Genomic DNA, 57,671 nt, shown 5'->3' with positions numbered 1-57,671 from the left:
GAGCGTCCAATGCAGCTGCCAGGGTGGAAAAATAACTTTGCAGCAGCTGCTGATTGCGTTCCTGTCTCATCTCTAGCCGATTAATCATCATATTGAAACCGGAGATGAGCGCAGAAAACTCATCCGCGTACAGATCAGGCGTTCTTCTGCCGAGGTCTCCCTCTTGAATTCGATTCATCTCCTCCGTCAGCTCCGCAACCGGACCGCGAACATCCCGAATCAGCAGCCAGCTTCCCACAAGGGCAAATCCCCCGCCCAGTATAACGATAAGAACCGCCCACAACGTATACTCTTTCGCAAACTCTCTATCTATGTACTGAAGCCGGATCGATGTAGCCAGGAAGAACAGAAACAATGGAAATAACCCGATTAGTGCGGTACTCAGCTGGAATTTGCGCTGAATGGAAACCAGAACACGTCCACCCAGTGTTGGCTCCATGCCATACTGGACTTTGCCCCGGCGGCGAACTTCAAGCAGCAGCGGCCTCACGGCCCGTACCGTCAGAAAATATTCAATTAGGGCATGCATCACGGCAATCAATAAGGCACATGCAGCTGCAACTGCGACATATCCGTACGGAAATTCCAGCCAGCCTGTAGAAATCATCCATATCGTCAATCCGGCAGCAGGCAAGGAAAACCCAAGCATATGCGGGCCCAAAATGCGATAGATCGTTTGTCCCGGAAAACGGTGAATGCTCTCATACATCTTTGTCAATTCGGACTTTTCATGATGCTCGGCGGCAAAGAATTGCCGAATGGGACCGAGTTGTGCCCATAGTGTAATCAGTTCAGCAACAAGCATAAACAATAGCGAAATCAACACAATGGTAATAAGGCGTACAAATTGAATGTTCGGTATTTGCAAGGTAGACACCATCACCACTGTACCTACCACAAAAACAGCTGCTATTGAACCGATAAGGTAATTCCGCATCAGTCGAAAGATAAATGAACGGTATACTTCCACCTAAACCCCTCACTCTCTAGGTCCAACCAGTTCTCCCTATTGATAATAATAGAGGGAGATTAAGGGTACAGCCTCCTATTTGTTATCGGTTACTCGAACCGAAAAATTTAATTCATTTAACGGATGGACCTCCCATACTGAATTTAACTATGAATCGATCAACTAACTTATATGTACGCATACAACCATATAAAAAAGACTGTCCCCCGCAGGGAACAGCCTCATATGGCAATATATTTCTTATCCTTTAATTTTGGCAGCCAGAATCATTGTGCCACGCGGCTCATCACCCATTGCATCCGGTTCAAGTGTAATTGCAACCGTGTCGTAATCGTTGGCAGAGTCTAACGTATAGTATACCGCTCCCGTTCCATTATGACTCAGAAAGGTCCCTGCATTCTGAGGCGTATCGCCCTTGATCAGCCAAACCTGGAACGCCTCGTTCCCTTCCAAAGTGGGCAAGTTCTCCGCCTGTACAACCAAGTGTGTACCTTTGCTGTCAATGACGATGGTTGCCAGACCTTGGGCCACAATGTCTTGTGTCGCAGGGCTAAGCTTAACGGCTTCGCCTGTCTGCATTCCTTGCGCAGGCTGCAGGGATGAAGCAAGCTGCTCCTGCAGCTGCGCATTCTGTGCCTGGGCCTGAGCAAGCTGCTCTTGCACTGCCGATGAGCCCGAAGCTTGCTGCTTCAGCGAATCGATCTGGCCTTGCAGCTGCCCGGCGTAAACGCCAAGCACGAGCGCCGCTGCCGCAAGGGCTGCGCTCGCCACGCGCCAGGCGCGGCTGCTGCGCGCACGCGCGCGCCCCTGAGGCTGCCACGGCTGTGTCTGTGCAGCCTCTTCCGCCCGGGCTGCAGGCACCGCCGTCACCGGCGGCAAGCCTTGCCCGGGCTGCGCCGCATCATGCTGCGGCGCAAGATCCTCCTGAAGCACCACAGGTGCTTCAGGCTGCGCAGGAGGAGCCGCCGGCTTCGCTTCGGCGCTCTCCTGCGCGTGTCCAAGCACGTTGCCAAGCACACGTGCTCGCATGCCAGGCGGCGGTGCAACGGGTTCCGCCGCGAGTGGCAGGAAGCCTGTTACTTCCTGCAGTGCCCTCACCTCCTGGCGACAAGACTCACAATTGGCCAAATGAGCTTCAAATGCTGCCACTTCCTCCGCTTCGAGTCCTCCCAACACATACATCGGTGCCAGATCAGACCATTCCTCATGTCGTTCTATCATGGATGTATGCCCTCCCTTCCCGCATCCGGATGCAATTCAGCATCGGCGAGCAGCTTCTGAAGCTGTCGCATTGCAAGCCTGACACGGCTCTTTACCGTACCCAACGGAATCCCGAATCTGCTGGATACCTCCTGTTGCGTTAAGCCTGCAAAATAGATCGATTCAATAACCTGCTGCTGGTCACCGTTTAACTGGGACAAGGCCTTCTTGATTCGGATACCCTCCCACTTGCGTTCTATTTCGTCTTCTGTATTTGTATGTTCATCGGCAAATGCCGCCAGTGCTTCATTCTCCACTGATGTCGTAGCTGCGCCTTTGGATTTTCGCCTCAGCATGTCCACTGCAATGTTACGCGTAATGGCGAACATCCACGTGGTCAGCTTCCCCTGAGAGGCCTCATATCGTTCAGCATTGTTCCATACCCGCAGAAATAGTTCCTGGACAGTCTCTTCTGCTGTCATTGGATCACCAACGATCCGATAGGCAAAAGAGTACACCGCCCGCTCGTAGCGGTCGTATAAAAGCTCCAGCGCGAAAGCATCTCGTTCCGCAATCTGCCGCATTAACCTGCTGTCCTCTATTGATTCAGTCATTCGAGGGCCCCTTTCCGTATCTTCCCTCATATTATAAACTACGCAGAATCATTTGAAGAGGATTACCTAAATGAAGAAAAAAATGAGTTGTTTTCGCAATTGTTTTCAAAAAAAAACTTCAACCTTCCTTTTTATTGCAAAAAATTACATCCTGTGGTATACTCTAAAAGTTGGTTTTTAAACAACCTCATATGATTTTCTGTCTTCTTTAAACCCCGGAATATTTTCTTCATGCTGCGACCGCAGCAAATATGCAAATTAACCCTATGAAGATTGAAGAACCTGAATCACAATAACCCGGTATTACAGAGTTTCACAAGATGTTCCCATTCACACTGGCGCGGTCATCGGAGCCGCAAGGACAAAAGAGAGGTAGGGCTTTTGTTGTTTTGGATATCACTTATTCTTGAGAAGATTGAAAACATACACTAAGCACCCGGAATTGGGTTCCGGGTGTTTTTCCATGTTCACTTTTAAGTAAAACGTGCCCGGACAGCCAAAAGGCACCGATACAATCTCGGCGCCTTTCAACGGAGTTGTATGATTCAACTCCCTCAACCAGCTGCTGTTGCGAATTAGATAAACATTGTTTTGGAAATAATGACCAGAAGAATGAACAGTACGAGAATCGTACCCATGGATCCCCAGCTTCCCCCGCTGTATCCATAAGAAGTTCCACAACCCTTGTGATAACCATGCAGCATTGGAGCATGATTGGCATACCCGTAACCATATCCCATTGGCATTGTTCCACATCCATACCCGTACCCATACATTTCATGACCTGTGTATCCATGCATTTGCTCATAACCTCCCATGTATCCGTATACGTGTCCCTGTCCGTTCGGTGAATTCGGTTTTACTTCGCTCATTGTTCATTCCTCCTTAGCATTTGCCTACACCCCTAAGCTATGTATTATGCCTACCTCTGGACCGGGCTATGGCCCTTCTCTGACAAAATAGGCGTTTTCACTATTCCTATAGGCTTGTCCTCAACTTAAAAACCCCACCGGTTACCCGGCGGAGTTCCACAAATTATACCCAGAAAGATTTAGTGATGATAACGAGAAGAATGAACAGAACCAAGATGGCACCAGTGGATGTCCATGCTCCGCCAACACCGTAACCTACTCCTCCAACTACTCCACTCATTGAAAACCCTCCTTTTATTTGAGGTACAGTTCACTATATGCAAAAACCACACGCTGGACCGGGCTCTGGTGAAAATTGGGCAGGTATATCGTCGAAGACAACATATGGTCTTTCTCTTTGCATTAATGAGATGCAAAAAACTGCAAGCCCCGAACTACGGACTTGCAGTACATTGTATAAGATCATTCTCTCAATCAGCTGACTTCCGGTCAGCTCGGTCGCGCCTGGCGTGATGTCAGTTGATCCTGAACAGATTGCAGCTTCTGCACACTGGAGGCATCCGGTTTGTCACGACGATCGTCGATCTTGACCGAGGTCGAGACACGCTGGGCTCCCGATAGAAACGGAGCTTCATGCAGAGCTGCAATTGATGTAAATACTTCATTGAGCGGGCCTTCGATAATGGTACTCATGGAGGTCAACTGATATGTAATGCCCCGCTGGTTTTCCAACACCTTCTGCATGTCTGCCACATAACTGCTCAAGCTGGTTGTCCCGGTGCCAATTGGAATTACGGTCACTTCTGCTATTGCCATTTCACTCCGCCTCCCTTGGGCCCCGCAAGTTGCCGGTGCCGCTCATTTTTGGTCGATTATTGCCTGTTTTTATTCTACCAGTTGAAGGAGTTACAATTCAAACTGACGTGATGACGTCATCTGATTTGGCCAAAAATTTTTTTTGATAAATCTTCAAATCTTCCAGTCCTTTTCCTTTGCGGAATCTCAGCTTAAATGGTATACTCGGAATTACGTTTCACTGTGTTGACCCTGTTTACAAACACTATATGTTGGGTTAAAGTATGGGAACAGCAACAAAATGTAGTGAAATTGAATTACCCCACTTCTATTAGTCAGCTTCTGGAATCTCGCGAAAAACAGGATGAAATCACCTCCAAAGGCACGTCCCTGTAGGTGTAAATCGCTTTCTCGAAACAGACTTGGCTCGGAGGTTAACGGGGCTATTTGGACTGCACCGGTACCCTCTAAATACAGGCGTGTCTGCCACAGACAAAAGTTTACATAATAACCCTTTTATGTCTTATATCGACTCGCTATCACCGCCGTTCAGTCCGCAATATGCAGCTTATATCTTTATCTCACCGTAAGAAGACACTCAATTCTTTATATAAGAATTTCTCCAATTTATCTCTTAAACATGCGAAAGCGAGGAATATTCATGCCACAAGTTGTGACCAAGCCGAACAACCGCCAGCTTGCCTTTGATGATATGCGCATCTCGGTATATGCAGATCGTATTCTGGAAGGACTGGACATGCTGGACAAGGAACGTCTGGTACGCGGGGTAAACAGCAAGCTCCGTCGTGACGAAGTTACCGGAGACGAGATCAGCAACGCTTTTATGATGAGCGCACTGGAACTGGTAACGAAGGAAGAGCCTAACTGGAAATTTGCAGCGGCACGCTCCCTGCTTACTTCCCTTTACAAGAAAGCGGCAACCAACCGCAGATACAAATCTTATCCGGAAGAACCTTACGGCGCGTTCCACCCGCTTCTTGTAGATCTTGTGAAGAAAGGCATCTACCGCGAAGAGCTGCTGGAATGTTACACCAAAGAGCAGATCGACGAACTTGCTGAATGCATCGACTACCGCAACGATCTGTTGTTCGACTACATCGGCTTGCTCACACTGGCAGAACGTTACCTTGCTCATGATTTTGACGGAAAAGTCATGGAACTGCCTCAAGAGCGTTACATGGTTATCGCGATGTACCTGATGCACCAGGAGCCTGCTGAGAGACGTATGGATCTCGTTAAGGAAGCTTACTGGGCAATGAGCAACATGTACATGACAGCAGCTACACCTACGATGTCCAATGCGGGCAAAAAAGTGGCTGGACAACTCTCCAGCTGCTTCATTGATACCGTGGATGATTCCCTTGAGGGCATCTTCGATTCCAACACAGATGTAGCACGTCTCAGCAAAATGGGCGGCGGCATCGGCGTATACCTCGGTAAAGTCAGAGCTCGCGGTTCGGACATCCGGGGTCACAAAAATACAAGCTCTGGCGTAATCCCTTGGATTCGCCAACTCAATAATACTGCGGTCAGCGTAGACCAGCTTGGAACACGTAAAGGTGCGATCGCTGTTTATCTGGACGTTTTCCATAAAGACATTCTGGCCTTCCTCGATCTGAAGCTGAACAATGGTGACGAGCGGATGCGTGCGCATGACGTATTCCACGGCATTTGCCTGCCTGACCTGTTCATGGAGCGAGTAGCCAGCCGCGGCGAGTGGAGCCTGTTCTGCCCGCACGAAACGAAAAAAGTGATGGGCTGGAAAGACGAGAACGGTCGTGCACTCGGGCTGGAAGATTTCTATGATGAGTCCGTAGGCGAAGGCACGTTCCGTGAGAAATATGAGGAAGCGGTGAATCACCCGCTGCTGTCCCGAATCACAGTTCAGGCCATTGACATCATGAAACGTGTCATGAAGTCCCAACTGGAAACGGGTACGCCTTACATGTTCTACCGGGATACTGTCAACCGGGCGAACCCGAACAGTGCACACGGTATGGTGTATTCTTCCAACCTTTGTACCGAAATCATGCAGAACCAGTCTGCAACGGTAGTCGAAAAGGAAGAACTCGTTACCAAAGATGGACAAACCCGCATCGTGATTTCCAAAGTGCCGGGCGATTTCGTAGTCTGCAACCTGAACTCCATTCACTTGGCACGCGCTGTACCTCATAATGTATTGGAGCGTCTGGTACCGATTCAGGTTCGTATGCTGGACAACGTAATCGACATCAACAACATTGAAGTGCTTCAAGCCCAATACACCAACAGTCAGTACCGTGCAGTTGGTCTGGGAACATTCGGACTCCATCACCTGCTTGCTCTTGAAGGCATTCGTTGGGAATCCGAAGAAGCAGTCACATATAACGATAATCTGTATGAAAAAATCAACTATCTGCTCGTGAAAGCCAGCATGGAGCTGTCCAAGGAAAAAGGACATTATCCGAAATTCCAAGGCTCCGATTGGCAAACAGGCAAATACTTCGACCAACGGGATTACACAACAGGTGAGCGCGTAGGCGAATTCGTTACAACGGAACAATGGAAAGAACTGCAAGCCCAAGTACAACAAAACGGTGTACGTAACGCCTGGTTGTTCGCCATTGCACCAAATGGTTCAACATCCATCATTGCGGGTTCGACAGCCAGCATTGATCCGCTCTACGAACTGTTGTCTTATGAAGAGAAAACGACATACAAGATTGCCAACCCGGCACCTGACCTGTCCGAAAAAACAATCTGGTATTACAAAACAGCATTCATGGTGGATCAACATGCTTCCATTAATATGGCTGCTGCCCGTCAACGCCACGTCGATCAGGGTCAAAGCTTTAACTTGTATGTTCGTCCAGATATCAAAGCAACGGAATTCCTGGAACTGCATCTGCACGCCTGGAGAGCCGGCATCAAATCGACTTATTATGTCCGCAGCCGGGCATTAACTATTGAAGAATGCGATTCTTGCGCAAGCTAATGTGTAACGTGATGCTGAAAGCTCACTAGATTTACGATGACCACCAGGGCATTCTGTTTTGATTGCAAAATGGCATTGCCCTGGTACTTTTTTGCCCAAAACACGATCACAACATCAGGAGATGTTGATATAGATGCCATTTTACAGCCCCTAATATAGGTTGAAATAATATTACAGTGTAAATTCATTCAAGGAGTGAACGGATTATGCAATTGCAGAAAATTTTCAATACCGAAGCGCCTAACCAGTCTACCCGTATCATTGAAGGGGAATGCTCAGGCATTCTGAACTGGAACGATATTCGTATGCCTCATATGTACAAACTGTACAAAGTCCTGCTGCTCAACCACTGGATCGCTGATGAAATTCCAATGTCCAAAGATGCTTCCCAATTTGCCCAATTGGACCCGGAAGAACAGCGTACATTTAAAGTCAACATTTCACTGCTCGCTGTATTGGACTCCATGCAAACCATGTTTGTAGGTGACGTGAAACGTTATTTCACGGATTCCTCACTGGAAGCGATCTCGGCAATTATCGGACAACAGGAAGTTGTACACAACCAATCGTACTCGTACGTCCTGTCCTCCATCGTATCCGATCGGGAGCAAAAGGAAATTTTTGAATATTGGAAACATGATCCGGTTCTGCTTGACCGCAACCGCTTCATCGCTGATATTTACCAAACCTTCCGGGATAATCCGTCTCCACAGACGTTCTTCCAGGCGATGGTAGCTGATTTGGTACTTGAAGGCATTTTCTTCTATAGTACATTTGCCTTCTTCTATAACCTGGCCCGGGACCAGAAGATGATGGCAACCAGCCAAATGATCTCTTATATTCAGCGCGATGAGAACCAGCACTGTTACTTCTTCGCTGAAGTATTCAAACAACTGCTGGTAGACTTCCCTGAACTGAACACACCTGAGAACATGGACTATGTGTACACAACGATCAATCGTGCCGTTGAACTTGAAACGAACTGGGCACACTACACACTCAGCAACGTACGCGGGATTGACCTGAACGAGTTGGAAGACTATATCAAATATATCGCTAACAAACGTTTGCGTTTGATGGGTATGGAAAAAGCCTACGAAGGCGTAGATGTGAACTGCATGCCTTGGATCAAACCTTTCTCCGACGAAGCATTGAATGCTACCAAAACAGACTTCTTCGAAGCCAAGTCCCGTAACTACGGCAAAGTCGGCGATGATAACGGATTTGACGATTTGTAAAAATACACAAACACTCCCCTTGTTGAAATGTCTTGATGGCTTTCTGCTTGTGGGAGTGTTTTTTCTATACAAATGGATAGGATACTGTACCCATCCATCCTGCCAGCTTGTAAGATATAATGGAAATAGGTTCACATTCCCCTATTGAAATGAGGCGTAGTGATGGAAAGAGAACTTCTGGAACAACTAAACAAATGGCATGAACAGGACCAGTTCGGTCTCATTATTAAACGTATTCAACAAATCCCTGAATCAGAGCGAGATTATGAGCTAATTGGACAACTCGCCAGAGCGTATAACAATGATGCACGTTACCGCGAAGCCGTTCAACATTTGTTGTCTGTCGAGGAGCAAGGGGTAAACGACCCGCTCTGGCAATATCGCTTAGGGTACGCGTACTGTTATATCGCCAACTATGAACAAGCACTACTGGCTTTTGAGAGAGCTAACGAACTTCAGCCACATGATGAATCAACCCTTGAATTTCTAAGTCAGGTTCGACCTTTCGCCGAGAAGATGCGGCGGGATCGACAACGCCATGAAGAACAAATGACAGAATGGGAGCAGCGTGGCACGTTGAACCATCTTCGTGCTGCTTCAGGAACGTACGACCCAGCGACATTCTGGGAGCAGAGTGATTATGCACGAGATAACCATGTGTCGGCTCCCTTTGACGAAGCCACGATTGTATCGATTGAACACGAATTGGGTTACAAGCTCCCCACTTCCTATATTCAGCTTATGAATACCCAAAACGGCGGAATCCCTACACGAACTGTGTTCCCGACCGAAAAAGCAACTTCCTGGGCTGAGGATCATATTGAGATTTCTAGTATTATGGGGATCGGCCGGGAGAAGATGTATTCCATTGGAGGAGAGTTCGGAAGTCGGTTCATGATCGAAGATTGGGGATACCCTGATCTCGGTATCGTCATCTGCGATTGTCCGTCTGCTGGACATGATGTGGTGATGCTGGATTATCGATTCTGCGGCCCTGAGGGCGAACCTGCCGTGGTTCATGTGGATCAGGAAGACGATTATGAGATTACATATTTGGCACCCAATTTTGAGACTTTTATTCGTGGACTAGTTGATGCCGACACGTTTGATCTGTCTGAAGACGAGGATGAAGACTGAGACCGCAGGAGGAGCATATGACAACTCGTATTTATTTCGGCTCCAATAAACTTGGTGAGATTGAGCAAGCATCCTTGCAAAAGGTGCTTCATGATTTCAATCTGGGTACACTTATCGATTATAAGCGAACCGAAGAGGGTGTAATGGGTCAGACACTTTATATTCGCTCTTCAGAGGGAGAATATATTTTGAAAGGCAATCCATTATATGCAGGACAACTCCAGGAAGAGCAATTCTTCGTTGAGCAGTTGAAAACACACACCAGCATTCCTGTGCCTGATCCATATTTGCTGCATGAAGATACCGATCTACTGGGCTGGAGCTACGCCATCATGCCCCGATTACCTGGAATGCATCTGCATGATCTGTCATTACAGGCTTCTCTGTCACAGGAGGATCAGGAGAATATCGCTACGATGCTTGCCCACTCCTTGGCAGAACTGCACCGTTGGAAGGTCCCTGACGCGGGAGAGTATGATCCTGTAGCGAAGCAGATTGTTCCCTTTGCGGGCAAATATCTGGACTGGCTCTATGGGACAATCCATCACTGGCTGCAGGATGCAGCCAAGTACTCCGTGATAACAGACGACGATATACAGTGGGTAGATGAACAATTGAGACAAGCCGAACCTGCTTTTCACTCCATGCCTGTTCCCGGATTTGTGATGGGGGATTTTAAGGTCGAGAACTTTGTGATTCAGAAGAATGGAAGCCTTGCTTCCGACTGGGAGATTAGTGGTCTGTTTGATTTTACGACGGCCTATTTTGGAGACGGCACAGCTGACCTAACCAAAATGGTAGCCATGTATATACGCGAAGGCCAACCCGAGCTTGCCAAACGATTCCTTCACGGTTATCGGGATGTTGTCTGCGCAGCAGATACGGAGCGATGCCAGCACTTTGCCACACGTCTTAGGGTGCATCTGCTTTATCAACGCATTTTGTTATGGGGTGAATTCAAAGCAACAGGCCAAGTGACCTGGCCAGCAGATATGCCTTTTGCACATTGGGCGGAGCATTACATGGATTCGGTTATTGCTTTGTTGGACTAGCATACCAAAAACCGCCAGAAAGAAGAGACTACTCTCTCTCCTCCTGGCGGTTTCTTCACACATCGATACAATTAATTCGGTCATACACTCATATGAATTACGGTTGTGCAACCGGCACTTCCTGATGTTTCTGCAAAAATTCCAGCATCCGTCGGTAAACAAGAATCTCATTCGTTTTTCTGGAGAAGCCATGGCCTTCATCATCCAGAACGATATACTCGACGTCTACCCCTTTCCCCTGCAGCGCGGCCACGATCTGATCGGATTCCGCCTTGACAACCCTTGGATCATTGGCCCCTTGAATGACAAGCATCGGGTTGACCATCTGGTCGAGATACGTAATCGGTGAATCCTTCGTTAAGCGTTCACGGTCCCGGACCGGATCACCCAGCCAGTTGTCCATCATCGGTTTCCAGTCTTCCGGTACGGATTCCAGGAAGGTAAACAGGTTGCTCGGTCCAAAAATATCGACCGCAGCGCGGAACAACTCTGGGTGACGCCCTGCCAGCAGCAAGGTCATATATCCGCCGTAACTGCCCCCTACCACGAACAGGCGATCCGGTGAGGAGATCCCCTCGTCAAACAGCCAGTTAATACCAGCCACACAGTCCAGCCTTGGGCCCTCGCCCCAGTCCCTTTCGACCATTTTGCCAAACTCGGCGCCATAGCCAGTGCTTCCCCGAAAGTTCGGAGCAAAAATATGATAACCCTGTGCCAGCATCATTTGGAACATCGGACGGAAGAATTTCGCTTCCGATGCCTGCGGCCCGCCATGCGGCCAAAATACCGTGTAACCATTAGCCTGTTCCGGCTTCGCTTTGAAAAAAAGTGCTTCGATCTCCAATCCGTCATAAGAGTTATATCGAATGACATCCGGGTAGACGAGATCACTCGGATCAAGCCCTGTGACCCGATTGGCAGTCAACGGCTCCCAGGACTCACTTCCTGCCATCAGCCGATAGATATTATGCGGTTGGATAGCTCCACGCCCCAAAATGTACACGTTGCCAGCCTTGGTAACCGTCACATGATCTATCGTATCCAGAGGCATGTCTACACGTCGAGGCTGCTCGGAACCTTTGTCCAGCGCGTACATCCGATTCTCGGGACCTGTAAACGTCCAGAAGTATAACGTCTCTGAATCCTTATGCCAGCGGATGATATCCACGTCTTCTCCCTCCACTTTGCACAGAGGACGAAACTCATGAGTGTCCAGCCGGTATTCGGCCACATAGGTGTACGGTTCGTTATCATTGGTAATCATCAGCAGCCGATTATTGTCTGCAAACAGGACATCTGAAACCTGACTCTGCCGCTCGGAGACCGGAATAATGGATTCTGACTCACCGTTCCGATACACGTGTGCTGTCTGGTAGGTATTGGAGTATACATCCAGAACCACATAGGCTTGTTCATCTGGACTCACAGCAACCAGATTGCTTGTGACCTCTTCCCCCTGATGCAGAAGTTCATCCTCTCCCGTTTCCAGGTTAATTCGGCGTGAATTGAGATAGTTTGGGTTATCCTTACTTGTCATATAATAAAGACGCTGTCCATCCTCGGATAAGTGGGCGTAATAACATCGATCATTCAGCTTTGCCGGCACAACAGGAAACGGCACGCCTCCTTCCGGTTTAAGGGCATACAGATGATAATTCTCGTCTCCGTCCCGATCAAACGCCGTGAGAATATGACGTCCTTGTGGGTCTGGTTTGATAAACTGGCTGCTCTGATTCAGATACGTCAATGGATACGGGTAACCACCCGGCAGATCCATGGCCCAGATATTGGGCTGGCCGTTTAAATTGCTGTCAAAAAACAAACGTTTCTCGTCAGACGATACGGCAAAATGGGAGATGCGATACGTCTGGAAATACTGTTCTACATCCGGTTTGGGAAACTGAATCATGACAAACCTCCTTGAGTATGAACTAAGTATCTAACAGTGGTAAATTAAGGGTATATTTGTCTATATTATATGTACATCCATTGTTTGTACAAGAGGTATGTAAGTTATTTTCCATTTAAATTCAACTCAATGACATCCAACGGATGGACGGTTTCATTTTTCCTTCCAAACTTAACGCGGCGATATACCCTGTACCCACATCTAAATCGCAAAGCATATAGGGGTGTTTCTCTCGCTCAACCTGGTTCGCCTTAGCCAAACTCTCATCCACCGTATTGAGCGTTCTCCATTGTCCGCACAGTGCTTGACCTGAGGCTTTGATCCAAGCCTCCTTGCGTGTAAGCATCTCCCATAACAGACGGGAAGGCTCTTGCCCTTTTCGAACACCATTTAGAATATAACCCTGCTCCTCCACGGTCAAAAATCGATCAATGATAGCTTGCTGCCGCAATAGTGGACGCATCCATTCAACATCAACACCAAGCTCTGCGATACTGGACGTGACTGCCAGAACACACAGACCCCTCGTATGCGATAGACTGAACCGGGGCCCGCCCTGAACATATGGCTTTCCAGAGATGCCATAATTGAATTGAATATCCTGTGCATGCAGCTGCATGTATTGTGCCAGCACACTTCGCAGGAAAAGCCTTGACGACATCCAGCCATAGGCCTCAAGCAGGGAAACTTTCCCGATTCTGGCCATCCGCTGCTGTTCTTCTGGAGCAAGTGCAGCTTGAGTGATCGTCACCGCTGACTGTATCTGATCCTCACTTATAGGAAGAACTTGCTTCCAGAGATGGATCTCCGTTTTCCCGGCATTCGGCATGAACCTGTCCCTCCTATAACTTCACTACTCCCGCGCTGTATACAAAAACGACATGCTCTGTGATATCAACGAATCATCCAAATCCCTTCATAAGCCCGCTTTGCAGCTAGCGCAAAACAACCATTCGCAAATTGGCAGGCGCTGCCACTTTTCTCAAACCACTTATAATCTCCTCTTCTGTCATTTCCGATACATACGTACCGATCTGCATGTAGTCCCGTCCAATCACTTTATGCTCTGATACATGCATGCATCGCTGTTTGAGTGAATCCATATCTGCATAATACCGGCTTAGCCATGTCATTCGTGCATTCTCCAGATTGTTCAGGGGTAGGGTACCCTCCTGAATACGATCACACTGCTCCTCAATCCGGGCAAGTAATGAACCTGGGTCTGTTGAATAACCGCAAGCATTCGAAAATGCAAACTCCTGACGATAATAATGGTCCCATGCGGCTCCTTTGCCGAGAAGACCCGATGTGGTACACGCTGCATGGAAATCGGAAGTTTCACCCAAAAGCGCTTCAATCCCGATCATACAGGCAACCTGATCTTTTAACCGCACCCCACTCTCGGCCCGAAATCCGAATCTCACAAGCGGCAGGGACAATCCGCTCTCAAGTTCCAGATATCGTTCACCGGACTCTCCACCCCTTCGGTCTAATGGGACCACACCATGAAGAGCAGCTGTTCCATGCTCTCTCACCGGAAATTGCTCCAGCATTTCGGTAACAGCCTCCGGTTCAATAGGACCTGCCACAGCTACCGCCATGTTTTCCGTAGAATAATAATCGTTGTAGGCAGTATTCAGTTCGTCCGGTGTCATTTGATACAGACTGTCCGGTGTACCAGCAACATCCGCTGTTATGGGGTGGTTATGGCCATACATCATCTGAGTCAGCTGCTGCAAGGCTCGCCAGGATGGCTTATCTTCATACATGGACAGTTCCTGATGGATGGCTGCTCGTTCCTTTTCAATATGTATCGGAGTAAAATGTGGTGTTGCCAGCATCCGGATGAACAGCTCCATACTTTGCTCAAACTGGCTTGTACAGGCCATCTGATATGTTGTTACATCATAACGTGTCAATGCAGACGTTGAGGCCCCAAGAGCATGAAACATTGGTTTTACGGGCTGCTCATCCGGATTGTAGAACAACATGTGCTCCAGAAAATGAGCCCTTCCTGGCAGTGCAGCATCATGAATCGATCCATAAGACACGGACCAGGAAACGAAGGTATGATGGAAATGGGGCTCAGGGAAGATGCTGACATAGAGGCCATTGGACAAGCGCCGCTGAATGGGCGCGGCATTTACAGCAATATTCATGATACTCCTCCTACACCTATGCCGAATATTCGCTCTCAGGATATAAAATCCAAGTTACTGCTTTTTTTAATCCGGAAGCCACCTCTGCCACTTGCTCGGAAGTCACGCCCGCTATGGCATCCAGAAATTGCGGGGTGGTCATATGGACCTGATTGAGCAGTCGATCGATATGGAGGGTGACAACCTGCTCAGGCAGATCGTAGCCTACCTGCACATAATGCATCACATTCTGAATCGCTCGGTGCAGCTCCTGCTGACGGATGTCTCCGTCGCATAATTTCAACCACTCCTCATCGATCGCTTCTAGAACCTCTGTTGCATATCCGCTGCTTGTTCCCGTTGTCACATGAAGCGTTCCGCGGTAATCATCCAGTGTGCTGTAGATCTGGTATACCCATTGCTTTTGTTGACGAAGTCCATGCTGGAGCCTTGAAGCTGGTGTGGCGCCAAACAGCGAATGAAAAAGAAACAAGGCAGGATAGTTCGAGGCCCCATAATCTACTCCAGTCGCAAAGGCCACATTAATTTTGCATTGCTGTACATCCATTAGCTCCATCATCAATTCGCCTTCTTCCCGCGGCCCAGCAGACTGTTGGTCTCCTGTTACAATCGTGGCCCGCTTGTCATTCATGCCTCCCACAGCTTCATCCAATGTCCGAAATGTAGATAGGACAAGCGCTATCATGGGATCGGGCTCGAAATCGCCGATAACATGAACATGGATTGGACAACGCAGCACCTCTCTATACCATTGCAGCAGTTCACCCTCGCGAACACAATGCCGAAGCTTCTCAAGCTCTGTAATTCTGCCTCGTTCAGCAAATCCCAGCCATTCCATACAACGCCCCCGCACTACCATGTCCCATTCAGAGACATCGTAACCGGCGTGATGCTCTGCCCACCTGATCTCTTCCTGTACCTGCATCTCATCAAAATCAAAACCACCCTCGGAGGCTGGCCACAGCATTAGCTCCGCAAGCAGTTCCAGCGCATCCTTCGTTCGCGCCTCTGGCTGGGGTAGCACACCTCCGGGAGTACGCAAACGGACACACGCTAGCTGAGCATCCCCCTTGTACTCAAAATGGCATCTGGGCTCGTCCGCATAAAGGTTCCATAAATGCTGGCGCAGCTGTCTTTTGTCCAACAAGCCTGGCCATGGATGAAGCAGCAGACGAACAATGACCATAAACACTGCTGCAGGAATTCTCTCCTGTTCGTTAACAATACTGAGATGGATGTAGCGGCTTGCATATTGGCGTGTTGGCATCACATGAACCGACAGCTGATGGCGCTGCTCTGTAATGAATGACTGCATCCTGCTCCCCCTTATCTGGCGGCTAACCCAAATTGTAGATCATGCCACTCTCGGTATTCAGCCCAAGCTGACCGAATCCATCCAACGGTCTGGAGAACCAGTCCAACCGACTCTCTGCTTCATTGGAACGAATCGGAATCTCATCCTCTTTCCAGCGAATAACCTGCTGATGGTGCCGATCCCAAAATCTCCAGAGTGCAGGCTGCTTCCACAGCTGAGCACGAAACGGCTCATATACGCGTTCTGCTGATACCTGAATATCCTCTTCCAATGTGAAAGGAGGCAGAAAGACGATCTTGGAACGGAAATCTTCGGTTAACGTCATAAAATAGGGACAAACCGGCTTGCGGGTCTTCGCCAAAATGCGAAATATTCCGCTCCTCGTCCGAATCCGCGAGCTAAGAAAAGGAAGTTCCACTGCGCGGTTATCCGCATTGAATCCGGTCTGTCCATCGACAAAAAGATTGAACGAACCTCCCTTCCGCAAATGGGAGTACAACCGGATACCAATCATTTCATCCTCTGCATTAAGCAGCTCAGCTCCAGCATACTGCCGAATGGAGTTCCAGGCCTGCAGCTTATGCTCCTGCTCCACGGTACCTTGCTCCGCTACCAGGTAAAAGGGGAGTTTGGCTTTTACATGCCCTGCGCGGATTTCCTGTCCAATTGTAATCATATTATGTCTGACAAAACCATAATGCCATGTCAACAACGCCCCACCTTCCTCAAGCGTGCTCCTCAGATGCTCTCGTCCCTCTACCTCATCCCACTCCATAAAGGAAAACGGACTTTTTTTGTGTTCGTCAATCGTGCGCAAAAAAGCCAGATAATCCATCCAGATCGCCTCAGGAGATGTTGGCGGCTGAAGCGGTGCAAGCTCCTTAACAATATTCATCAACGCGTAGAAGTAGCCCAGTTGAATACCGTCTGTCTTTTCCTTGTCGAGCTGATCCCTTACCTGTTCCCGGTGAAACGTATATAATGATCGCAAATCCTTCATCATCGCGTCTCCTTTGTCCCATTATTCATGAATGCTCCCGTTCCCGACAGTATACCTTCCCTGACTGCATCCCCGTCGACAGGCGCAGCAAATCGGCGACGATTCCGGTCAAGCCCATCCAGCATATAAGCCAGCATGCGAAGCGCCAACTCGTATTGTCCTGGAATGTGCCTGTCCGATTGCACACCCTGTCCTTCAACCATATCCATACCGAGATAAGGAAGCGGAACCTCCAGCGCTGCAACAACGCAATTTCGAATGTTTTGCCAGGTTGGCCCTCCACCAATGGGAAAATCAACATAAGGAAAGCTTCCAGGATCAAGACAATCCAGATCAAAGGTCAGGTAAGCTGAATCGATATCGTATCTCTCCCGAACCTCATTCAGAACGCTGCGTACCTTCTCCGGTGTCATTTGCTCCGCTGATATCTGCATCAGACCCGGATGCCTGTACATTTGATCCGCCGAGCGAAGACCGCGCAGACCGATCTGTACAACGGCCTCAACATTCCCATCTTCCAACAGATGTCTAACGAAATTGGAGTGACTGGGCAGTTCCTGATGAATCGCATCAATGCCGCAATCATGATGCGCATCGAATTGAACCAGAATCCTGCGGCTGCCTGCAGCCTTCGGCATCCGTTGAAGCACACCATGTGTTATCGAATGATCACCCCCTATGCAGCACAGCAACGCCTGATGTTCTCTGGCATGCTCCAGAGCTGAGACAATCCCTCTTATATAGGGCAGTTCTGCAGGATTATCCGTTTCATCCATAAGGCAAGAACCCCAATCCTGCATGATTACGTCTTCAAGCAAGCGCATTCCATTTCCGATATCATATAATCCCGAATTCCCTGATTCTTTTAATGACGGATACAATATTTTCTTATACGATTCTGTACGTAATGCATGCGCAAATCCGGATACGGAGGAATGCTCCAAGCTTGTTCCACCGGAGTAGGGAATGCCCACGATACAGAGTTTGGGCACCTGCTGTCCGATACGTGGCTCATACAAAAAAAAAGGGACCTCCGGGGGTTCAATCCCCGGCAAATCCGGAGGGAATCGCGGCTCCAGCGTGTGCTCAGGCTCAAGTTCATAGAACTGGCTGAATGTCTCATCCGCAGCAATCCATGTATCTCCGATGCGACGTATGAGATATGCAGGTTCGGAATGTTTCATGCAAGATCCTCCTGTACGTGTTTAGAGTCAAGTCCATGTGGAATATCCCTAATTGGAAAGAGCTGCTTCTTGCTCTGTCATCCCTGTCTCGTATGCTGACGGCTCTACATAATCCCGCTTTAACCTCCGCATGAAAGGCAGGAAGAAAGACATGCCTATAACGTTCATGCCAGCAATAACGCCATAGAAATAAATAACATGATTGAACAGACGAGTCAGTCCCCAACCGAATAATATAATGAGCAGAAAATATATTGCATTAAGAAACATGGCCTGATACCCGCGCCCGCTCTGTTCCATCGTAAGCAACGTGGTCATCATCGGGCCCATGCCAATATAGGAAAGAGCAACCACAGAAAGATAACGTGCGGCTTCCGCACGAGATGCCGCGTCTTCAATCAGGAATGCAGTAAGCGGTTCTCTCCATACCCAGATTGCAGTAGCAAGAACTGCATAGAGAGCGAAGGATTGCAGCAGTCCTTGACGGTAACTTGCGTAAGCTCTTGGTCGATGGGGCGACTGCAGATTATGATTGATCATGATGCCAATAGCCGAACCAATTACAATGCCAGGCAGAATCGCCATCGTCTGGATTCGATAACCAACACCAAAACCGGCAACCGCACCTTCGCCAAAGTGGCTAACGATTTTATTGAAGAAAAAGGTACTTAGAAAAATCATGCAGTATGAGATGAAAACGGGAATCCCTACATGCCTGAGGGCAACAAAATGCTTTTTAGCAAAAACAATGCGTTCCATAACTACTTCTTTGCGAATGAACAGAATTAACAGGGAGATGACCAAGGATAATGTCGATGAGATCAAGTTGGCATACACGATCCCTTTCAGATTTAGTCCGAACATGGATACAAATATATACACAAGCGAAATATTCAGGATTGCCACGCCTACCGAATTCCACGAAGCAGCTTGCACCCGACCCAGCCCCCGGAGAGCCGCACCACTTACTGCTGCGAGAACAGCCGGGACGCTCGCGATCATCATGCCCCCCACGTACAGCGTAAACATGGGAGCAATATCGGCAGGCACGGCATAAAACCACGACAGCGCAGGTGCCAAAAGCATCACAATGCCGCCCGTAAGGATCGCAAGCAGCACTGCACTGCCCATCATATGGACAAATAACTGTGTAAAAGCCTGTGAACCTCCGGCACGACTGCGTGCCACCGCCACCTGAACCGAGAGCTGCATCGCTTCAATGATCGCAATCATAACGAAGGAGACCGGAATGTACAGCGACAGAACATAGAGAACACTCTGGCTCGTATGTCCCATGAAAAAGACGTTGGCCAGTTGCGTAACTACATTGACCAGCGAAGCAAGCAGCATCGGAACGGCAGTTCGTAACAGTAAACGATGGATCGAACCGGCCGTATAATCGATCCCCTGCATGGTGATTCACCTCCACAATTCACGATGTCCTGATTTCCTGATTTATTTCAATTCTGCTGAGCAGCGGCAGATGGATCACATTTACACAGCAGGCGGATATCAAGCGATCGCCGTCCCACGAGACGAGCACAGCCCTTTCTCCCGGTTTGATCACGCCTCGCTGCAGTTTATCCGCCAGCTGTATCCACACATCCCCGCTCTGATAATCTGCATGTGGCACGCAAACGGTCTTGGCAGGGCTAATATGCAAAATGGAACCGCCGCTCATGTGCAGCCCCAGCTTCGACTGAAGAATAATATGTTCAGCTGTCCAGCCATTCATCAGTTCACGGATAATACCCAAGACCTCGGAGGTGAAAGAATCGGGTTGGCTCGACTGAATGATCCTTTTCCCGGCATAGCTTACCTGTAATGCGCCTTGAGCAGCGCACGCCTGAAGGGCAACCGCCATATCGGCCGTATCGCCGAGCTCCTCGGTTTTCAGTCCGTACCCGGTCTGATCATCGTCATGAAGTACCCGCTGTTCCACCAGTACAATGGCAGCACGCTCCTTCCGACATATGCTCCACTGAGCCGCCTGAATGGCTTCAGTACCGGCCAGTGCACCCATATGTGACAACCCAAGGGGATAATCAACATGCCAGGCTGCCGTTTCGAGCATACGGGCAAGCGGGGCATTCAGAGCATGACGCTCGGGACAAGTCTGTGCAAAAATCATCCAGTCCCAGTGCGCCTTCGTAGATAACCGTTCCATCACCATGAGCGCAAAATCACCAGCAGTCAGGCGCTTCCCATCTGCCATGAGTGAACGGGTCAGCGTTGCCACGCGACCATAATAGTGATCTTCCATATATATGTGTGGCGAAACGTAAAAATAATCATCTGGCGTTGGCCAGTCCAGGGTATATAGATGATCCTCCGCGGTTAACCAGCAGATATGATCCACATAAATGGAGTCGATGCCAGCATTGTGAAAGGTATCAGGCATGCTGCATCTTCCCGTTGGCATAGGCTTGGAACACATTGATTTTCTGAATGGACGTTGTCCCTTCCATAAACTCAAAGGCTCTGGCATCGCGATACCATTTGTTCAGCAAGGGATGTTCCATCATGGAACCGGGTCCCATCATGCCCAATGCCAATTCCGTCGCTTCCTCGGCCAGCGCAGCTGCGCGAATTTTGCTAAGAGAAGCTAGATATCCTTTCTGGGCATCATGATCAATCTCTGCAGCCGCATTGCGAATCATGCTGCGAAGCGAATGCAGACGCATCTCCATTCTCTCCAGCTCCATCTTCTCCCGCTCCTTGAAAATGGATCTGTGCTCCAGCACATAATCGTACGCAGCCTGTGCGACACCAAGCGCCAACGCTGCTACGCTCGGGCGCATGCGATGAAATGTACGCAGTGCTCCCCATAATCCCCGCTTGGTAGGACTAAGATGACGACCGAGGATATCCTTCTCTTCCAGCGGGAAGCTATCAAACTTCAAATGACTGATCTGCAGCGCACAGAGTCCCATCGTATCCAGTGGGGTCGCCGTAAAGCCCTTCAGCGCGGGATCAACAAGCGCGATCTGAATGCCGAGAGGTGTTCGATTGGTTTGGGCAAATACAAGTCCGACCCGTGCACGGCTTCCATTACCGATATAGATTTTATGGCCATTCAGCTCCATTTCCCCGCCGGTATGACGAGTGATACGTGTACCTATGTCCGTGGCATCCGAGCCCTTTTCCGGCTCTGACATGGCAAAAAAGGCCCATGACGCGCCCTTCAGAAAATGGCTATAAAAACGTTCCTTCTGTTCCTCATCGGCGAGATCCATCATGACAATGCTGGACATCGAAGGACCCGGTCCGCCCAGAAAAGCTCCGGCATCTCCTATGGACAACTTCTCAATAGTGATCACCCTCTCCAGGGAGGAGAGTCCATAATATCGTTCATTGCCTATGGTTACGATCGGTTGACCGCCATACTCCGGCGGAATCATCATATGATTAATGGCCCTCATCGAAGGCAAATGCAAAAATTCATGAATCCGTTCAGGCTCACGGTCAATTACAAGACCAACATCGCGCAGTTCCGCAGCGTACTCTTTCATGACATGCTCAAAAACCGCAATGGTTGACGGTGTAATCATCAATAATCCTCCTCGCCTGTTAACAGCATGTTTTTCACCAGTTGGCCTGTATATATATAGGAAGATACACCCTGTCTCAAAAATCCAAAGCCTCCACCCAAACGCTGAATCTGTCTGAAAGCCTCATCCAATTCCCGATGAATCCACTCGTGGACCCGGCGTAACGGAAGGTCTGGCTTCGCTGACAGGTATTGGTCTTGAGGCAGCGTTTCCGCCATGTAAAGCGTTGTCAAAACATCGGCGACTATGCCTTTTACCAGTTGATGCTGAAGGGTGGACTGACCGCCGGATATGCGACCGGACAGATGTCTGCGCATCTGCTCCAAACCAGCCTTGCACAATTCGGCTCGAAATTGGAGCAACCTTGTTCTCAAAGTGTCGTCCCAGGTCGTCGATCCCTTATCATTACAGGACTCGTGGGACTCCTGAGGCTCGGTAAGCGAATTGAGCTGTACACGGTATAACTGAATCCCGGAAGGCTCAAGCATCCGATCCTGCACAAGCACCACACGTAAATGATCCCAACGGTACAGCCCCCTTGCAGCTTCATGCCAAATTATAGGCTCTTGTTCAACCAGACTGGCTGTCGCCAGCATGTATGCCCCTGCAGCCAAAAGCACGGGACGATCGTTCCACCGCACGGTTGCATCCTCCAACAATTTTGAGATTGGAGCAACAGGTTCACCTGCCGCTTGCAGGCCCACGGATCTCGCCCCCGCACTCTGGAATTCAATGACATGCATTGCCACCCCTCCTGTTCACTCGTTCTTCTTATTCTCCATGCCCCACCAATGCAAAACCAAAAAAACTGCCCAGTCCAATACTAACCATGACAGAGCGTCCCTTCCTGCAAACCCAGTCCTGTTCCAGTCCGGAGTTCAAATTAATAAACGGATCCGTGGAGAAGGTATGGCCGATTCGCTGAATGTTATCCAGATAGATCCGCTCCTGCTCGAACCCCGTTCTTCGCGAGAATTCCTTCCAGGTCGTCCAGTTGACATTATGAGGAAAGATATGATCCACATCCTGAAGAGTCAAGCCTTCCTTGGACAGCAGCTCTTCCATGCCTTGAATGATATAATCCACATACAATCGATTAAATGCCGTGATCTCATCCGCGGTGGCGTGATAGCCCGTATGAAAACGGGTATCCCGAAAAATATGTGTCGCCTGAACGACGTGCTGATGACTATTCCTACTTAACAGAACGGCTACGGCGGAATCGCCCAGGATTGCCGATTTGCGTAGATAGCGCCATTCGGGAGGCAGAAAATTGAATTGATCGGCACAAACAAGCAGCACATTCTCAATGTGAGGCTGTGTTTGTGAAAGACGTTCCAGCCATTGAAGAGCCGCTATCGACGAAGCGCAGTTCATCTGGGACATGCCATAGAAAGGTACATGTTCCATTCCGAAACGCTGCAGTACACGCTGTATAAGCCTGTAATCACCGGGTGTCTGTACTTGAAAGGAATGGACGTAGAGTACAAGGTCAATTCCGGAGAGGGGCTGTTTGGTCTGGAGGCGTTCCACAGCCAGCGTAATCGTATCATCCAGCATCTGACTTGGCTCCGTCACAGGCACGCCTTCCAGGTGATGGCACTTGCGCAAAAACTGAAGTTCACCCGTTCCCAACTCCAGGGCAGCCAGTACCTCTTCCGGCTGCTGGATCTCTTCAGGCAGGTAGACCCCAATATCCACAATACCGAATGCCACTGTGCTTCCTCCTTCCTGTTACTGACCATCCATCCTTGCATCGCCGGTTTGAATTAACAACGCGTGAATGAATGAATCGGTTTGCTCCAGATGCATAAGGCATATGTACTCGTTCCCGTCCTTCTCCTTCAGAAGCTCCTGTAGCGCGAAGAACGGTGCTGCACTCCAGCGTGAAGGATCGTAACACCCCTTCCATCCACACGCTTCGTACCAGGGAGTGCCCGCACACTGCTGCTCCAAATCAGGATGGATGAGCAGGGTAATCTGACTCTGGTGAATGGATGCGTCACTGCATAATCGTTCCATCACCAGAGCCGCTGTATCGGATATAGACTGGTCGGCATATCGCATCTCCACACCCAGCAGACAAGGCCCACTGCCTGTCATTCGGTCAAGCAAAATGACTGCAGCCGTATCCGGCCCAGACGATTCGTTCAATTCCATCGTTTCATAGGGGAGAGCCGTCTGGTCCATGATCAGCAGCATGCCTGTATTGAATCCCTCCCGGTTCAAATAATGCTGAAGCATATGAAGTGCGGCAAAGGGGGCGCCAAAACCAAGATCGTTTACCGCAAAGCTGATAAAGCGCGCTTGATAGCGATCCATCAAATAATTCACGATCGAAATATCGGGACGAATATTCGGGAAATTGTAAGCAAGCAGCAGCACATCCACATCCTGCATAACCTGGTCAAGCCCTGTCGCTTCCAAAAGCTCCACGCTCATGTCGTGATAGGCATTGTTGTTGCGCTCCTGCAAAAGCTGAACATCATACTTTACCGGAGTATCTGCAAACATATCCCGGTGCAAGCGCAATAAATCAGGATGCTCGAATGGAGGATGGCTTTCCAGGAAAAGCCTGACCCCCATCTCCCGAATGGCAACAGGCGAAGCCATCAAGCCGCAATCAGCTGCTTCTCGATGTAAGCAGCCAAAGAGCCTACTGTATCGAATACATCCGGCTCCAGCTCGTCCGGATCGATCTCCAGACCCTCAATCCGGTCCTCAAGCGTCATCAGCAGCTCCAGAACCGAAGTCGAATCCAGATAAAGTTCGTCAAATAAAGAAGTACTCAATTGGATATCCTGTCTGGCTTCCGTATTCAATACTTCAGCGATGGCACCCCTAATCTCTTCAAGCAATAATGCAGTTGTCATGTTCATCATCTCTCCTTATTAATTGGTTATTGCAGTATTGGACACTTGTATCAAACGCTGTTTGCCCAGCAGATCCTCTGGGGTATCCCTATCGCGAATCAGATGGGCCTCTCCGTCGACAATTAGAACTTCAGCAGGACTTCCGTGACTTAGAAAGTGCGTTGGAGAGGCTGTTGGTCCATAGGCTCCGGAGTGAAACACGCCAATCAAGTCTCCTTGCATCACAAGGGGAAGCTGCACGCGTTTGCCCACAACATCATTGGGTGTACACAAGGGACCCGTGATATTGTACTCGGTTACAGGTGCTTCTCCATAACGCGTCAGGGATGCAATCGGAAAGTTACGCTTCACGTACGATCCGGTGCCTACCGCTGCCATATGACAGTTCGTTCCTCCATCCGTCACGACAAAGTTCTCTCCATACGATTGCTTGACGTACAAAGCGCGGCTGACTAACATGCCGGAGGTTCCTACCAGATAACGCCCAAGTTCCATGAACAATCGGGTGTTTGGATGCCCAAGACGAAAAGCTTCGAACTGCGGATTCAACTGTTCCGTCAGGGATGCAATGGACAAAGGCTGCTCACCTTCATGATACGGCACACCCAATCCTCCACCGACATCCACCATGCGCAGCGTAATATCAAGCTCTTGTTCAATGCGCTCAGCCAGATTCAGAATATGACGGGTGTTCTCGGCAATCGGTTCTACCTCCAACATGCGGGTTCCCATGTATACGTGAAGTCCCATGATCTCCACATGGGAGCAGCTCTCGAACAGCTTTCTCCCCTGGAACACACTCTCTTCATCGATGCCAAACTGGCGCGGTTTCCCGCCCATAGTCAGCCTCGATCCTTTCACAGAAAAGGAAGGATTCACTCTTAGCGCCACCGATACGATTCGCCCTTCGCTGGCGGCAATCATCTCAATGCGCTCAAGCTCCTGGAATGATTCGCATACAATCGCATAAATGCCATAACGTATGCAGGCGGCAATTTCTTCATCGCTTTTTCCTGGCCCAAGAAAAATAATGCTGCTTGGTGCTGCTCCTGCCTTTAGAGCCGTGTGCAATTCCGTTAGGGAGCACACCTCCGCCTGCGCGCCCATCTCTTGCAGCATGTGTACAATCGAAACATTCGGGTTGGCCTTCAATGAATAAAACAGTTCCACATGGGGAGTAAGCGATCCCCTAAGCTCCTGATATACCTGTTGCAGGACATCCCCGTCATACACATACAGGGGTGTCCCGAATTTCTCGGCTATTTCCGAGATGGGCAACTGCTGAATCTGATATTCCGCAGACATCACATCACCTCACTTATCGAAGTTAAGACGGCTTCTACCGATTCGTCGATGGCACGCAGCCGTTCGGAGGAAGACGCAATAATAACGCCATACAGACGTCCGGAAAAAAGACATCCCTCACTTTTGAATGCCGCATTGACCGTGGCAAAGTTGTTGATGAACAGCCCTTCGCCATTCTCCGGTGTGAACATTAGCCCACCCAGTCTGGAACGCAGCTCTCCGTATTCCAGCAAACGCTTGAGACGAAGTGTGTATTTTTTGGCGAGACCGAACATGCCTTCTGGGAGCCAACGGTCTTGAATGTTCGTCTGGTATGTAGACATGTTAAACCTTGCATTGATCTCAAGGTTGGGCCAAATTGTGCCGTCCTCATCCAGTATCGCGTCCATGCCGGCGATGCCGTAATATCCGTCCCGATGCAAGGCGGTACCGATTCGCAAAGCCGCCTCTTGAATGATGCCAAGCTGAATGTCACTCAGGCGAGAAGGCATAAGATGTCCCTGATGCACGCCCTGTTCTACCAACGACTCCTTTACACCGAGGAATTCGACTCCGCCGGACCGATCAATGAGGATCTGATAGTTCAGGTCACAGATTTTGTCGATCCATTGCTCAAGCACGTAATTGACCCTGCGAATATCCTTTTTACTCGCCTGCTTCTCCAGCAAGCTCATACATTTGTAAAATCTGCTTTCATCAGAGATCACGGTAATGCCTTTGCCCGACACGCCCATGGAATCCTTCAGCACAAGGCGTCCACCCTGCTCAAGCACTGGCTTCAGGCGTTCAAAACTGGATGCAAGCTCTTCCAGGGATGTACATTCTGCGCCTGGAATTTGGCGAATGCCCAGCTCGGCGTTAAGGCGGCGCGAATACCCCTTGTCATTCACCTTGCGGAACACGTCTGAGGAGGGAACGGCAAGAGGAATTCCGGTAATGCGTGAGAGCTCTTCTTCCTGTTCCGATGTCCCGAAGGGGACCAAATACGTAGGTGTGTCGGGATTCTTGGACAGCTGACGCAGCTTGTCCAGCGTATCTGGACAACTGAGAAGATTAGCAGTGATGTTCAGTGCAGGCTCGTTGCATTTCGCAGCAATGCAGCGCGACTGGCCAAAGCCCAGTGAATGCGCCTCTGCCATGAAGGCTTGATCCGGCAGACTCTTGAGCAAAATGATATCGTTCTCTCCGGCCAGAAACAGTCCCAATTCTTCCATCCGGTTCACGACGTCTGAAGCCGAGCCTATGCTCAATGAAGGCAGCTTAATAATCCCCTGATCACCCCAATATTCCTCAACCTCAAAATTGTTCAGATATACAAAAGTAACATTATGCCGGCCCGTTAACGCCAACTTCAACTTGCTCGAAAAATCGGTCAACACTGTCGTCACGACCATCGCCTCCAATTCCTGCATATTGCATTACTGCTACGCTGAAGGTAACCCCTAGACCAACTGTAACAAGCAGATAATAATCATCCGGTTGCAGAAGCTCCTGCTCCAGAACAGCTTGGAGGTTGATATACGGATCCGAACAGAAGCAGTGACCAATCTCCTGCACATTCGATGTATACATACGTTCGAGGGGATACGATAATCGGGCGGCTACCTTTTTCCAGGAGGATAGATTCACATTGTGCGGTACGATATATCGAATATCCTGCAGTGCAAGTCCCGCCTGTTCCACTGCTGTAAGAATGGCATCGCATAACCGCGGTGTGTATATCTCCTGAAATTCCCTTTGTAGTTGAGGATTTCCCGTTAGCACATTACAGTACTGACCGAGCGTAATATTCGTAAGACCAACCATACGGCTTCCATCTCCGATATTACCGACCAGGACAGCCGCGGCTGCCTCTCCCATCACGGTTGTGTTGGGAATCAGCTGCACAACGGGGCTAAACGTTTTTTCCCCTGTCAAAATTAAAATATGATCATCCGCTTCCAATGAAGGCAGCAAAGTCTCGGCAACATTCAGGGCAACCAAACCCGATGCACAGTTCTGCTGCGTAAGTGAAAACGCGATGGCATGTTGCAATCCGTATGCCTGTTTCAAACCTTGCAAAACTTTCATAGGAAAGGGGAAATTTTCCTGAATTGTGTGGCAATAAATGATATACTTAATCGAAGCAGGGACTGTGTTTCTATGGTTTACCACTTGGGTAAGTACACGTCCGAGTAAAGCCGCCAGATCTCCGTCCTTGTCTTGCCGAACCTGTTTTAAACCATGAATTTTTTCCAGTACTTTTGTCTGGGCACTGTTGAGTCCCAGAGCATCATTCAGTTCCCGGATGGGGACGATATGTTCTGGAATGTAAGACCATATTTGCTTAATTTGCATCGGCTCAAAACACCTCGTTATCACCAACGTGCGAATCTCTCTGAATATAGGGAGAGAGAGCTTCCACGGAAGCTCTCATCTATGAATCTAACGCAATACGCTAAGTAAGTAAGATCAGGCACGAGCTTCTGCTGCGCGAGCCGCTGCCGCACGAGCTTCTGCTGCGCGAGCTGCTGCTGCGCGAGCTTCTACTGCGCGAGCTTCTACTGCGCGAGCTTCTGCAGCACGAGCTTCTACTGCACGAGCTTCTACTGCACGAGCTTCTACTGCACGAGCTTCTACTGCACGAGCTTCTACTGCACGAGCACTGACTTCACGAGTCTCACCCTGTACATTAGCTTCCAATTGCGCTGCTTCTTTACGTTTCAGTTGCTCCAGTGTAATGGGAGTCGCTTTAAGGACCATTCATTTCTCCTCCTTTCATCTTGGATACCATCATTCTATAATCTCTCAATTTGGAATTAAACTGTAAATGGAGGTAAATAACCCCCTTACACCCCTTACCTCATGTATCTTCCCACTCCATGAAATCAACAATAATTCACAATTCTAGTAGACGGCGGTGAATGAACATGGTCGGACCCAAAATCCGGGAAATCCGGGAGCAGCTTGGACTCTCTCAAAAACAACTGGCAGGGGAGGATATGACGCGCTCCTATATCAGCCTTATCGAAAAGGGCAGAGCCGTTCCTTCCCAACGTATGTTGAAGATTATTGCGAAACGATTGAATACGCCCATTGAGTATTTTTTGGGAGGAGATACAGGGACAGATACGGATATCGGTGAAGCCGTGTTGGACAAAGCAAAGGCCTATTATCAGGAAAACAACGACCGTGCCTGCATTCGCATGGGTCACAATGTGCTCAAACTAACCAAGGATACGCTGGACCAGACAGATGCCTATCTTCTCATCATGCGCAGCCATAATCGAATGGGGGAACATCGGGAAGCCATGGACAAGGGCGAAGCCGCCGCCTTTACAGTAACCCGCACCGGAGATCGAGAACGCATTGTGCAATATTATCTGGAGATGGGGCGATCTGCCTTTCACGCAGAACTATTCCACGCGGCCCGGAAATATTATGAACAGGCGCACATTTATAGCAGCAGGCTTAAACACCTTCATGAGAATCATATTCGTGCAATGACCTACCTTGGAACGACTCATTTGCGCTTGGGGAATGTGGATCAAGGGCTGGATTTCTATCACAAAGCAGAAAAGGAAGCCCGAATGACAGGACAGCAGGAACTCTATGGCGAGATTACACTTGGTTTGGGCAAAGCCTACTATATGTCTGAACAGGACGGGCATCTCTCATTAAGCCAGAATTGGACCAAAACCTCGGCAGAATCATATAAACGGGCTAAGAGTGAATCCTATGTGCTTGCCCTTCACAATCTTGCTGTAATTCAGCTTCATATTGGGCAAAAAAAAGAAGCCCTTCCCTTGCTGACTGAATGCGCCGATATATACGACAAACGCAATCTGCCCGACAAGAAGGCTTCCATATTGGAGGAAATGAGTAAAATCTATCTGGAAGAACGCGAGCCGCTGCAAGCAGAGGCCACCATCAAAGAAGCCCTTCAATTGCTCGATCAGCGAGATGAGGGGATACTGAGGGCAAAATTATATCGTCTTCTCGGTCTGGTGTACCACGAGAAAGACAATCCGAATGAAGGGTATTACTTTCTAAGAATGAGTCACGACCTGCTAAAACGCATTTATGCAGAGCGTGAGGCCAATATCAGCCATCAATTACTCCTCATGAGCAAGCAGAATCGTAAAATGGAATATAACGACTACAAGTCATTTATCAAGTAAAGACAAATCCTATCTTCTTCTAACAACTGAAAATCCAAACGAAAAGGTTTTATGGAATTAGGGTCTCTGTAACAGAGGCCCCATTTTCGGCCTAAACCTCCAAAACGGACAGGACTAAATATACATATTCATCAACGAGGGACTGGGTCATTCAGATCAAGCAGCGTTACAGGTGGAAATTCATAATTCTGTTCAACCGAAACTTCAGCAAACCCCGTACGTTCCCCCGTATTGGGAATTCCCCCCGTAAAAACGGAAACCAGCATGACTGCGGCCATGCAGAGTCCACTTGCAATTACCCGTAATTTGTATCCTTTGCTCTCCACGCCCATCTCTCCTTCTGTATCGTTTGGCATTAGATATATCCTATATCCTCGGTGAACCTGAGATTTATTTTACGGATAATTGCAGTGACATTAAATACGTTAATTACCATTTACCTCCATTTACACAGTGGTCTTATGGATAAAAGGTCATATGAGGTTTGTCTTCCCGGTAATAATCCAGCCTTTTTTTCATATTTCCGGTATGCAGCTCGAACAGATGACCATCGGGATCGGTAAAATAAACAGATAATGCATCCTTCGGGTCGCGTGGTCTTCCGGGAAGGATGTCAGCTCCAGCCGCTCGAAGCTGCTGTACAGACTCGTCGAATTCCTCTTCTTTTACGGTAAATGCAATATGTGTATACGTTCGTTCTGTATAGTTGCGAATGACGTCTTCCTGATTTAAAGCGATCCATAGTCCGGCAAGTTCGAAGTACGCCAGCTTTCGGCCTTTCACCTGAATACGGGCACCGAGAGCCTGCTCAAAAAAGGTAATGGACCGTTCCAGATTAGATACGGAAAAGCACAGATGGTTAATCCCCTGAATATTCATTGGACTCCTGACACCTCCACATTTAATGAACTGTTGCAATAGCTACATCCTTATTATGGTATATTTTGCGTTAAAAACAAATATCCTTCTCCCGCCTGCCGCACCTTTTCTGGGCGAATGCATAGATTAGGCGTATGAATGAACGTGCGAGGAGGAAGTAAAACGAATGAATCCGGTATATCCTTTTTACGGTGAGAAAACGGTGTGCAAGCCACAAAAGCTGGCTTTCCCTCCCCAGCATCAGGACCGGCAGCCAGGTCTGGAAACCCTGATGGTACCTGAACCAATTAGCGAAGATCCTGCTTATATTGGCAGCTGCAAGCTGGATGGCAAGGTTGCAATTATCACCGGTGGTGACAGCGGAATCGGCAGAGCGGCAGCCATTGCTTTTGCCAAAGAAGGTGCGGATATCACCATCGCTTATTTATATGAACGGACCGACGCCGAAAGGACACGTGATCGCATTGAAGAACTTGGACAACGGTGTCTGTTGATCGAGATTGATCTCCGGTTGAAGAAAAACTGCGAGGCTGTCATCCGTACAACCATGGAGACCTTCGGAAAGATCGACATTCTGGTCAACAATCATGGCGTACAGTACGTTCAGCCGAGCATTGTCGATATTACGGAAGAACAGCTGTATCATACGTTCCAGACGAATGTGTTTGCCTACTTTTTTCTGATTCAGGCAGCTCTCCCGCATCTCTGCAAAGGAGCATCCATCATCAATACAGCTTCCATTACGGCCTATAAAGGTGAAGTACAGCTGATTGATTATTCCTCCAGCAAAGGGGCTGTGGTCTCTTTGACACGGGTACTCGCCAAATCGCTCGCTGCTCAGGGCATTCGGGTCAATTGCGTCGCGCCCGGGCCGATCTGGACACCGCTCATTCCTTCCAGCTTCTCCGCCGAAGATGTGCAGATATTCGGAACCTCGACGCCGATGGGCCGGGCAGGTCAGCCTTATGAGCTTGCAGCTGCCTACGTGTATCTTGCGTCCCGCGACTCTTCCTACGTGACCGGAGAGTGCATCCATGTCAATGGTGGGGATATGGTAACGACCTGATGCATGATTATCTGGAGATCGCTTAAATCTTTGAAAAAAGGACATTGGTACAGTTATGAACGCAACTGTATCCTCTCCGTTTACGGGTCATGTCAGGTTGGATTTCGCGTTGGCAGCAGGAGATCACGTTCCCTGCTCCGAAGAGGGTTAGGACTACTGATCCGGCAAGCCGGAACCTGACATCTTGTGACAAGGAGCTGAACAACCTGATGAACTACGATCCACTCTATCAACCGTATCCGTCCTACCGTGTACCCGTCTATGCCAAACAAGGCATGGTTGCCACTTCACAGCCTTTGGCTGCGCAAGCCGGTCTCGATGTGTTGAAAAAAGGCGGCAATGCCATGGATGCCGCTATCGCAACGGCGGCAGCACTCACAGTGCTGGAGCCAACGTCCAATGGCATTGGGGGCGATGCCTTTGCCCTCGTCTGGACCGAGGGCAAGCTGCATGGCCTGAATGCCAGCGGACCTGCGCCTCAGAGCATTTCGATTGAGGCGCTCAAAGCGGCAGGCCATTCGGAGATGCCGAAGCTAGGGGTCGTTCCGGTGACGGTGCCTGGCGCACCGGCGGGTTGGGCTGAGCTGAGCCGCCGATTCGGGCGGCTCACGCTGGCGGAAGCGCTGGAACCGGCTGTCCGCTACGCGGAAGTAGGTTACCCGCTTGCGCCTGGGCTGGCCCGCCATTGGGCACGGGCAGCCGACATCTATGCACGCCAAGGCGATGCGGAAGCCGGGCGTGCGTGGTTTGAGACGTTTGCCCCAGGCGGGCGTGTTCCGACCGTGGGCGAAATGTGGCGTTCGCCGGATCATGCGGCAACCCTGCGCCGGATTGGCGAGAGCGGAGCGCGAGACTTCTATGAAGGCGAGCTTGCGGAGCGTATTCACTCTTTTATGGCAGAGCACGGAGGTTATCTGACCAAGGAGGATCTGGCTACCTTTCAGCCTGAATGGGTTGATCCGATTTCGGTCTCCTATCGTGGATATGAGGTGTGGGAGATCCCGCCCAACGGTCAGGGGCTGATAGCGCTGGCAGCGCTCAATGTGTTGAAGGGTTTTGATTTTGATGAAAAGGAATCCGTACTGGGGTATCATCGACAATTGGAAGCCATGAAGCTGGCGTTTGCCGATGGGGAGAAGTACATTACCGAGGAACGCAAGATGGGCGTTACAGTGCAGGAGTTATTGTCCGAAGCGTATGCAGACGAACGGCGCAAGCTCATTGGCGATAGGGCACTTCCACCTGAAGCGGGCGACCCAAAGGCAAGCGGAACGGTGTATCTTGCAACGGCAGATGGTGAGGGCAACATGGTTTCCTTCATTCAGAGCAATTATATGGGCTTCGGCTCCGGGCTGGTTGTGCCGGGCACAGGCATTGCCCTGCAAAACCGGGGGCATAATTTCTCGCTTGATCCGAATCACGCCAACGCATTGGAGCCGGGCAAACGGACATATCATACGATCATCCCAGGCTTTCTCACACGTGGTGATGAAGCGGTTGGGCCATTCGGGGTCATGGGTGGTTTCATGCAGCCCCAGGGTCATGTGCAGGTCGTCATGAATACGGTGGACTTCCACCTCAATCCACAGGCCGCGCTCGATTCCCCGCGCTGGCAGTGGACCAAAGGCAAAACGATTCTGGTTGAGCCCGGATTTCCTCAGCATATTGCGCAAGCACTTGCCCGCAAAGGGCATGATATACAGATCGCCCTCGATCCGTCAATGTTTGGACGCGGCCAGATCATCTGGCGTAACCCGGACAACGGCGTGTTATGCGGAGGCACGGAAAGCCGGGCCGATGGCTCGGTAGCTGCGTGGTAATATGTTGCAAGTGCAGCTGAATGTGAGTAGGAAAGCTTGAAGCATTGCATACGCTGGGAGAATGGGGAAAACCATTCATATATAAATGTATTAGTGTAGTCATTCATCATTTATTGGTTTGACGAAGAGGCAAAGAAGAGATCTGATTGGTCTCCTCTTTGCCTTTTTGTCTATCTTTTTTCCGTTGACCTTGATCAGCAGCACGCAAAGGTTCTGTCGAGAATTCGAATTCATGCCTCATCAAATGTAAATTCCATGTATAATTCATGGGTTTCATTGGCGTTTCAATGATTTTCCGTAAATTTTCATCACTCCCCATTATGGAGACTCTGTTCCCTTCCGATATACATATAGGGGATTCGCTCACCTCACACGTCATCTCCATCTTACAGAAAAGAGGACATACGCACATGAAAACACAGTGGAAATACAAATTCGGGTTCACCATGATGATGATTCTGGTTGTTCTGGTGCTGGGAGCATGTTCGGCAGCCGAGAAGGTCTCCCCCGCAGATCAGCGAACCAAGGTCGGAATCGTTCTTACGGATGTCGGCCTGGGTGATCATTCCTTCAGTGACGCATCTTTTGAGGGATTGGTACAGGCAAGAAACGAGAACAGTATTGTGTTTGATTACAAGGAACCGGGAAAGGATCTGACATCCGAGGCAGCCTTTGAGCAATTTGCGAAGGATAAGGTGGATCTGATTATTGGTCTAAGCGACACGATAAAAGCCGATTTGGAGAAGGTTGCTCAAAAATATCCCGATCAGCGTTTTCTCATCATTGACGGGCATTCCGATCTCCCCAATGTGACCTCCATGTCCTTCAAAGCAGAAGAAGGCAGCTATCTTGCAGGTATCATTGCTGGCTTTGCAACAAATGAAGACCATGTGGGCTTCTTGGGTGGAATGGATATTCCGGTGCTTCACGATTTCCAGCAAGGTTTTGAGCAAGGTGTAAAGGCCGCTAATCCCGATGCCACAGTGCATGTCGTGTACGCCGGGGATTTCGGCAATCCTGATCTTGGAGGTAAGCTCGCAGCACAGATGATTCAGGAACAACGAGTTGACGTGATTTATGTTGCTGCCGGACTTACCGGTATAGGTTCACTTTCAGAGATTCAGCGATTGGGTAAATACGCCATTGGCGTGGATCAGGATCAGTTCTTTTTAGCAGAAAAAGCAGTACTCACTTCCATGCTCAAAAATGTAGATGTCTCTCTTCATAACGCCATTAATACGTTCATTCAGAACCAGCATTCATTTCCCGAAAAAGAAATGTTCTATGGTCTGGCAGAAAACGGCGTAGGTTTAACCGCCCTACATAACATCACACTCACGGACGAACAACAGCAAACGTTCGAAGATTTGAAAGCACAGATCGCTTCCGGCAAAACCAAAATTACCCTAGATCAATAAACCAATTGCTAATATGGAGGCACGCTTATGAAATTGCAGGGAAAGCTGATATTGAATGCCATCGTATCGTTACTGTTATGCCTTTTGCTAGTCGCCTATATCATTATTCAATTGCTAAACATGAATGCCAAAAATCAAAATCTGGTGCCTGCCATGCTGAAGGTCACGGAGCTGAACGCTAACCAGATACAGACCGAGCAGGCGCTCGATGTGTACTCGTTCTCCATGACAGCTGGCAATCAGGATAATGTAACACGCTTGCTGAATGAAGGTAAAACCATGGTAAAGCAGCTCACAGAAGGCTTGCTGGAAACGGATGAACAGCTTCGCCTGATTCAATCCATCCAAACGAAATTAACGGCTCTGGACACGGGTGCCACGGAAGCCATCACAGCCATGAACAGTTCGGACGCCAAACGTTTCAGCTCACGGGTCAAAGGCATACAAAATGATATCTATATGCTGGATGAGGTCACCCGGGATCGATATGATCAGTACACAGTAGCTCTGGAGCAAGACATCCAGCGGACCTGGCAGATTGCTCTCGCCGGAGCCGTCGTCCTGCTGGTCGCTGTCCTGTTGTTCAACATGTACACTTCACGACAATTGGCGGGGCGCATTCGCTCCTTGAAGGAAGCCGCAGGACAAATTGCGAACGGCGATCTTACGCAGCAGCTTCCAGAGACCCGAGGCAAAGATGAACTGGATGACTTAAACCGCTCCTTCCGCCTTATGACGGGGAATATTCGAAGTATCATTCAATCCATCGGTGCGGCAGGAAACCGTGTTGATGGGATGGCCCAGGATATCGATCGCGGCAATGATACCGTGCAAGCCATAGTGCAGCAAGTCTCCCGAACGACCGAAGAACTATCGATTGGCAGTCAGAAAATTGCTGAGGATCTAAGTGAAACGGTTATGGTCGTGGACAAGATGCAGCATATGTTTGAAAGCAATCTTCAGGCGACTTCACAATCGGCCATCTATGGAAACGAGGTTCTGAGTTCCGTGCAGGAGGGGCACATTGCCATACAGGAACAGCTTCGACTGGCTGAAGTAAACCGGATTGCCATGACCGAGGTAGAAAAGACGGTCCAGGAACTGGAGGAGAGTGCCTCCCGAATTGCCACCATGACTGCCTATGTGTCGGGCATTGCTACGCAGACCACCCTTCTGTCTCTGAACGCCTCCATCGAAGCGGCACGTGCTGGTGAAGCCGGACGCGGCTTTGCTGTCGTCTCGGGGGAAGTGAAGAAACTGGCCGAACAATCGGAGCAATCAGTGCAGCATATCTTTGCGGCTGTCGGCGAAATCACAGCGTCTATGGGCAAAGTGAAAAACTCTGTGACCCAGAGCATCCAGCTCTTTGCAGAACAGGAGCAGGCCACCGGAAAAACCGGTGAATCCTTCTCCGGCATTCGTCACAGTGTAGAGCGGATCAGCACAAGTATTAATCAGCTTACGAAAGACATGCAGCAGTCCAGTGAACTTAGCGCACAGGTTCAGCAGGCGATTGAAAATATAAGTGCCATCACGGAACAATCGGCTGCAAGCAGCGAGGAAATTACCGCTTCAACGGCCGAGCAGCAGCGTTCATTCGCCGAAGCAAGCACCAAGGTGAAAACCCTGCGGGATATCAGTGCAGAGATGCATCAGGAGCTATTACGGTTCCGGTTGTAGCTGAACCATGATAAAAGAAAGAAGAGAAGCCGCTGTACCGAAGGTTGGAAGAGACTTCCTTCTTTTTGGGTCGAAGCGCTAACCCATTCTAGCGAATCGTACAAACGTTAATTGAAGGATTTGCGTTGAATGCACAGTTTAACGAATTCCAGGCACGCTATTCTCGTTATAATAGTACAAACTTGGGTCAGAACCGGCCGATCAGTGAAAATAACGTCGCTGTGATTCGTTAAACCGCAGATCAATGGAAAATGCAGCTGATAGCGTGTGTCCGGTTCGTTAAACGGTATCACATTAGAAAGGGATATCCACGTCATGTTGATGACTACAGGACATCCCTTTCTTTCTTGATGTTATGGATGGTTTACTTGTTTCTGTTATGCGCAGGGGATGCAGAGTGTCATTTTTGCGTGCACTTCTTGTGTGTTTTTCTTGTGAGCACTTCTTACGAGCACTCCCTGCCTGTTCATCCTGTGTGTTCCATCCCGTGTGTTCTTCTTGTGCGTACTTCCTGTCGTTACTTCTTGCGAGCACTTCCTGCATGTACTTGCCGCCTTCGCTTATGCCCTTGATTTATAGTGCGTCCATAATATCCCCGGCAAGCAGGGATGCCGGATCACCGCGCAGCAACGCGGCACGCTCCCCGGTCTGACCGTGCAGGAACACACCAAAGGCAGCAGCCTGCTCCGCGCTGAGTCCCTGGGCGAGCAGACCGGCGATAATGCCGGTCAATACGTCTCCCGCACCGCCGGTGGCCATGCCAGCGTGCCCGGTGGTGTTAACATACGCCTCGCCGGATGGCGTTGCAATGACCGTTCGTGCTCCCTTGAGCACGAGAGTCACGCCTTGCTCGCGGGCGTACCGTACAGCGTGTTCAATTCGGTCACGCTGCACTTCTGGGGTCGACATGCCCAGCAGTCGGCCCATCTCCCCGGGGTGCGGCGTCAGAATCGTCGCCGCACTTCGTATACCCCAGTCGCGAGGCCCGGTTGGGCCAGCGTCTGCAAGCATGTTGAGGGCGTCCGCGTCAATGACGAGCGGACGATCCGTTTGCTGCCACAGACGGCGCAGCCAGTCGGTGTCGCCCTTGAAGCGGCCGAGGCCGGGGCCGGTCGCGAGCACGTCGCGGCTTTCCGCGAGACGCAGCACGGCGTCGGCGGAAGCCGCGTTCCATTCGCCGCTGTCGCCATCGGCGGCGGCAGCGAGCATGAGCTCGGGCACGGTGCCGATGACATGCGGCAGCAGTGCCGCGGGCAGCGCCCATGTGGCGAGCCCGCAGCCAGCGCGCAGCGCGGCTTTGGCCGAGAGCAGGCCTGCGCCGCTCATCGGCAGACTGCCTGCGGCCAGCAGCACGTGGCCGTAAGTGCCCTTGTGGCCGTCCGGTACCCGGAGGCGGCTCGTGTCCACGCGCAGCGCACTGCGCAGCACCTCTTCCGTCAGCAGACGGACCGAGGGGCCATGCTCCGGCGCAAGCCGCGCGGGAATGCCGATGGAGCGCACGACGATCCGCCCCGCGGCAGATGCACCCGGGTACTGCACCAGCCCGCGTTTAAGCAGCGCGAGACATACGGTCACCCGGGCCTGAATGCAGGGCTCATATACCTCCCCGGTATCGGCATTTAGCCCGCTTGGCACATCGGCGGACACGACCGGCTTGCCGCTGTCGTTCGCCGCCTCAATCAGCGCCGCATATGCTCCACGCGGCGCCCCACGCGAGCCGGTGCCCAGCAGCGCATCTACGATGCCTGTGCACCGGCTGAAGTCCACGGCTTCGCGCCCGTGGACCAAGGCAGGGATGCCGAGCTCCGCGGCGGCATCCCGCTGCACTGCGGCCTCGCCCCGCAGTGCATCCGGCGCATCGGCGTAGACCAAAGTCACGCCGAGCCCCGCTTCAACCAAATGGCGCGCCGCAACCAGCCCGTCGCCGCCATTGTTGCCCTTGCCGATCAGCATGTACCACTGCTGATCGCCGGGTTGCTCCATCACGAGCGCCGGATCGGCGGTGATGTCGCTACCATGACCAGACCGATCCCCGGGCCCCGTGTGTGCCCGCTTCCCATTTCCATTGTTCCAGCTGCCATGCTGCTGCGAACGCTGTCCCATCTGCTCAGCCCTGTATTTCCGGCACAACTGAATAACTTCCTCGGCAATGGCTCTGCCCGCGTTCTCCATCAGACTGGCAGCAGGAATGCCAAGCTTGTGAATCGTATGCTCATCCACAGCTCTCATCTGTTCAGCGGTTACGATAAACAACGTTCATCCCTCCCCGGTGACAACCCTTTTAGAAATAATTTCTGGCTATTAAACCTGAGCTATTAAGCTATTCAATGCTCCAAACCTCAACTCAGCAAACCTGTTCTGTTTACCGCTCCAAGCCAATTCTCCGTTTCATTGATCTGGTTTAGCCGAATAACGATTAATAGCCCACCGTAAACCGGGATTGAATAAATTGCGGATCATCCAGCTCATCTACCAAAGCCGCTGCAAAATCACCAACGGAAATCGAGCTCTCACCCAGATCATCTGTGATCACACGATTCATGCCAACCCGGAACAGACCTGTCCGTCTTCCTGTTGTGATCGTAGCCGCAGGACTCATGTAGGTCCAATGGATATCCGATGCCTCAATCAGGTTATACGCATCGACATGAGCTTTCGCCAATGGTTTGACTTCCTCAGGGAATCCTGGTGTGTCCATCAGCATTTCTCCAGAATCCGTAAGCAAGCTTCCTGCTCCGCCAACGACAACCAAACGTCCTGCTTTTCCACGACGAACACCCTCAATTAATGAACGTGTAACTTCCAGCATCTCTTCCTCCGCACCAAACTTCGGTCCATAAGCACTCACAACAGCTTCCTGACCTGCTGTAAAATCGGCAACCTGGTCCGGGTTAAGCAAATCCCCCTCTACCACACGCAAACGCTCATGCTCCATCTCAACCTTCGAAGGATCACGAACAATCGCCGTTACCTCATGTCCACGGTCCATCAACTCCCACAGTATCGTCTTCCCAATCGTTCCGGTTGCTCCAAAAATGGCAACTTTCATATTAAATCCCTCTTTTCAGTAGATATCATCTTGTCAACTTACCGTTATTTTAATACTTAATCCCATTGTTATATACCTTAAACGGCTCACGCCATCTTAAACCCTCTTCACCCACTTGTAAACCGTCGCCAAAAAATCTCTTCCAGCTCTTACTCCTCATACAAAAAGCCGTTTTATGCGGCTCAGCATCGATTACTTCGTATTAAAATGGGGTTAAGCATATTCTCCTCACTTCACTTTCAACGACCTGTGCTTTATTTCCGTTCTATTCCCCTTGTCTCCACCACATACCCTCCGATTTTGGACTGGTGTAGGTGAAACCAAATTGAGCGTACAGACGATCGGCAGGAACATCTGCCAGCAGGCTAACCAAACCACGAGCAGGCACATGTTCACGCAAATAATTCATGATTTCGCTCATGATCAATTTGCCATATCCTTTTCCCTGATGGTCCGGGCGCACGGCGATATCCACCACCTGAAAGAAGCAACCACCGTCCCCGATGACCCGGCCCATGCCTAAAATTTCATTTTCTTCACGCAGACAAACGGCAAAAAGACTATTGGGCAGCCCAATCTCCGCTCCCTCCTTGCTCATCGCACTGAGACCTGCGATCTTCCGTAACGCAAGGTATTCTGCTGCTGAGGGCGGTGTATGTTCAATGTTGATGTTGTCCATAGATCATGCTCCTTTCCTGTTCCTGCTTGAATTCACGCAATTCCTGTGTAATAGTGAGAGAAAGCTGATGTGAACCGTGTTTCATGCTGCACTACAGTTTTTGCAAAGGAGGAACCATTGTGCTTCAACGCTGGATGCTTGCTCTATTCTCATATCCGGGCTTCGTGGCGGTACTACTCGGAATCATCGCTGTGCTGCTTGGACTCTACGTATGGTCTGCAACTGAGGTCAGACGAAGCCGTGACAGGCGAATGCATGCGATACGAGATACATTATACATAAGTACAACCCTATTGGGACAACTCACTGTAAAAGAACATCGGAATGCTGCTCTTACGGAACATGAGCACCATGAACTATTAACGGCCATGCTATCCTGCAGAGCCGCTGTGCATCTGTCTCCACAGCTTCAGGATCAGATCCGCAGCTGTATCATCGATGTTGATCCCGCTCGACTAGCCTTGATGCACAAGGCTCTCGAACGAGAGAGTGCAGCATTATCCGATGAATTGAATCGGTACGCCCATCCAGACCATTGGGGAAAAGCTGTATGGAATGTCATTCGTCCGGCTGCCGAGCCCGCCGCTGTGGCGGCTGTACTATACCTGATCGCTGATTTTGTATTCCGGCAGCAAGGTCTAATGTATCCTTTCTGGCACTCCTGGTTCAATGCTTTGCCATGGATACGCTTCGTCTCCTTGCTCATCACGGTGTTCTATGGTTATCTGCTCTGGTCCAGCCCAAGACAGGGTTCATCAGGCACAGTAACCAAAGCACTTGTTACTCTAATTGCCCTATGCTCCCTGCTTCATCTGATTGGACTTGCCGCTGCTCCTTACGCATTGGGATTACAACTCATCCTGTTCATCTCGGGCTTCAGCCTGACAGGAACGCCTTCTCGCAGTGATCGCCCCTATGCGGGACACACCGATTTGGATAAGAAATTGAATCGAAGTACAGAAGCACAGGAGGATGAGAACTTGGATATGGAGTTAAATCTCTATAAACCACGCACATCCGGAGCCATTTCCGAAAAATAAACCTTTTTTAACTTGGTTTGCCCGGCGTCATCAGTCTCAGTTCATTCAACACCCAAAAAGAGAAGCCCGCAAAATTGGGGGCTTCTCTTTTTTAATTTCTACTATTTTCTGCATTATGCCTAATTCGATCCTAAATTACATGAAGCCTATCCCTTCGCGCTTGCATTCGATGAGCGCAATGAACGGGGTGAGCTGCTTCGTGCAGTGCTGCCGGATTTGGAGGCGCTGCCGGAGGGCGTATTTTCAAAACGCTTGCGTTCGGTCCGCTCCATCTGCACAATCTGGCCTTCATGTACAACGATGTGCAGCGAGCCAAACTCCATGTCATTCAGTTGTCCGGCGATTCGATCCATCCATACCTCATCCACTTTTAACGGCTTAGCCATAGAGCCGCCTCCTCTTCTCGGGCTACTGCCCGCTATATTCCTCAAGTGTGCTGTCATCCAACCTGACTTATAATTCATTCTTATCCAACCTATATACTTGGTTTATACATTAGCAGGGCTTCCAGTAGCTGTCAATCCGAATTTTCACAAAGTTTTAAACAAAATCCATTTTCATTCGGAGCCCCTTTCATAACCAAGATGATTGGCATAAATACAGGAGTGTCCCATCACTTTTCGGGAATCGTTTTATGACCCAACCAGCTCTTGAGCAGCAACGTTGCCAGGGCCAAAATCAGCAGCAAGGAGGCGACGGCAAATGAAGCGGAGAATTGATATTCGTTATACAGAATCTCGACATGCAGCGGCAAGGTGTTGGTCTCCCCGCGAATATGTCCCGATACAACAGATACGGCCCCGAACTCGCCCATCGCCCGCGCATTACACAGAATGATGCCGTATAACAGCCCCCACTTGATGTTGGGAAGGGTCACGTTCCAGAAGATCCGCCACCCGGAGGCCCCCAGCGTAACCGCCGCTTCTTCTTCTCTCGTGCCCTGATCCTCCATTAGCGGAATCAGCTCTCTGGCGACGAAGGGAAACGTAATGAACAACGTAGCGATAACAATGCCGGGCAGGGCAAAAATAATTTTGATATCATGCTCGGCCAGCCACGGTCCAAACCATCCATTCGAACCAAAAACAAGGACAAAGATCAACCCGCCTACAACAGGCGAGATCGAAAAAGGCAGATCGATCAGGGTAATCATGAGTCCTTTACCCCTGAACTGGAACTTGGTAATAACCCACGCAGCCGCCACACCGAATATCGTATTGAGCGGTACGGTGATCCCGGCAACCAGCAGCGTAAGTTTCAACGCTGACATCGCGTCCGGCTCGGTAAGCGCGGCGATGTAGACACCCCAGCCCTGCTTTAATGCCTCCATCAGCACGATTACCAGCGGCAAGATGAGCAGCCAGAGCAGCACCAGACTTGCCAAGCCGATCAACAACCATTTAACCCATGGTGCTTCCGTGGTTGCACGATTTGGCCCCGGCCCGGTTCGCACACGGGAAGCAGGCGTCAATGGAACGGAACCCGCCATATTTTGTACCTCCTTTTGGTTTATATAAGTTGAACAAATGATTTACACTAAACCACTGCGCGGTCAGAACATCTTCCGATTGCTGTTATCCCCAGATTTTTTTATGAACTACTCCTAAAAAGGGAAAATCCGGGGATAAAGGCAAACGCTCCGCTTCTCCAGATTTTTCTGTCCTCTCCGTTATCGTGTAAATGTTAAGTTCAACTTATATAGGTCGGCTTATATCCATTAAGCTCTGCCTGCCTTGCGGCTCCAGCGTTGAAGTGAATTAATGATCAGCAATAGGACAAAAGAGACCAGCAGCAGCAGCAAGGCTACCGCCGTAGCTCCCGCATAATCGAACTGCTCAAGCTTCGCCATGATCAGCAGGGGCGCAATCTCCGTTTTCATCGGCATATTGCCTGAGATAAACACCACTGAGCCATATTCGCCAATGCCTCGGGCAAAGGCCAACGCAAAGCCGGTCAGCAGCGGCGGGATCAGATCCGGAAGCAGGATCTTCCGGAATATCCGCCATCTTCCCGCTCCCAGCGTAGCGGCAGCTTCTTCCACCTCTGCCTCCAACTCCTGCAAAACAGGCTGCACCGTGCGCACCACAAACGGAATCCCGATAAACATCAGCGCGAGGGTAATACCCGCCTGTGAATAGGCCAGCTTGATGCCCAGAGGTTCCACAAACTGCCCAATCCAGCCATTTCCGGCATACAGCGCCGTTAAGGCAACCCCCGCCACTGCTGTCGGCAGAGCAAAAGGCAGATCAATGACGGCATCAAACAGCCGTTTTCCCGGGAATTCATACCGGACGAGTACCCAAGCCAGGAGCAGCCCGAGGACCAGATCGATCAGGGCCGCTGCACCTGCAGTCAGAAAACTCACCTGGAAGGAAGCCAGTACCCGGGGATTGGTCGCCACCTCAATTAGTGTGGACCAGGTCAACCCCGTGGAATTAAACAAGAGCGCTGCCAGCGGAATAAGTACAACCAGGCTCAGGTACAGCACACTGTAACCCATCGTTAATCCGAATCCCGGTAGTGTGCGTCTCCGGGCCACCATCACCTTGCTCATGCACGTTCATCCTCTCTGCCTTCAGTCGGTCGGACTGGTTGGCCGCTTACATGGTTACGCCACATCATCGATGTCAGAGGCATTAGCTGCCTGGAACATAAATCTGGTCAAAGATTCCGCCGTCATTAAAATGCTTGGCCTGGGTATCGCGCCATGTGCCAAATACATCGTTCAATGTGAACAGCTCAAGCTGCGGGAATTGATCCTTGAACTTTTCCTTCACGCTGTCCAGAGTTGGACGGTAATAGTTTTCAGCAGCAATGGTCTGCCCCTCTTCGCTGTACAAGTATTTCAGATAGGCGTCCGCCACTTCGCGGCTGCCTTTTTTGTCTGCATTTTTATCTACAATGGCTACTGGTGGTTCAGCCAAAATGCTGACCGAAGGCACAACAATGTCGAATTTGTCTGGGCCCAGCTCTTTAACCGACAAGAAAGCCTCATTCTCCCATGCCAGCAGTACATCACCAATACCGCGCTCTACAAACGTAGTTGTCGCCCCACGTGCTCCAGAGTCAAGGACTGGCGCATGTTTGAACAGTTCAGCAACAAAGGCTTTGGCTTTCTCTTCGTCATTGTTGTTATGTTTGAGCGCATATCCCCATGCCGCCAGATAGTTCCAGCGTGCCCCGCCGGACGTTTTTGGATTTGGGGTAATGACCTGGGTATCTCCCTTGATGAGATCATCCCAGTCCTTAATGCCTTTCGGATTGCCTTTGCGTACCAAAAATACGATCGTTGATGTATACGGAGAGCTGTTATGCTCATATTTGTCCTGCCAGCCCGCATTGATCAGACCTTTATCCTCAATCGCATCGATATCGTATCCCAATGCCAGTGTGACCACATCCGCGTCCAGTCCATCAATGACGGAACGACTCTGTTTACCTGAACCGCCATGAGATTGCTTAACGGTTACTTCCTGACCTTTCTCTTTCAGCCAATACGCTGCAAACGCCTTGTTATATTGCTCATAGAGTTCACGTGTCGGATCATAGGATACATTCAGCAGCTCGATCGCTTTTGCCCCTTCTTTGCCGCCTTCCGTTCCTCCCGATGTAGCTGTCGCATTCGTGCCACCGTTATCCGATCCACATGCCGCCAGTACCCCTGTTAACACCAATGCCAGACCAACCAGAATACCCTTATGAATTCTCTTTTTCATAGATAACACTCCCCCCGAATGGATCTGCAAGATTACCTCAGGCAGGCTGAACAGCATGGAACGCACCGAAAAAAACAAAAAACGGAGGAACCCCCGCGCACTTCTCCCTCATAAAGTCATGCCGACCCAATGGCCGTGTATGCTTCATCCAGAAATGATGCGCTGCGGTGTTCCTCCGTCTATACGGTGAGAACGTTATTCTGTTCACGTTACGATCTCTCTTGTGACTGTAAATGACTGCTTCCGCAATGAGAGCAAAGTCATTTTTATTATTCCTACCTGTTTAGTGAGTTATATATGTATCATAAGGGCAGTACATAGGGCTGTCAAACGTTTTTTTCCGATTTCTACCGAATATCTGTGTAAATGGCAGAGAAAAAGAACAACGGACCCAAGTCCGTTGTTCCCTCGTCAGCGGTAAGCTCTGTACGCTGTATAATCGAAATCATCTTAGGACTTGGCATGAACATGCCATTTCCCTATTTTTATTTGCCAGCATACCGGATATTCGGTACGGGAGGTGTACTCATGCCATCTCCCAAATAAAAGCCGGTATGTGGTGGTTGGTTATAGGCTACATTTTGCCACGCTACGCCAAGACGGTATACCGGATCATGCATCAGGGTGTAGATTCGTTTGTCTGCAACAGCTGTTGTCGTGTAGATGCGCAGTGCAGAGCTGTCATTGGTCCGCCATACCACTTCTTCTCTCCAGTCTCCGAACAGGTCAGCCTGCAGGTTCGGTGTGGATTTCGTTCCATTATTGGAAGACACACCGGATGCCGTCAACAGATTCACCGTTTCGCTATTGGCATAGTCCCATTTATCAATCCGATTGCTGTCCAGCAGTTCACGAAGCAAGTCACCGTCCCACCAGATGCCAAAATTCGTGGAGGAAGGCAGCGTTGTCCCGATTTTCTGCCCTTTGGCTGTATACAAACCACCATCTGCCCACACTTCGGCACCCTTATAACGTGGATCGATATCGGCTGCCATGCCCCGTCCAATATCTTTCGTCGTTGGTATACCCCAGATCAACTGGCCTGTACGCGCATCACGGAATTCGACTCCAGCATTGGACGCGGTCTCATGCACCTGGAATACTTCAAGTCCCGTCCGATCCGGGTCCAGATCACTGAGATGCATCGCGTCCCCATGATGAAGTCCTGTCGTATAGAGTCCTTTGCCGTTATCATCCACCGCCATCGCTCCGTAAACGATTTCGTCTTTGCCATCGCCATCTACGTCTGCAACGCTCAGATTATGGTTGCCCTGTCCTGCATAACCTGAATTACCTGACGTGTTGGAGTCAAACGTCCACTGCTTGGTTAGTTGTCCATCTCTCCAATTGTACGCCACCAGCACAGTCCGCGTGTAATAACCGCGTGCCATGACCAGGCTTGGCCGCTCCCCATCCAGATACGCAATGGCTGCAAGGAATCGATCGACCCGGTTGCCGTAGTTGTCTCCCCAATCGGATACATTGCCGCGCGCCGGTTCATAGTTCACCGTGGAAAGCGCTTTGCCAGTCTGTCCATTGAAGATTGTAAGAAACTCTGGTCCTGATAGAACGTATCCGCTGGAATTCCGATAATCCTTGCTGGCATCACCGATGACTGCTCCCGTTCCATCCTTGGTACCATCCGCCGTCTTCATCGCCACTTCTGCCTTGCCGTCTCCATCCAGATCGTACACCATGAACTGGGTGTAATGAGCACCTGCACGGATATTTTTGCCCAGACTGATACGCCATAGGCGCGTTCCATTCAATTTGTAGGCATCGATAAATACTTCACCCGTGTAGCCGCTTTGGGAGTTATCCTTGGAGTTCGACGGGTCCCACTTCACGATCAATTCATACTCGCCGTCCCCATCCACATCCCCTGCACTCGCATCATTGGCACTGTACGTGTAGGCCACACCATCCGGTGTTGTCCCCCCTGCTGGCACACTGAGAGGTACGGACAGATAATTATTGCCCCATACGCTCGCTGCCGCCGAAGCAGCCTGCTCGGTTCCACTAACTACGGCTCGAACGGTATATTTGGAACTGCTTGTCCCGCTTGCATCCTGGAGGTTGGTGCTGTTCGTTATAGGTGATGCGTTTACTTTAGTTCCATCCCGATAGACATTAAATGATACATTCGACCCTTCTGTACCCAGAAGCCGCCAACTGATAAACACACCTGTGCCTGTCTTTACTGCAACCACACCCCGGTCCAGAAACTCCATCTGACGAGCACCCGCAGCATGAGTTACCGGCGTGTTTCCAAGGCCGAGCGAAGTAGCCAGTAACGCAGAGCTCAGCAGGGATACCCCTGCGGTCCGCAGTGTACGCTTCCATAACGATCGTTTTCCCATACAGCCATAGCCTCCCCAATCGAATTGGTAAGCCCGATGCCCTTGGTAGCGCCATCTCACATTTATGGAAGCGCTTTAATATATTCATTTTAAATTAAACATATAATTCCATCTATAGGTCCAATTTAGTAATTTTATGTATATAAAAAAGGAAAAAAGCCGAAAGATGAACCTTTCGACTTGAATGCTTCTTTCTCTCACGTCCAATCAAAATCTGACGTAACAAAGATTGTTGTGTCATCCCACTTTATACTACCGGAGCAATACACACTGGGCGGGGTATCTCCAATTTGAATCCGTTGTGTGTCAGACGTCCATCTTCACTATCGATCTGAAAAGCAACAAGGTTGTTGCTGTCCTGATTGGCCACCAGCAGAATACCACCGGGAAGCAGGTTGAAGTTACGCGGAGTCTGACCAATAGTCGAAGTCCACTCTATAGCCTCCAGCTCACCGGATTCCTGGTCAATGTGATACAGCACAATGCTGTCGTCCCCACGGTTGGAAGCATACAGGAAGCGACCACACGGGGACACACGGATATCCGCCGACGTACCTTCCCCGGAATGTCCTTCAGGCAGTGTAGAGATATGCTGCAGCGTAGTGAACTCACCTCTGCGCTGATCATACATGAATGCCGTAACGGTGTTACTTAATTCATTAATCACATAGGCCCATTTGGAGTTGGGGTGGAAGACCAGATGTCTCGGTCCGGAGCCTGGAGGCTGATTCGTCTCACGATGCGTTACCAGGCGGCCTTCTTCCTGACGATACACGATAATCTGATCCAGACCCAGATCACAGACAATGGCATATTGACCGGAAGGGTCTGGTTGAATCGAGTGAGCGTGCGGCCCTTCCTGACGGTCATCATTCTGCCCTCTTCCCGTATGCTCAACCAGCGCACTCATCTCTCCAAGCGTGCCTTGGTCCCCCACTGGGAATACATTTACACTGCCACTGCTATAGTTTGAAGTCAGCACCCATTTGCTGTCCTCCGTGACAGACACATAACAAGGCGAAGCACCCTTCGTCAACTTGCGATCCATCAGGTGCAGTTCACCCGTTGCGGCATCCCTGCGATAGACCAGCACCTCTCCCTCATCTGTCTCACTTACTACGTAAAGGCAATCCCCATCCGGGCATAAAGCCAGATAAGATGGGTTATCCACCCCCTCCGTATGATTTACGATCCGCAACTCGCCTGTATCCTTATTCAAGGCACATAGGAAAATCCCCGGTTGATCCGCTGATGCATAAGTACCTGTATAGAAAAAAGCTTCATTCGATGCTGTAGGTTCCATCATTTTATTCTCTCCTTATTCATTCAAGTGGTGGGCCTAGATCTATAACTACATGTTATTACACAAAACTGTAAACCTTATGGTTGAATCCACTGTTATGTATTTACCCATTTCATGTCGTTTTGCTTCATTATAAGAAAATCAATGGAAAATCACAGCAACCTTTTGAGGAATAGGGTCGTCTATAGGGACAAATAACTTTTATATAAAGGGATACCCCCTGGAAAAGTGAGGCGCACCTGACATGAAAAAAAACATATTGGCTACATTAACAGCCGGAGCTCTGCTCACCCTTTCTCTGAGCGCTGGTCCGATTCACGCAGCTCAAGCAGAATTTACGGATATTCAAGGTATTGCGGGGGCAGATAAGATTGAAGCCCTGCATCAGGATGGCTTAATCAAAGGAGTGAGTGATAGCTTGTTCAAACCGGAACAGGAACTAAACACGGCTCAGGGTATCCAGCTCATTGCAGATGGTCTCCATCTGAATTTGGACACGATTCGTTTTATCAAGCAACCCCTGCCAAGTGACTATTTCTCCAACGTAAAAGATGGCGTATGGTACAGTGATGCTTTTGTCCGTGCCCAGTTCAATGGTATTAAGATGTCCAACGATATCGACCCTTCCAAAGCGCTGACCCGCGAACAGTACACCCTTTTCTTGATGCAGGGCATTGAAGCCAAAGGCGGGCTGCCGATGATTAACATCAAGCCTGTCGATATCACGGATGAGAAAGAGCTCACTCCGGAATATCAAGGCGCTGTTCAACGCTCCCTTGTCTTGAAGATTAACACGCTCGATGCAGAGGGCAACTTCAATCCGAAGGAAACGATTACCCGCGCCGAAGCTGCGGTTATGATGTATAACGCGATTGAGTATATGGAAGATTTCAATGCACCGAAAATCCCGGAAACACCGGAGAAATAATACCCAGCGTCTTATAAATGCCAAACAGCCGCATGTTCCCATAGAGGGGACAGCGGCTGTTTACGTTACAACTATAATGTTAACTGATTCAAAATCAGTCTTAGAAGGAACCTTTAACAACAACGTCGGACAGCGGGAAACGGCCTGACGGACGGGCTGGTACTGCTGCCTTACCTACAGTGATCAACAACGTTGGCAAATAACGCGCCGGGATATTGAATGTTTCGATCAATTGTTGCGGATTGTAACCACCCATTGGGCAAGTATCATATCCGAGGGAACGTGCAGCAAGCATAATGTTCTGTGAAGCAAAAGATGCATTGCGGATCGCTTCATCACGGGCGGTTTGCGGATTTTGGTAAGCACCGTTGATCTGTCCAACCAATGCGTCACGAACTTCAGCCGGGATCGCACCTGCTTCAACAGCCTGATCATAAATCACGGCGTTGCGGTTTGCTTCCAGATCTCCGAGTACAGCAATAGTCACGGAGCTGTCTGTGATTTGACTTTGACCATAAGCGATTGGCAGCAACTTGGCTTTGTCCGCTTCGGATTCAATCACGAGGAATTTCCAGTGCTGCAGGTTCCATGAAGACGGTGCTTCGGAAGCGGCAGTCAGGATAGCGTTCAGATCTGCTTCAGGCATAACAAAACCACTTTCGTACTTCTTGACAGCGTGACGTTCATTAATCACGCGAAGTGTTTCATTGTTTTCAATGCTGGACATGCGTTCCACTCCCCAAGTTCTTTTTATATTTTTTACGTTCGCAAGGTCAAACTCTGCCGAGTACTCACCTTCCGAAAATAACATCAGCGCAGACGATCGCTTCCCCATCTGTGTTCACGTTATGCCCGGAATCGCCTGAAACATCAACGGATCTTACAACCGGAGCAAACGCTCTTATATAGCCTGTCCACCACTATGCCTGCCAGCAGCAGTCCAAGGCCAGATCATGAAGAGCTGTTAATGATCAGTTCTGTCATGACCTATCCTTCATGGACAAGGATTCCATAGACAAAGAACATTCTTCCCCATTACCGATACGATGCTTCACATCCTCAATGGATATACGGTCAAAATACGCGCTCAGTGCCTCTTCCCCTCCATCGTAGATGCTACCCATTACACCCTTCATATTGGAAGAAACAACGCACGTTGAACCGGATTCTCCCGAGCACCAGCTGGGACCAAGCGATCCACCTGCTACCAGTCTGTACAATTCTCCAAGCTTGATTTCTTCACTCGGACGGCTGAGCAGATATCCACCGTGGGCACCTTCCTTGGTTGTCAGGTATCCATGCTTCCGCAGCACACTAAGCACCTTGCGTACTCTGGCTGGATGGGTACCAACACTTTGAGACAAGTCTTCACTATTGGCCATACACTCCTCCTTCATGGACAGAAAGACCAGGCAGTGCACAGCAATGGTAAATTCACTGTTCATTACTTACTCCCTTCCCGGCATATCGTTCACCGATGAACATTCAATCCAAGGCAAGTATAACTGTTATTATAGGAATAACAGTTATGTTTGTCAACACTCCTTACTTTGAGGTTAGAAAACTTGATTCCCCCTGTCATACCAGTATATACAGACTCTTCATAGGTTAAGTAAAACGGTGAGTTCCATTCGTGTTTTAAGCGAACAGAACAAAAAAAAGTGAGCCGATCGCTTCGCGAAAGGCTCCAATAAGATAGACATATGAAAGGGCTTACGAGATTATTATAATCGGTTATTCCCATTTTGAAAACGCTTTTTTTGTAAAGTGTTTTGGGATTTTAAAATATCCTATTTTTTAAGCATATCGACACAAGGTATTGCAAAAACTAATGACATTAGTTATATTACTAACAACATTAGTTTTAAGGAGGATTTATTGATGCGAATTACACGTGAGCATGCCGTTGTCCAAGTTTCATTCCTTCCACGCTTATTCCCTGTGAACGTATATCTCGTTGAAGAAGAAGATGGGTTTACTCTTATTGATGCCGGAATGCCATTCAGTCTCAAGGGAATTCTGGCTACTGCACAATCCCTGGGCAAACCGATCACCAGAATCATTCTGACTCACGCCCACGGCGACCATGTCGGTGCACTTGATGGTCTTAAGGATGCGCTGCCGAAAGCCGAGGTTTGCATTTCCAGACGGGATGCCCCGCTGCTGGCTGGAGACGCCACCCTGCTTCCCGGCGAGCCGCAGACTCCGGTACGCGGCAGTGTACCCAAAGGGATCCGCACCCGCCCGGATCGCTTGCTGGATGACGGCGACCGGATCGGCTCCCTGGTCGCCATTGCCACCCCAGGCCATACGCCGGGCCATATGGCCTTCATGGATACGCGCAGTCGTGTGCTCATCGCTGGCGACGCGTATCAGCTGCACGGCGGCCTCGCCGTATCCGGCCGCCTGCGCCCGCTCTTTCCGTTCCCCGCGCTGGCGACGTGGAACCGGGAACTTGCTCTTGCCAGCGCCAAGCGCCTGGCTGAGCTGGAGCCGTCCGTGCTCGCTGTAGGGCACGGACGAATGCTGCGCCAGCCCGCCGCGGCGATGCGCGCAGCTGCGGCAGACGCGGAGCAGCGGCTGCGCCCTGCCGGGGGGCATCTGTGAGCCCCCGCCAAGGGCTGGATCGCGGCGTTCTGCTAAGCGCCGCCGCCCAGCTTGCCGACAGCGACGGATTCCATTCGCTAACACTGGCCGCTCTGGCCCAGCAGCTGGATGTGCGCTCCCCGTCGCTCTACAACCACATCAACGGTCTTCCCGGGCTTCGCCAGGAATTGGCGTTGATGTCCGCACAGCAGCTCAGACGTGCAATAACTGAGGCTTCCGCCGGCCGTTCGGGTGACGAAGCCATTCAGGAGGTCGCTGCCGCATATATCGGCTTCGTCCGCAAGCATCCAGGGCTATACGAGGCCTTTTTCCATGCCCCGGACCGTCAGGAACCGCAGCTCGTTGTGGAGAGTACAGCTGCCCTAGATCTGCTGCTCCGCCTGTTGCAGCCCTATACGCTAAGTGAAGCGGAAACGCTCCATGCCGTTCGCGGTTTACGCAGTCTTTGCCACGGCTTTGCCTCCATGGGTGAAAAAGGCGGCTTCGGTATGAACTTTGACCCGGATGAGAGCCTGCAGCTGTCCGTGACCGCTTTCCTGACTGGGTTGCAACATCTTCATTCATAAAACCCGATATATCTTGATGCCAAATGGAAGAGGGCTGCAGATCATCTGCAGCCCTCTTTATGTATCCTACCGTCCCGCTACTTAAGGAACGGTTGTTCTATTGCCAGGGCGCTTGCCCTGTCTGGACTTCCTGCAGAATCTTCTTCATCACGGGTACGTATACTTTCCAGTAAAACCGATCCGGAACTCCCTTTTGATCTGGTGTGAGCTTCGTTTTCAGTACATCCCAACCCTTAATCCGGCGCCAGAATGAATAATGTTCCAGCTCTCCGAAGGATCCTGTCATATAATAAGTCCGATTATATCCCTCATGCCGGATAAGAGCAGCGAATTCCACCGGAATACCTGCGTCCATCAGTTTCTGCTGACCATTCTCCGTTAGATCCGTCTTATACCAGGCCAGTACAGTAGCCTGTTGCTCAGACACAATGATGTCAAACCATTCGCTGTAATGGATATCCCGGGTAATTCCACTCCATTTCCCACCTTCCTGTGTAAAGGAGAGCTTTATGTCACCGGTCTTTACATCACGGCCTTGCTTCAGTACAATCACACGTCCATCCTCATGAATCAGTACAATACCTGCTCCATGATAGGGCCACTCCTTTTTTTCCCTAAGCTCATAGTTCATTCGTACCTTCTGTGGCACTTCATCCAAGCTCTGGAGATCCGATACCGATCTCCCCTGCCATCCGCTGCTTTTCATGCCCAGAATCGGATACAATTGCTCTCTTGTCATGTCCGAAACAGAATTCGACAAGGCGCTAAACTCAGCGACAATCGTTACGCCTTTGGTTGCAGCTTCACGAATTTTGTGCGCATCATATATCGTAAGACCTTCATAAGCTTTGCCTTGTATACGTTCATTCGCATCTGTAGATGAAATATGATGATTCGCCGTCAGATAGATCAGGTCCGTGTCGGTCACCTCATCCGGCAAAGTTCGCTCACTATGGGAGATTCCGCCCTGTAGATCATATCCATAGTAGTCTTCTTCATACGTATAATGTTCCCCTGTCTGTTGGACAATCTTCTGCTGATTCAAAATCCACACCAGTCCCTTATGCCCCACATAGGACAAGTCTGGTTTACTTTTATCGACAATCATAATGTTAAGCAGTGTTGGTGCCTGTGATTGCCACAAAATCCAGGGGATAACCAGAACCACTGATACCACGGTCAAGCAAGCCAATGTCCATACCGTGAGCGGCCTGTGACTTCTATTCATGAAGCGTATTCCTCCTTGCTCTGTTCCAAGGTATTACGATGATCGGCATATTACTCCTTTTCGTTCCTACTGTCCTTCTTCCCGTACCCCGCCACCTGCAACAGCCCCCGAATACGGAATACATTGTTTACCGGCCTGAACCAGAACGTCTCAGAACATGCATATAGAAGCAGTCGTGTCACCTCACGAAACGTATACGCTCTGCGGGACAACCATACTTCAAACATCATCACGCAAGCCGACAACAGGGAACCGTAAAGTACCAGAAGCAAAGCAAGAATCAGACATAGCTTGACATCCACAACTTGTAACCACATTCCCGAAATCAGAAGAATTAATGTCGAAATCTCCATAACCGGTCCCATCAATTCAACAAGGATGAAATAAGGGATCGACACCATTCCCATCCAGCCATAGTATGGATTCCCGATCATGCTGCGCTGTTCCCACAGGCTGTTCGCAAGCTTCCTATGCCAGTCAGCGCGCTGCTTCCGCAGCTGGCCCCATGTCTCCGGTACTTTGACACTGCAGATTGGATCCGGAATGTATATAATACGTCCGTGCTCATTCATCTGTTTCATATGTTTGTGCAGCCGCATGACAAGCTCCATGTGACCAACCTGGGTGTTCGTCTTGTAACCCCCGATTTCCATAACCCTGTTTTTTTTGAATACACCGAAAGCTTGTGATGTAAACAGCAGCATATTGATGTTATACCGAACCAGTCCTATGCCGCTGATGAGAAAAGCTCGTACATATTCAATGGTTTGCATGACAAGCAGAGGGCTCAATGCCCGTTCTGATGACGTATTGCCTTGAGTTGAAGCATATGGGCACTTCCCATTTGCCATATCTACCCGACCACTGCAAGCGACGATCTCTTCACCCGGAAGAGCATCCATCACCGGTTTCATGATCTTCACCAACGCATCCCTTTCCAGCACAGTAGCCTGTCCAATTGACGCAAAATAGGGATATTGGGACATATTGATTCCGACATTCAGTGAATCCATATGCCCCCCATATTCCTTATCAATCACGATGAGATGACTGTGTATCATAGATCTGTACACTGCTCTGATCTGTCCGGTTTCCCGGCCCAGGGCCGAATAATGAACTTTACTTTGAATAGGCAGCAAATCATACTCATCCATTAATCGCTGCATCGTTGAATCTTCCGAACCATCATTAATGATGATGATTTCATAGAGCGCATATTGCGTATCCAGCAGACGCCCAACACGGTCAACAACAACGTTCTCACTGTTGTGCACTGGCATAAGGAGCGATACTGCCGGGGCCAGTTCCTCATTCAACATTTCATCATATTCAAAAAAGTTTACATCCCTCTGCCGGATCAGCATCCGTACAGCGGCAATAAATAGTACACTGAACATCATAATGGCGAGTATAAGGTATATCACCGTTCCTTCGTAACACGCCAATATCAAACTCCGCAGCATATTAATCCATCTTTCGTCCATACTGCTTCCTTTCCAGCGTTTCTTCCGCTATCTGCCTTGCGTACTTATCCGGGTGCTCCAAGGCTGCAAAACGCAATTCTTCCACTGCCTGCTCGTATCGAGCAAGTGAGTTGGCTGCCTCCTGTCTGATTTGAAAAGAAGGATCTCCCATCAACTTTTTCAACCAGGGGATAAAAGATTCTTCACGCATGCTTCCCATTAATCGGGCCACAACTAGACGTTCCGAGCGCGGTCTCTCGTCACCCTCTTTATTCCATGCCAGCAGCAAATCTCTCAGCAAATCGTTATCCTTCCTGTCGACATGGGCGAGTGCCTGAAACGAGCGTGTCCGAAGTTCGGCATCCTCTCCTAGGATCAGCGCCTCCAGTAATGTAATAGCTTTAACTGACTGTTCATCACGGATTCGTAGAGCATCAATGATTGTACGTTGGACCTGATAAGGTAATTCCTTAAAGTGATCCATTAATCGCGTCCACATCTCATCTGTGAGCGGTAATAAAATCTGCAAATACTGTGAATCAGAAAGTAACGTATCCTTCCGCAGCAATTCCTTCAAAATTCTCATATACCCGGTTCTGGAATACATGCGTAAAATGATGAACCGCTCCAGCGGTGTGCACGAAGAAGATCGCAGCATCTCCTCAAGCTTGGGCAAGAGTTCAGTCATATGAAATTGCTCGACGTATAACAAAGTATTAACTCTCTCGCTCCATTTCCTCGATTCCAGCCATGTTCTGTATGAACTTTCGAAGACTCTCCAGGACAAGGAACGAATACGTGCAAGCTCCAGTTCTTTGGGCCCTTGAGTCAGTCGCAGTAACAGGATATCCTGCATCACAACCTGTTGATCGCCCGACATATCAAGCAAGGATGAATCAATTTCTCCTGTGTCAAAATAACTCCTTAGTGCAGAGCCCTCCGCACTAAGCTCATGCAACCATTTTGATTTCACCGCCGTTCTTCGCCTTGCTGCATGCTTATCCCATATGATGTAACCATAGGCGCACAGCAGAAGCACAAGAACACTCCCAACTAGAATACTGGTCAAATCTAATAACAAAGCAGTCTTCCCTTCAAACCAGCCAGCACTTTGTCCACCGATAAGTCGGGCATATATCCATACATGTTCGTTCATTTCCTGATTTCCCCTTACTCGAATAAACCGTCTCACACGGGGTACAATAAATACAAATTTTTCAAATGAACCCTGCATATACAATCCGGGTAAATGATACACTAAGCATTCTATCGGCTTTCTTTGTTTGTGATATAATAGGAACAGCAAATTCCGGTAATTCGCATCATGTTCCGGATGTCCGGATAACATATTATTCCAGAAAGAGGGAGTTTTACGTGGCTCAAATCAGTCCGTCTTACCTTCAGATCGGTGCAACTGTGGGTATGCTCATCATGGCCCTGCTTGCCATTTTTATTCGAATGAAAGCCAGCCACCGTCCGGTAACCATTCGCAAAATCCTTATTCCCCCGTTGGGAATGAGTACAGGATTTCTTATGTTTG

54 protein-coding genes and 1 pseudogene (2 of these 55 running past the window's edge) are annotated in these 57,671 nt (G+C 49.7%); 15 read left to right on the top strand and 40 right to left on the bottom strand.

Annotated elements, in window-relative coordinates; translation table 11 throughout:
- From MHB49_RS03130 to MHB49_RS03105, 6 genes are all read right to left on the bottom strand, one after another.
- Nucleotides 1-970, bottom strand: the 5' portion of a protein-coding gene (locus tag MHB49_RS03130; RefSeq protein WP_405154992.1) for an HD domain-containing phosphohydrolase. It extends 554 nt beyond the left edge of the window; 970 of the gene's 1,524 nt are visible here — the first part of the coding sequence; the start codon lies at nucleotides 968-970; its stop codon lies off the left edge, out of view.
- A 240-nt stretch (nucleotides 971-1,210) separates the two neighbouring features.
- A complete protein-coding gene (locus MHB49_RS03125; RefSeq protein ID WP_405154991.1) occupies nucleotides 1,211-2,191 on the bottom strand; it encodes an anti-sigma factor domain-containing protein in 981 nt (326 codons plus the stop codon).
- Complete coding sequence (locus MHB49_RS03120; RefSeq protein ID WP_405154990.1) at nucleotides 2,188-2,784, bottom strand: RNA polymerase sigma factor; 597 nt, start codon at nucleotides 2,782-2,784, stop codon at nucleotides 2,188-2,190. The genes MHB49_RS03125 and MHB49_RS03120 overlap by 4 nt, the downstream gene beginning before the upstream one ends.
- A gap of 575 nt (nucleotides 2,785-3,359) precedes the next feature.
- Nucleotides 3,360-3,656 (bottom strand): hypothetical protein, encoded by a 297-nt coding sequence (locus MHB49_RS03115; protein WP_405154989.1) that lies wholly within the window; start codon nucleotides 3,654-3,656, stop codon nucleotides 3,360-3,362.
- 163 nt (nucleotides 3,657-3,819) lie between these two features.
- Nucleotides 3,820-3,936 carry a YjcZ family sporulation protein gene (locus tag MHB49_RS03110; protein ID WP_247900534.1) on the bottom strand — a complete coding sequence of 39 codons (117 nt, stop codon included), beginning with the start codon at nucleotides 3,934-3,936 and terminating at the stop codon, nucleotides 3,820-3,822.
- 209 nt (nucleotides 3,937-4,145) lie between these two features.
- Nucleotides 4,146-4,472: an MTH1187 family thiamine-binding protein gene (locus MHB49_RS03105; RefSeq protein WP_405154988.1), complete on the bottom strand. Its 327-nt coding sequence runs from the start codon at nucleotides 4,470-4,472 to the stop codon at nucleotides 4,146-4,148.
- Nucleotides 4,473-5,112: 640 nt separating this feature from the next.
- Here MHB49_RS03105 and MHB49_RS03100 point away from each other — a divergent pair.
- The 4 genes from MHB49_RS03100 (at nucleotide 5,113) to MHB49_RS03085 (ending at nucleotide 10,873) form a co-directional block, all read left to right on the top strand.
- Nucleotides 5,113-7,446 (top strand): ribonucleoside-diphosphate reductase subunit alpha, encoded by a 2,334-nt coding sequence (locus tag MHB49_RS03100; protein ID WP_247900532.1) that lies wholly within the window; start codon nucleotides 5,113-5,115, stop codon nucleotides 7,444-7,446.
- 206 nt (nucleotides 7,447-7,652) lie between these two features.
- On the top strand, nucleotides 7,653-8,684 hold the full coding sequence (locus tag MHB49_RS03095; RefSeq protein ID WP_247900531.1) for a ribonucleotide-diphosphate reductase subunit beta: 1,032 nt from the start codon (nucleotides 7,653-7,655) through the stop codon (nucleotides 8,682-8,684).
- A 162-nt stretch (nucleotides 8,685-8,846) separates the two neighbouring features.
- Nucleotides 8,847-9,821 (top strand): SMI1/KNR4 family protein, encoded by a 975-nt coding sequence (locus MHB49_RS03090; protein ID WP_405154987.1) that lies wholly within the window; start codon nucleotides 8,847-8,849, stop codon nucleotides 9,819-9,821.
- A gap of 17 nt (nucleotides 9,822-9,838) precedes the next feature.
- Complete coding sequence (locus MHB49_RS03085; protein ID WP_405154986.1) at nucleotides 9,839-10,873, top strand: phosphotransferase family protein; 1,035 nt, start codon at nucleotides 9,839-9,841, stop codon at nucleotides 10,871-10,873.
- 97 nt (nucleotides 10,874-10,970) lie between these two features.
- On the opposite strand, the gene MHB49_RS03080 is transcribed toward MHB49_RS03085, so the two are convergent.
- The 17 genes from MHB49_RS03080 to MHB49_RS03000 all read right to left on the bottom strand — a co-directional run bounded on the left by MHB49_RS03080 (nucleotide 10,971) and on the right by MHB49_RS03000 (nucleotide 28,911).
- Entirely contained in the window at nucleotides 10,971-12,782 is a 1,812-nt protein-coding gene (locus MHB49_RS03080) for a S9 family peptidase (protein WP_405154985.1), read from the bottom strand.
- Nucleotides 12,783-12,903: 121 nt separating this feature from the next.
- Nucleotides 12,904-13,611: a 4'-phosphopantetheinyl transferase family protein gene (locus MHB49_RS03075; RefSeq protein ID WP_405154984.1), complete on the bottom strand. Its 708-nt coding sequence runs from the start codon at nucleotides 13,609-13,611 to the stop codon at nucleotides 12,904-12,906.
- Nucleotides 13,612-13,717: 106 nt separating this feature from the next.
- Nucleotides 13,718-14,941 (bottom strand): M16 family metallopeptidase, encoded by a 1,224-nt coding sequence (locus tag MHB49_RS03070; RefSeq protein WP_405154983.1) that lies wholly within the window; start codon nucleotides 14,939-14,941, stop codon nucleotides 13,718-13,720.
- A 16-nt stretch (nucleotides 14,942-14,957) separates the two neighbouring features.
- Nucleotides 14,958-16,256: a M16 family metallopeptidase gene (locus MHB49_RS03065; protein ID WP_405154982.1), complete on the bottom strand. Its 1,299-nt coding sequence runs from the start codon at nucleotides 16,254-16,256 to the stop codon at nucleotides 14,958-14,960.
- 22 nt (nucleotides 16,257-16,278) lie between these two features.
- Nucleotides 16,279-17,259: a hypothetical protein gene (locus MHB49_RS03060; protein ID WP_405154981.1), complete on the bottom strand. Its 981-nt coding sequence runs from the start codon at nucleotides 17,257-17,259 to the stop codon at nucleotides 16,279-16,281.
- On the bottom strand, nucleotides 17,256-18,440 hold the full coding sequence (locus MHB49_RS03055) for an arginase family protein (protein WP_405154980.1): 1,185 nt from the start codon (nucleotides 18,438-18,440) through the stop codon (nucleotides 17,256-17,258). Before MHB49_RS03055 ends, MHB49_RS03060 begins: the two co-directional genes overlap by 4 nt.
- 48 nt (nucleotides 18,441-18,488) lie before the next feature.
- Complete coding sequence (locus MHB49_RS03050) at nucleotides 18,489-19,853, bottom strand: MATE family efflux transporter (protein WP_405154979.1); 1,365 nt, start codon at nucleotides 19,851-19,853, stop codon at nucleotides 18,489-18,491.
- A gap of 19 nt (nucleotides 19,854-19,872) precedes the next feature.
- Entirely contained in the window at nucleotides 19,873-20,841 is a 969-nt protein-coding gene (locus tag MHB49_RS03045; RefSeq protein ID WP_405154978.1) for a hypothetical protein, read from the bottom strand.
- Entirely contained in the window at nucleotides 20,834-21,991 is a 1,158-nt protein-coding gene (locus tag MHB49_RS03040; RefSeq protein WP_405154977.1) for an acyl-CoA dehydrogenase family protein, read from the bottom strand. Before MHB49_RS03040 ends, MHB49_RS03045 begins: the two co-directional genes overlap by 8 nt.
- Nucleotides 21,991-22,734 carry a hypothetical protein gene (locus MHB49_RS03035; protein ID WP_405154976.1) on the bottom strand — a complete coding sequence of 248 codons (744 nt, stop codon included), beginning with the start codon at nucleotides 22,732-22,734 and terminating at the stop codon, nucleotides 21,991-21,993. The genes MHB49_RS03040 and MHB49_RS03035 overlap by 1 nt, the downstream gene beginning before the upstream one ends.
- Nucleotides 22,735-22,762: 28 nt before the next feature.
- Complete coding sequence (locus MHB49_RS03030; RefSeq protein WP_405154975.1) at nucleotides 22,763-23,707, bottom strand: 3-oxoacyl-[acyl-carrier-protein] synthase III C-terminal domain-containing protein; 945 nt, start codon at nucleotides 23,705-23,707, stop codon at nucleotides 22,763-22,765.
- A gap of 18 nt (nucleotides 23,708-23,725) precedes the next feature.
- Nucleotides 23,726-24,577: a hypothetical protein gene (locus MHB49_RS03025; protein WP_405154974.1), complete on the bottom strand. Its 852-nt coding sequence runs from the start codon at nucleotides 24,575-24,577 to the stop codon at nucleotides 23,726-23,728.
- A 26-nt stretch (nucleotides 24,578-24,603) separates the two neighbouring features.
- Entirely contained in the window at nucleotides 24,604-24,864 is a 261-nt protein-coding gene (locus tag MHB49_RS03020) for an acyl carrier protein (RefSeq protein ID WP_405154973.1), read from the bottom strand.
- A gap of 18 nt (nucleotides 24,865-24,882) precedes the next feature.
- Nucleotides 24,883-26,169 (bottom strand): diaminopimelate decarboxylase, encoded by a 1,287-nt coding sequence (gene lysA / locus MHB49_RS03015; protein WP_405154972.1) that lies wholly within the window; start codon nucleotides 26,167-26,169, stop codon nucleotides 24,883-24,885.
- Nucleotides 26,169-27,557, bottom strand: coding sequence for an ATP-grasp domain-containing protein (locus MHB49_RS03010; protein WP_405154971.1), 1,389 nt, complete (start codon nucleotides 27,555-27,557; stop codon nucleotides 26,169-26,171). Before MHB49_RS03010 ends, lysA begins: the two co-directional genes overlap by 1 nt.
- Nucleotides 27,496-28,506, bottom strand: a complete 1,011-nt coding sequence (locus MHB49_RS03005; RefSeq protein WP_405154970.1) for a 3-oxoacyl-[acyl-carrier-protein] synthase III C-terminal domain-containing protein — start codon at nucleotides 28,504-28,506, stop codon at nucleotides 27,496-27,498. Before MHB49_RS03005 ends, MHB49_RS03010 begins: the two co-directional genes overlap by 62 nt.
- Before the next feature lie 114 nt (nucleotides 28,507-28,620).
- Entirely contained in the window at nucleotides 28,621-28,911 is a 291-nt protein-coding gene (locus MHB49_RS03000) for a hypothetical protein (RefSeq protein WP_405154969.1), read from the bottom strand.
- Between the two features lie 167 nt (nucleotides 28,912-29,078).
- Here MHB49_RS03000 and MHB49_RS02995 point away from each other — a divergent pair, with 167 nt between their 5' ends.
- Nucleotides 29,079-30,329, top strand: a complete 1,251-nt coding sequence (locus MHB49_RS02995) for a helix-turn-helix domain-containing protein (protein ID WP_405154968.1) — start codon at nucleotides 29,079-29,081, stop codon at nucleotides 30,327-30,329.
- Nucleotides 30,330-30,460: 131 nt separating this feature from the next.
- On the opposite strand, the gene MHB49_RS02990 is transcribed toward MHB49_RS02995, so the two are convergent.
- Nucleotides 30,461-30,685: a hypothetical protein gene (locus tag MHB49_RS02990; RefSeq protein WP_405154967.1), complete on the bottom strand. Its 225-nt coding sequence runs from the start codon at nucleotides 30,683-30,685 to the stop codon at nucleotides 30,461-30,463.
- A gap of 103 nt (nucleotides 30,686-30,788) precedes the next feature.
- The gene (gene fosB, locus MHB49_RS02985) at nucleotides 30,789-31,208 is read right to left on the bottom strand and encodes a metallothiol transferase FosB (RefSeq protein WP_405154966.1); all 420 of its coding nucleotides are present in this window, start codon (nucleotides 31,206-31,208) and stop codon (nucleotides 30,789-30,791) included.
- 166 nt (nucleotides 31,209-31,374) lie between these two features.
- Here fosB and MHB49_RS02980 point away from each other — a divergent pair, with 166 nt between their 5' ends.
- Both MHB49_RS02980 and MHB49_RS02975 read left to right on the top strand, forming a co-directional pair.
- Nucleotides 31,375-32,274: a glucose 1-dehydrogenase gene (locus tag MHB49_RS02980; RefSeq protein WP_405154965.1), complete on the top strand. Its 900-nt coding sequence runs from the start codon at nucleotides 31,375-31,377 to the stop codon at nucleotides 32,272-32,274.
- A gap of 209 nt (nucleotides 32,275-32,483) precedes the next feature.
- Entirely contained in the window at nucleotides 32,484-34,094 is a 1,611-nt protein-coding gene (locus MHB49_RS02975; RefSeq protein WP_405157027.1) for a gamma-glutamyltransferase family protein, read from the top strand.
- Between the two features lie 106 nt (nucleotides 34,095-34,200).
- Here the strand turns inward: MHB49_RS02975 and MHB49_RS02970 are convergent, their stop codons facing one another.
- On the bottom strand, nucleotides 34,201-34,413 hold the full coding sequence (locus MHB49_RS02970) for a hypothetical protein (protein WP_405154964.1): 213 nt from the start codon (nucleotides 34,411-34,413) through the stop codon (nucleotides 34,201-34,203).
- Nucleotides 34,414-34,504: 91 nt separating this feature from the next.
- Between MHB49_RS02970 and MHB49_RS02965 the strand changes: the two genes are divergently transcribed.
- Nucleotides 34,505-35,512 (top strand): BMP family protein, encoded by a 1,008-nt coding sequence (locus MHB49_RS02965; RefSeq protein WP_405154963.1) that lies wholly within the window; start codon nucleotides 34,505-34,507, stop codon nucleotides 35,510-35,512.
- A 27-nt stretch (nucleotides 35,513-35,539) separates the two neighbouring features.
- Entirely contained in the window at nucleotides 35,540-37,192 is a 1,653-nt protein-coding gene (locus MHB49_RS02960; protein ID WP_405154962.1) for a methyl-accepting chemotaxis protein, read from the top strand.
- Between the two features lie 573 nt (nucleotides 37,193-37,765).
- Here the strand turns inward: MHB49_RS02960 and MHB49_RS02955 are convergent.
- From MHB49_RS02955 to MHB49_RS02945, 3 genes are all read right to left on the bottom strand, one after another.
- Complete coding sequence (locus tag MHB49_RS02955; RefSeq protein WP_405154961.1) at nucleotides 37,766-39,445, bottom strand: NAD(P)H-hydrate dehydratase; 1,680 nt, start codon at nucleotides 39,443-39,445, stop codon at nucleotides 37,766-37,768.
- Nucleotides 39,446-39,608: 163 nt separating this feature from the next.
- Nucleotides 39,609-40,241, bottom strand: coding sequence for an NAD(P)-dependent oxidoreductase (locus MHB49_RS02950; RefSeq protein ID WP_405154960.1), 633 nt, complete (start codon nucleotides 40,239-40,241; stop codon nucleotides 39,609-39,611).
- Nucleotides 40,242-40,506: 265 nt separating this feature from the next.
- Entirely contained in the window at nucleotides 40,507-40,920 is a 414-nt protein-coding gene (locus MHB49_RS02945; RefSeq protein ID WP_405154959.1) for a GNAT family N-acetyltransferase, read from the bottom strand.
- A gap of 119 nt (nucleotides 40,921-41,039) precedes the next feature.
- Here MHB49_RS02945 and MHB49_RS02940 point away from each other — a divergent pair, with 119 nt between their 5' ends.
- On the top strand, nucleotides 41,040-41,960 hold the full coding sequence (locus MHB49_RS02940) for a hypothetical protein (RefSeq protein WP_405154958.1): 921 nt from the start codon (nucleotides 41,040-41,042) through the stop codon (nucleotides 41,958-41,960).
- Nucleotides 41,961-42,106: 146 nt separating this feature from the next.
- Here MHB49_RS02940 and MHB49_RS02935 read toward each other — a convergent pair whose 3' ends face one another.
- The 6 genes from MHB49_RS02935 to MHB49_RS02910 all read right to left on the bottom strand — a co-directional run bounded on the left by MHB49_RS02935 (nucleotide 42,107) and on the right by MHB49_RS02910 (nucleotide 49,342).
- On the bottom strand, nucleotides 42,107-42,346 hold the full coding sequence (locus MHB49_RS02935) for a YezD family protein (RefSeq protein WP_062322628.1): 240 nt from the start codon (nucleotides 42,344-42,346) through the stop codon (nucleotides 42,107-42,109).
- A 227-nt stretch (nucleotides 42,347-42,573) separates the two neighbouring features.
- Complete coding sequence (gene cysW / locus MHB49_RS02930) at nucleotides 42,574-43,449, bottom strand: sulfate ABC transporter permease subunit CysW (protein ID WP_063566190.1); 876 nt, start codon at nucleotides 43,447-43,449, stop codon at nucleotides 42,574-42,576.
- A gap of 228 nt (nucleotides 43,450-43,677) precedes the next feature.
- Entirely contained in the window at nucleotides 43,678-44,514 is an 837-nt protein-coding gene (gene cysT, locus MHB49_RS02925; RefSeq protein WP_247900495.1) for a sulfate ABC transporter permease subunit CysT, read from the bottom strand.
- Nucleotides 44,515-44,596: 82 nt separating this feature from the next.
- Entirely contained in the window at nucleotides 44,597-45,676 is a 1,080-nt protein-coding gene (locus MHB49_RS02920; RefSeq protein WP_405154957.1) for a sulfate ABC transporter substrate-binding protein, read from the bottom strand.
- Nucleotides 45,677-46,161: 485 nt separating this feature from the next.
- On the bottom strand, nucleotides 46,162-48,036 hold the full coding sequence (locus tag MHB49_RS02915) for a rhamnogalacturonan lyase (RefSeq protein WP_405154956.1): 1,875 nt from the start codon (nucleotides 48,034-48,036) through the stop codon (nucleotides 46,162-46,164).
- A gap of 247 nt (nucleotides 48,037-48,283) precedes the next feature.
- Entirely contained in the window at nucleotides 48,284-49,342 is a 1,059-nt protein-coding gene (locus MHB49_RS02910) for a lactonase family protein (protein WP_405154955.1), read from the bottom strand.
- A gap of 241 nt (nucleotides 49,343-49,583) precedes the next feature.
- On the opposite strand from MHB49_RS02910, the gene MHB49_RS02905 reads away from it, so the two are divergent.
- Nucleotides 49,584-50,267, top strand: coding sequence for an S-layer homology domain-containing protein (locus tag MHB49_RS02905; RefSeq protein ID WP_405154954.1), 684 nt, complete (start codon nucleotides 49,584-49,586; stop codon nucleotides 50,265-50,267).
- A 100-nt stretch (nucleotides 50,268-50,367) separates the two neighbouring features.
- Here the strand turns inward: MHB49_RS02905 and MHB49_RS02900 are convergent, their stop codons facing one another.
- Both MHB49_RS02900 and MHB49_RS02895 read right to left on the bottom strand, forming a co-directional pair.
- Nucleotides 50,368-50,994, bottom strand: coding sequence for a nitroreductase family protein (locus MHB49_RS02900; protein WP_405154953.1), 627 nt, complete (start codon nucleotides 50,992-50,994; stop codon nucleotides 50,368-50,370).
- 253 nt (nucleotides 50,995-51,247) lie between these two features.
- Nucleotides 51,248-51,712 (bottom strand): RrF2 family transcriptional regulator, encoded by a 465-nt coding sequence (locus tag MHB49_RS02895; protein WP_405154952.1) that lies wholly within the window; start codon nucleotides 51,710-51,712, stop codon nucleotides 51,248-51,250.
- Between the two features lie 436 nt (nucleotides 51,713-52,148).
- Here MHB49_RS02895 and MHB49_RS02890 point away from each other — a divergent pair, with 436 nt between their 5' ends.
- From MHB49_RS02890 to MHB49_RS02880, 3 genes and pseudogenes are all read left to right on the top strand, one after another.
- Entirely contained in the window at nucleotides 52,149-52,874 is a 726-nt protein-coding gene (locus MHB49_RS02890) for an MBL fold metallo-hydrolase (RefSeq protein ID WP_247900489.1), read from the top strand.
- Nucleotides 52,871-52,999, top strand: a pseudogene (locus MHB49_RS02885) (TetR family transcriptional regulator); the annotation flags it as partial. The gene MHB49_RS02890 and the pseudogene MHB49_RS02885, both read left to right, overlap by 4 nt.
- Before the next feature lie 51 nt (nucleotides 53,000-53,050).
- Nucleotides 53,051-53,440 (top strand): TetR-like C-terminal domain-containing protein, encoded by a 390-nt coding sequence (locus tag MHB49_RS02880; RefSeq protein WP_405157026.1) that lies wholly within the window; start codon nucleotides 53,051-53,053, stop codon nucleotides 53,438-53,440.
- A 97-nt stretch (nucleotides 53,441-53,537) separates the two neighbouring features.
- On the opposite strand, the gene MHB49_RS02875 is transcribed toward MHB49_RS02880, so the two are convergent.
- Genes MHB49_RS02875 through MHB49_RS02865 form a run of 3 tightly spaced genes read right to left on the bottom strand, consistent with a single transcriptional unit; the run spans nucleotide 53,538 to nucleotide 57,287 of the window.
- On the bottom strand, nucleotides 53,538-54,668 hold the full coding sequence (locus tag MHB49_RS02875) for a hypothetical protein (protein WP_405154951.1): 1,131 nt from the start codon (nucleotides 54,666-54,668) through the stop codon (nucleotides 53,538-53,540).
- A gap of 50 nt (nucleotides 54,669-54,718) precedes the next feature.
- On the bottom strand, nucleotides 54,719-56,092 hold the full coding sequence (locus MHB49_RS02870; RefSeq protein ID WP_405154950.1) for a glycosyltransferase family 2 protein: 1,374 nt from the start codon (nucleotides 56,090-56,092) through the stop codon (nucleotides 54,719-54,721).
- Between the two features lie 40 nt (nucleotides 56,093-56,132).
- Nucleotides 56,133-57,287, bottom strand: a complete 1,155-nt coding sequence (locus MHB49_RS02865) for a HEAT repeat domain-containing protein (RefSeq protein ID WP_405154949.1) — start codon at nucleotides 57,285-57,287, stop codon at nucleotides 56,133-56,135.
- Nucleotides 57,288-57,505: 218 nt separating this feature from the next.
- On the opposite strand from MHB49_RS02865, the gene MHB49_RS02860 reads away from it, so the two are divergent.
- Nucleotides 57,506-57,671 carry the 5' end (the start) of a CcdC family protein gene (locus tag MHB49_RS02860; RefSeq protein ID WP_247900484.1) on the top strand. 320 nt of this gene lie beyond the right edge of the window, so 166 of the gene's 486 nt are visible here — the first part of the coding sequence; the start codon lies at nucleotides 57,506-57,508; the stop codon falls past the right edge of the window.

It is taken from the genome of Paenibacillus sp. FSL K6-0108, assembly GCF_045040695.1.
In the GTDB taxonomy this organism is placed as follows: domain Bacteria; phylum Bacillota; class Bacilli; order Paenibacillales; family Paenibacillaceae; genus Paenibacillus; species Paenibacillus pabuli_B.
Note: the sequence above shows the minus strand (reverse complement) of the source record. Positions and strands in the feature narration are given on the sequence as shown.

Excerpts from the sequence above, each read along its gene's own strand:
- MHB49_RS03055 (WP_405154980.1), bottom strand. The coding sequence starts at position 18,440 with ATGAAACATTCCGAACCTGCATATCTCATACGTCGCATCGGAGATACA.
- MHB49_RS02880 (WP_405157026.1), top strand. The coding sequence starts at position 53,051 with ATGTCCGCACAGCAGCTCAGACGTGCAATAACTGAGGCTTCCGCCGGC.
- MHB49_RS03025 (WP_405154974.1), bottom strand. The coding sequence starts at position 24,577 with ATGGGGGTCAGGCTTTTCCTGGAAAGCCATCCTCCATTCGAGCATCCT.
- MHB49_RS02980 (WP_405154965.1), top strand. The coding sequence starts at position 31,375 with ATGAATCCGGTATATCCTTTTTACGGTGAGAAAACGGTGTGCAAGCCA.
- MHB49_RS02935 (WP_062322628.1), bottom strand. The coding sequence starts at position 42,346 with ATGGCTAAGCCGTTAAAAGTGGATGAGGTATGGATGGATCGAATCGCC.
- cysW (WP_063566190.1), bottom strand. The coding sequence starts at position 43,449 with ATGGCGGGTTCCGTTCCATTGACGCCTGCTTCCCGTGTGCGAACCGGG.
- MHB49_RS02920 (WP_405154957.1), bottom strand. The coding sequence starts at position 45,676 with ATGAAAAAGAGAATTCATAAGGGTATTCTGGTTGGTCTGGCATTGGTG.
- MHB49_RS02990 (WP_405154967.1), bottom strand. The coding sequence starts at position 30,685 with ATGCCAAACGATACAGAAGGAGAGATGGGCGTGGAGAGCAAAGGATAC.
- MHB49_RS02970 (WP_405154964.1), bottom strand. The coding sequence starts at position 34,413 with ATGGGGAGTGATGAAAATTTACGGAAAATCATTGAAACGCCAATGAAA.
- cysT (WP_247900495.1), bottom strand. The coding sequence starts at position 44,514 with ATGAGCAAGGTGATGGTGGCCCGGAGACGCACACTACCGGGATTCGGA.
- MHB49_RS03090 (WP_405154987.1), top strand. The coding sequence starts at position 8,847 with ATGGAAAGAGAACTTCTGGAACAACTAAACAAATGGCATGAACAGGAC.
- MHB49_RS03075 (WP_405154984.1), bottom strand. The coding sequence starts at position 13,611 with ATGCCGAATGCCGGGAAAACGGAGATCCATCTCTGGAAGCAAGTTCTT.
- MHB49_RS03035 (WP_405154976.1), bottom strand. The coding sequence starts at position 22,734 with ATGCATGTCATTGAATTCCAGAGTGCGGGGGCGAGATCCGTGGGCCTG.
- MHB49_RS02965 (WP_405154963.1), top strand. The coding sequence starts at position 34,505 with ATGAAAACACAGTGGAAATACAAATTCGGGTTCACCATGATGATGATT.
- MHB49_RS03095 (WP_247900531.1), top strand. The coding sequence starts at position 7,653 with ATGCAATTGCAGAAAATTTTCAATACCGAAGCGCCTAACCAGTCTACC.
- MHB49_RS03125 (WP_405154991.1), bottom strand. The coding sequence starts at position 2,191 with ATGATAGAACGACATGAGGAATGGTCTGATCTGGCACCGATGTATGTG.
- MHB49_RS03115 (WP_405154989.1), bottom strand. The coding sequence starts at position 3,656 with ATGAGCGAAGTAAAACCGAATTCACCGAACGGACAGGGACACGTATAC.
- MHB49_RS03020 (WP_405154973.1), bottom strand. The coding sequence starts at position 24,864 with ATGACAACTGCATTATTGCTTGAAGAGATTAGGGGTGCCATCGCTGAA.
- MHB49_RS02875 (WP_405154951.1), bottom strand. The coding sequence starts at position 54,668 with ATGAATAGAAGTCACAGGCCGCTCACGGTATGGACATTGGCTTGCTTG.
- lysA (WP_405154972.1), bottom strand. The coding sequence starts at position 26,169 with ATGTCTGCGGAATATCAGATTCAGCAGTTGCCCATCTCGGAAATAGCC.
- MHB49_RS02975 (WP_405157027.1), top strand. The coding sequence starts at position 32,484 with ATGAACTACGATCCACTCTATCAACCGTATCCGTCCTACCGTGTACCC.
- MHB49_RS03120 (WP_405154990.1), bottom strand. The coding sequence starts at position 2,784 with ATGACTGAATCAATAGAGGACAGCAGGTTAATGCGGCAGATTGCGGAA.
- MHB49_RS03100 (WP_247900532.1), top strand. The coding sequence starts at position 5,113 with ATGCCACAAGTTGTGACCAAGCCGAACAACCGCCAGCTTGCCTTTGAT.
- fosB (WP_405154966.1), bottom strand. The coding sequence starts at position 31,208 with ATGAATATTCAGGGGATTAACCATCTGTGCTTTTCCGTATCTAATCTG.
- MHB49_RS03060 (WP_405154981.1), bottom strand. The coding sequence starts at position 17,259 with ATGATGAAGGATTTGCGATCATTATATACGTTTCACCGGGAACAGGTA.
- MHB49_RS02865 (WP_405154949.1), bottom strand. The coding sequence starts at position 57,287 with ATGAACGAACATGTATGGATATATGCCCGACTTATCGGTGGACAAAGT.
- MHB49_RS02895 (WP_405154952.1), bottom strand. The coding sequence starts at position 51,712 with ATGAACAGTGAATTTACCATTGCTGTGCACTGCCTGGTCTTTCTGTCC.
- MHB49_RS02910 (WP_405154955.1), bottom strand. The coding sequence starts at position 49,342 with ATGATGGAACCTACAGCATCGAATGAAGCTTTTTTCTATACAGGTACT.
- MHB49_RS02950 (WP_405154960.1), bottom strand. The coding sequence starts at position 40,241 with ATGAAAGTTGCCATTTTTGGAGCAACCGGAACGATTGGGAAGACGATA.
- MHB49_RS02890 (WP_247900489.1), top strand. The coding sequence starts at position 52,149 with ATGCGAATTACACGTGAGCATGCCGTTGTCCAAGTTTCATTCCTTCCA.
- MHB49_RS02995 (WP_405154968.1), top strand. The coding sequence starts at position 29,079 with ATGGTCGGACCCAAAATCCGGGAAATCCGGGAGCAGCTTGGACTCTCT.
- MHB49_RS02960 (WP_405154962.1), top strand. The coding sequence starts at position 35,540 with ATGAAATTGCAGGGAAAGCTGATATTGAATGCCATCGTATCGTTACTG.
- MHB49_RS03080 (WP_405154985.1), bottom strand. The coding sequence starts at position 12,782 with ATGATTCAGTTTCCCAAACCGGATGTAGAACAGTATTTCCAGACGTAT.
- MHB49_RS03050 (WP_405154979.1), bottom strand. The coding sequence starts at position 19,853 with ATGCAGGGGATCGATTATACGGCCGGTTCGATCCATCGTTTACTGTTA.
- MHB49_RS02945 (WP_405154959.1), bottom strand. The coding sequence starts at position 40,920 with ATGGACAACATCAACATTGAACATACACCGCCCTCAGCAGCAGAATAC.
- MHB49_RS02915 (WP_405154956.1), bottom strand. The coding sequence starts at position 48,036 with ATGGGAAAACGATCGTTATGGAAGCGTACACTGCGGACCGCAGGGGTA.
- MHB49_RS03110 (WP_247900534.1), bottom strand. The coding sequence starts at position 3,936 with ATGAGTGGAGTAGTTGGAGGAGTAGGTTACGGTGTTGGCGGAGCATGG.
- MHB49_RS03105 (WP_405154988.1), bottom strand. The coding sequence starts at position 4,472 with ATGGCAATAGCAGAAGTGACCGTAATTCCAATTGGCACCGGGACAACC.
- MHB49_RS03085 (WP_405154986.1), top strand. The coding sequence starts at position 9,839 with ATGACAACTCGTATTTATTTCGGCTCCAATAAACTTGGTGAGATTGAG.
- MHB49_RS03065 (WP_405154982.1), bottom strand. The coding sequence starts at position 16,256 with ATGCAGTCATTCATTACAGAGCAGCGCCATCAGCTGTCGGTTCATGTG.
- MHB49_RS03045 (WP_405154978.1), bottom strand. The coding sequence starts at position 20,841 with ATGCCTGATACCTTTCACAATGCTGGCATCGACTCCATTTATGTGGAT.
- MHB49_RS03070 (WP_405154983.1), bottom strand. The coding sequence starts at position 14,941 with ATGAATATTGCTGTAAATGCCGCGCCCATTCAGCGGCGCTTGTCCAAT.
- MHB49_RS03000 (WP_405154969.1), bottom strand. The coding sequence starts at position 28,911 with ATGGTCCTTAAAGCGACTCCCATTACACTGGAGCAACTGAAACGTAAA.
- MHB49_RS02905 (WP_405154954.1), top strand. The coding sequence starts at position 49,584 with ATGAAAAAAAACATATTGGCTACATTAACAGCCGGAGCTCTGCTCACC.
- MHB49_RS03005 (WP_405154970.1), bottom strand. The coding sequence starts at position 28,506 with ATGCAAATTAAGCAAATATGGTCTTACATTCCAGAACATATCGTCCCC.
- MHB49_RS02900 (WP_405154953.1), bottom strand. The coding sequence starts at position 50,994 with ATGTCCAGCATTGAAAACAATGAAACACTTCGCGTGATTAATGAACGT.
- MHB49_RS03040 (WP_405154977.1), bottom strand. The coding sequence starts at position 21,991 with ATGATTACACCGTCAACCATTGCGGTTTTTGAGCATGTCATGAAAGAG.